The sequence below is a fragment of the Streptomyces sp. NPDC060002 genome, from assembly GCF_042737245.1.
GTDB lineage: Bacteria > Actinomycetota > Actinomycetes > Streptomycetales > Streptomycetaceae > Streptomyces.
In genome coordinates, this window is sequence record NZ_JBHWUW010000022.1 from 1 (window position 1) to 57671 (window position 57671).

41 protein-coding genes and 1 rRNA gene (1 of these 42 running past the window's edge) are annotated in these 57671 nt (G+C 72.0%); 18 read left to right on the forward strand and 24 right to left on the reverse strand.

Annotated features, from left to right (window positions below; genetic code table 11):
• Nucleotides 1-93 (forward strand): 5S ribosomal RNA (gene rrf / locus ACFWBD_RS20445); the annotation flags it as partial.
• A gap of 97 nt (nucleotides 94-190) precedes the next feature.
• On the opposite strand, the gene ACFWBD_RS20450 is transcribed toward rrf, so the two are convergent.
• From ACFWBD_RS20450 to ACFWBD_RS20470, 5 genes are read right to left on the reverse strand one after another with little or no spacing between them, the layout of a single operon-like run.
• Nucleotides 191-1501: a DUF58 domain-containing protein gene (locus tag ACFWBD_RS20450; protein WP_385668358.1), complete on the reverse strand. Its 1311-nt coding sequence runs from the start codon at nucleotides 1499-1501 to the stop codon at nucleotides 191-193.
• Entirely contained in the window at nucleotides 1501-2493 is a 993-nt protein-coding gene (locus tag ACFWBD_RS20455; RefSeq protein ID WP_385668360.1) for an AAA family ATPase, read from the reverse strand. Before ACFWBD_RS20455 ends, ACFWBD_RS20450 begins: the two co-directional genes overlap by 1 nt.
• On the reverse strand, nucleotides 2490-3686 hold the full coding sequence (locus ACFWBD_RS20460; protein ID WP_385668362.1) for a DUF4350 domain-containing protein: 1197 nt from the start codon (nucleotides 3684-3686) through the stop codon (nucleotides 2490-2492). The genes ACFWBD_RS20455 and ACFWBD_RS20460 overlap by 4 nt, the downstream gene beginning before the upstream one ends.
• Complete coding sequence (locus tag ACFWBD_RS20465; protein ID WP_385668364.1) at nucleotides 3683-4531, reverse strand: DUF4129 domain-containing protein; 849 nt, start codon at nucleotides 4529-4531, stop codon at nucleotides 3683-3685. Before ACFWBD_RS20465 ends, ACFWBD_RS20460 begins: the two co-directional genes overlap by 4 nt.
• A gap of 4 nt (nucleotides 4532-4535) precedes the next feature.
• Complete coding sequence (locus ACFWBD_RS20470; RefSeq protein WP_385668366.1) at nucleotides 4536-5918, reverse strand: glycerophosphoryl diester phosphodiesterase membrane domain-containing protein; 1383 nt, start codon at nucleotides 5916-5918, stop codon at nucleotides 4536-4538.
• Nucleotides 5919-6058: 140 nt separating this feature from the next.
• Here ACFWBD_RS20470 and mtnA point away from each other — a divergent pair, with 140 nt between their 5' ends.
• Complete coding sequence (mtnA, locus tag ACFWBD_RS20475) at nucleotides 6059-7210, forward strand: S-methyl-5-thioribose-1-phosphate isomerase (protein WP_385668368.1); 1152 nt, start codon at nucleotides 6059-6061, stop codon at nucleotides 7208-7210.
• 125 nt (nucleotides 7211-7335) lie between these two features.
• Here the strand turns inward: mtnA and ACFWBD_RS20480 are convergent, their stop codons facing one another.
• Together ACFWBD_RS20480 and ACFWBD_RS20485 are read right to left on the reverse strand one after the other, a co-directional pair.
• The gene (locus ACFWBD_RS20480; RefSeq protein ID WP_385668370.1) at nucleotides 7336-8217 is read right to left on the reverse strand and encodes a GNAT family N-acetyltransferase; all 882 of its coding nucleotides are present in this window, start codon (nucleotides 8215-8217) and stop codon (nucleotides 7336-7338) included.
• 187 nt (nucleotides 8218-8404) lie between these two features.
• A complete protein-coding gene (locus tag ACFWBD_RS20485; RefSeq protein ID WP_385668373.1) occupies nucleotides 8405-9103 on the reverse strand; it encodes a hypothetical protein in 699 nt (232 codons plus the stop codon).
• Between the two features lie 215 nt (nucleotides 9104-9318).
• On the opposite strand from ACFWBD_RS20485, the gene ACFWBD_RS20490 reads away from it, so the two are divergent.
• Entirely contained in the window at nucleotides 9319-9831 is a 513-nt protein-coding gene (locus ACFWBD_RS20490) for a potassium channel family protein (RefSeq protein WP_385668377.1), read from the forward strand.
• A gap of 19 nt (nucleotides 9832-9850) precedes the next feature.
• Here the strand turns inward: ACFWBD_RS20490 and ACFWBD_RS20495 are convergent, their stop codons facing one another.
• The gene (locus tag ACFWBD_RS20495; protein ID WP_385668380.1) at nucleotides 9851-10189 is read right to left on the reverse strand and encodes a carboxymuconolactone decarboxylase family protein; all 339 of its coding nucleotides are present in this window, start codon (nucleotides 10187-10189) and stop codon (nucleotides 9851-9853) included.
• Nucleotides 10190-10602: 413 nt separating this feature from the next.
• On the opposite strand from ACFWBD_RS20495, the gene mtrA reads away from it, so the two are divergent.
• From mtrA to ACFWBD_RS20525, 6 genes are all read left to right on the forward strand, one after another.
• Nucleotides 10603-11292, forward strand: a complete 690-nt coding sequence (gene mtrA / locus ACFWBD_RS20500) for a two-component system response regulator MtrA (RefSeq protein ID WP_385668383.1) — start codon at nucleotides 10603-10605, stop codon at nucleotides 11290-11292.
• A 1-nt stretch (nucleotide 11293) separates the two neighbouring features.
• Entirely contained in the window at nucleotides 11294-13489 is a 2196-nt protein-coding gene (mtrB, locus tag ACFWBD_RS20505; RefSeq protein ID WP_385668386.1) for an MtrAB system histidine kinase MtrB, read from the forward strand.
• Nucleotides 13479-15314: an LpqB family beta-propeller domain-containing protein gene (locus ACFWBD_RS20510; RefSeq protein WP_385668389.1), complete on the forward strand. Its 1836-nt coding sequence runs from the start codon at nucleotides 13479-13481 to the stop codon at nucleotides 15312-15314. Before mtrB ends, ACFWBD_RS20510 begins: the two co-directional genes overlap by 11 nt.
• Before the next feature lie 326 nt (nucleotides 15315-15640).
• On the forward strand, nucleotides 15641-16576 hold the full coding sequence (locus ACFWBD_RS20515) for a ComF family protein (RefSeq protein WP_385668392.1): 936 nt from the start codon (nucleotides 15641-15643) through the stop codon (nucleotides 16574-16576).
• Nucleotides 16577-16889: 313 nt separating this feature from the next.
• A complete protein-coding gene (hpf, locus tag ACFWBD_RS20520) occupies nucleotides 16890-17582 on the forward strand; it encodes a ribosome hibernation-promoting factor, HPF/YfiA family (RefSeq protein WP_385668395.1) in 693 nt (230 codons plus the stop codon).
• A 207-nt stretch (nucleotides 17583-17789) separates the two neighbouring features.
• Nucleotides 17790-18536 (forward strand): response regulator transcription factor, encoded by a 747-nt coding sequence (locus ACFWBD_RS20525; protein WP_020133042.1) that lies wholly within the window; start codon nucleotides 17790-17792, stop codon nucleotides 18534-18536.
• 97 nt (nucleotides 18537-18633) lie between these two features.
• Here ACFWBD_RS20525 and ACFWBD_RS20530 read toward each other — a convergent pair whose 3' ends face one another.
• Complete coding sequence (locus ACFWBD_RS20530) at nucleotides 18634-19833, reverse strand: winged helix-turn-helix domain-containing protein (RefSeq protein ID WP_385668398.1); 1200 nt, start codon at nucleotides 19831-19833, stop codon at nucleotides 18634-18636.
• Between the two features lie 176 nt (nucleotides 19834-20009).
• Nucleotides 20010-20612 carry a GNAT family N-acetyltransferase gene (locus ACFWBD_RS20535; protein WP_385668401.1) on the reverse strand — a complete coding sequence of 201 codons (603 nt, stop codon included), beginning with the start codon at nucleotides 20610-20612 and terminating at the stop codon, nucleotides 20010-20012.
• Between the two features lie 281 nt (nucleotides 20613-20893).
• Between ACFWBD_RS20535 and secA the strand changes: the two genes are divergently transcribed.
• Nucleotides 20894-23740 carry a preprotein translocase subunit SecA gene (gene secA, locus ACFWBD_RS20540; protein ID WP_385668404.1) on the forward strand — a complete coding sequence of 949 codons (2847 nt, stop codon included), beginning with the start codon at nucleotides 20894-20896 and terminating at the stop codon, nucleotides 23738-23740.
• A gap of 193 nt (nucleotides 23741-23933) precedes the next feature.
• Here secA and ACFWBD_RS20545 read toward each other — a convergent pair whose 3' ends face one another.
• Entirely contained in the window at nucleotides 23934-24617 is a 684-nt protein-coding gene (locus ACFWBD_RS20545) for an Rv3235 family protein (RefSeq protein WP_385668407.1), read from the reverse strand.
• Between the two features lie 333 nt (nucleotides 24618-24950).
• On the opposite strand from ACFWBD_RS20545, the gene ACFWBD_RS20550 reads away from it, so the two are divergent.
• Both ACFWBD_RS20550 and ACFWBD_RS20555 read left to right on the forward strand, forming a co-directional pair.
• Nucleotides 24951-25466: a DUF6912 family protein gene (locus ACFWBD_RS20550; RefSeq protein ID WP_385668410.1), complete on the forward strand. Its 516-nt coding sequence runs from the start codon at nucleotides 24951-24953 to the stop codon at nucleotides 25464-25466.
• A 181-nt stretch (nucleotides 25467-25647) separates the two neighbouring features.
• Nucleotides 25648-26319 carry an HAD family hydrolase gene (locus ACFWBD_RS20555; protein WP_385668413.1) on the forward strand — a complete coding sequence of 224 codons (672 nt, stop codon included), beginning with the start codon at nucleotides 25648-25650 and terminating at the stop codon, nucleotides 26317-26319.
• Between the two features lie 119 nt (nucleotides 26320-26438).
• Here the strand turns inward: ACFWBD_RS20555 and ACFWBD_RS20560 are convergent, their stop codons facing one another.
• Complete coding sequence (locus tag ACFWBD_RS20560; protein WP_385668416.1) at nucleotides 26439-27005, reverse strand: DJ-1/PfpI family protein; 567 nt, start codon at nucleotides 27003-27005, stop codon at nucleotides 26439-26441.
• Nucleotides 27006-27998: 993 nt separating this feature from the next.
• Between ACFWBD_RS20560 and ACFWBD_RS20565 the strand changes: the two genes are divergently transcribed.
• On the forward strand, nucleotides 27999-32960 hold the full coding sequence (locus ACFWBD_RS20565; protein WP_385668419.1) for an NAD-glutamate dehydrogenase: 4962 nt from the start codon (nucleotides 27999-28001) through the stop codon (nucleotides 32958-32960).
• A gap of 99 nt (nucleotides 32961-33059) precedes the next feature.
• Here the strand turns inward: ACFWBD_RS20565 and ACFWBD_RS20570 are convergent, their stop codons facing one another.
• Nucleotides 33060-33902: an ABC transporter ATP-binding protein gene (locus tag ACFWBD_RS20570; RefSeq protein ID WP_385668422.1), complete on the reverse strand. Its 843-nt coding sequence runs from the start codon at nucleotides 33900-33902 to the stop codon at nucleotides 33060-33062.
• Nucleotides 33895-34812 carry an ABC transporter permease gene (locus tag ACFWBD_RS20575; RefSeq protein ID WP_385668425.1) on the reverse strand — a complete coding sequence of 306 codons (918 nt, stop codon included), beginning with the start codon at nucleotides 34810-34812 and terminating at the stop codon, nucleotides 33895-33897. The genes ACFWBD_RS20570 and ACFWBD_RS20575 overlap by 8 nt, the downstream gene beginning before the upstream one ends.
• 175 nt (nucleotides 34813-34987) lie before the next feature.
• On the opposite strand from ACFWBD_RS20575, the gene ACFWBD_RS20580 reads away from it, so the two are divergent.
• The gene (locus ACFWBD_RS20580) at nucleotides 34988-35635 is read left to right on the forward strand and encodes a TetR/AcrR family transcriptional regulator (protein WP_385668428.1); all 648 of its coding nucleotides are present in this window, start codon (nucleotides 34988-34990) and stop codon (nucleotides 35633-35635) included.
• Between the two features lie 34 nt (nucleotides 35636-35669).
• Entirely contained in the window at nucleotides 35670-36314 is a 645-nt protein-coding gene (locus tag ACFWBD_RS20585) for a LuxR C-terminal-related transcriptional regulator (RefSeq protein ID WP_385668431.1), read from the forward strand.
• Between the two features lie 72 nt (nucleotides 36315-36386).
• On the opposite strand, the gene ACFWBD_RS20590 is transcribed toward ACFWBD_RS20585, so the two are convergent.
• On the reverse strand, nucleotides 36387-36884 hold the full coding sequence (locus tag ACFWBD_RS20590; protein ID WP_385668434.1) for a MarR family winged helix-turn-helix transcriptional regulator: 498 nt from the start codon (nucleotides 36882-36884) through the stop codon (nucleotides 36387-36389).
• A gap of 142 nt (nucleotides 36885-37026) precedes the next feature.
• Here ACFWBD_RS20590 and ACFWBD_RS20595 point away from each other — a divergent pair, with 142 nt between their 5' ends.
• On the forward strand, nucleotides 37027-37440 hold the full coding sequence (locus ACFWBD_RS20595) for an organic hydroperoxide resistance protein (RefSeq protein WP_351764282.1): 414 nt from the start codon (nucleotides 37027-37029) through the stop codon (nucleotides 37438-37440).
• A gap of 71 nt (nucleotides 37441-37511) precedes the next feature.
• Here ACFWBD_RS20595 and ACFWBD_RS20600 read toward each other — a convergent pair whose 3' ends face one another.
• The 9 genes from ACFWBD_RS20600 to ACFWBD_RS20640 form a co-directional block, all read right to left on the reverse strand.
• Nucleotides 37512-39071, reverse strand: coding sequence for a hypothetical protein (locus ACFWBD_RS20600; protein ID WP_385668439.1), 1560 nt, complete (start codon nucleotides 39069-39071; stop codon nucleotides 37512-37514).
• Between the two features lie 252 nt (nucleotides 39072-39323).
• A complete protein-coding gene (locus ACFWBD_RS20605) occupies nucleotides 39324-40619 on the reverse strand; it encodes a hypothetical protein (RefSeq protein ID WP_385668442.1) in 1296 nt (431 codons plus the stop codon).
• A complete protein-coding gene (locus ACFWBD_RS20610) occupies nucleotides 40616-42835 on the reverse strand; it encodes a CDP-glycerol glycerophosphotransferase family protein (protein ID WP_385668445.1) in 2220 nt (739 codons plus the stop codon). Before ACFWBD_RS20610 ends, ACFWBD_RS20605 begins: the two co-directional genes overlap by 4 nt.
• An 8-nt stretch (nucleotides 42836-42843) precedes the next feature.
• Nucleotides 42844-45048 carry a CDP-glycerol glycerophosphotransferase family protein gene (locus ACFWBD_RS20615; RefSeq protein WP_385668448.1) on the reverse strand — a complete coding sequence of 735 codons (2205 nt, stop codon included), beginning with the start codon at nucleotides 45046-45048 and terminating at the stop codon, nucleotides 42844-42846.
• A 199-nt stretch (nucleotides 45049-45247) separates the two neighbouring features.
• A complete protein-coding gene (locus ACFWBD_RS20620) occupies nucleotides 45248-47524 on the reverse strand; it encodes a CDP-glycerol glycerophosphotransferase family protein (RefSeq protein WP_385668451.1) in 2277 nt (758 codons plus the stop codon).
• Between the two features lie 162 nt (nucleotides 47525-47686).
• Nucleotides 47687-48538: a carbohydrate ABC transporter permease gene (locus ACFWBD_RS20625; RefSeq protein WP_385668454.1), complete on the reverse strand. Its 852-nt coding sequence runs from the start codon at nucleotides 48536-48538 to the stop codon at nucleotides 47687-47689.
• Nucleotides 48535-49815 carry a carbohydrate ABC transporter permease gene (locus ACFWBD_RS20630; RefSeq protein ID WP_385668604.1) on the reverse strand — a complete coding sequence of 427 codons (1281 nt, stop codon included), beginning with the start codon at nucleotides 49813-49815 and terminating at the stop codon, nucleotides 48535-48537. The genes ACFWBD_RS20625 and ACFWBD_RS20630 overlap by 4 nt, the downstream gene beginning before the upstream one ends.
• Nucleotides 49816-49885: 70 nt before the next feature.
• Nucleotides 49886-51268 carry an ABC transporter substrate-binding protein gene (locus ACFWBD_RS20635; protein WP_385668457.1) on the reverse strand — a complete coding sequence of 461 codons (1383 nt, stop codon included), beginning with the start codon at nucleotides 51266-51268 and terminating at the stop codon, nucleotides 49886-49888.
• A gap of 517 nt (nucleotides 51269-51785) precedes the next feature.
• The gene (locus ACFWBD_RS20640) at nucleotides 51786-55430 is read right to left on the reverse strand and encodes an FHA domain-containing protein (protein ID WP_385668607.1); all 3645 of its coding nucleotides are present in this window, start codon (nucleotides 55428-55430) and stop codon (nucleotides 51786-51788) included.
• A 335-nt stretch (nucleotides 55431-55765) separates the two neighbouring features.
• Between ACFWBD_RS20640 and ACFWBD_RS20645 the strand changes: the two genes are divergently transcribed.
• Together ACFWBD_RS20645 and ACFWBD_RS20650 are read left to right on the forward strand one after the other, a co-directional pair.
• Nucleotides 55766-57475: a serine/threonine-protein kinase gene (locus tag ACFWBD_RS20645; protein WP_385668460.1), complete on the forward strand. Its 1710-nt coding sequence runs from the start codon at nucleotides 55766-55768 to the stop codon at nucleotides 57473-57475.
• A 158-nt stretch (nucleotides 57476-57633) separates the two neighbouring features.
• Nucleotides 57634-57671, forward strand: the start of a protein-coding gene (locus tag ACFWBD_RS20650) for a serine/threonine-protein kinase (protein ID WP_385668463.1). It continues 1210 nt past the right edge of the window; the window shows 38 of its 1248 coding nt (coding positions 1-38); it begins with the start codon at nucleotides 57634-57636; its stop codon lies beyond the right edge, outside the window.

Here is a 57671-nt window from a genome sequence, read left to right on the forward strand (position 1 = left end):
ACGCCCGGTTACATTCCGAACCCGGAAGCTAAGCCTCACAGCGCCGATGGTACTGCAGGGGGGACCCTGTGGGAGAGTAGGACACCGCCGAACAAATATTACGGGAAACCCCCGCACCTTATGGTGCGGGGGTTTTCTGCGTTTAGGGCAAGGTTATTTCGATGGGCTCTCTCAAGAGAGGTCGCTTGTTTTATAGGCGTCCCGCTGCCTTGAGTGCCAGGTAGGCGTCTGCGAGTGCGGGAGCCAGTTGGTCCGGTGTCGCGTCGACGACGGTGACGCCGTGCCGGCGGAGTTGGTCGGCTGTGCGATGACGTTCTGCCTGGGCTTGGGCTGCTGCCGCCGCCTCGTAGACCGCCTCGGCGTTGCCGCGGGAAGTGGCCATATGGGCGATGTGAGGGTCGGCGACCGATGCCACCAGGACCTTATGGCGCTGGGTGAGCTGGGGCAGGACGGGGAGGAGGCCTTCCTCGACCGGGGCGGCGTCCAGCGTCGTCATGAGGACGATGAGGGAGCGTCGGGGGGCCGTGCGGAGGGCTGTGGCGGTGAGGCCACGGGCGTTCGTCTCGACCAGTTCGGGTTCGAGGGTGGCCATGGCGTTGACCAGGGACGGGAGAACGTCGCGTGCTGTTCGGCCCTGGACGAGGGCGCGTACTCGACGGTCGTAGGCGAGGAGGTCGACTCGGTCGCCGGCGCGGGAGGCCAGCGCGGCGAGGAGGAGCGCCGCGTCCATGGAGGAGTCGAGGCGGGGGGCGTCGCCGACGCGTCCGGCGGAGGTGCGGCCGGTGTCGAGGACGAGGAGGATGTGGCGGTCGCGTTCGGGGCGCCAGGTGCGGACCGCGACCGATGCGTGGCGGGCCGTGGCGCGCCAGTCGATGGAGCGGGTGTCGTCGCCGGGAACGTATTCGCGCAGGCTGTCGAACTCCGTTCCCTCGCCTCGGGTGAGGACGCTGGTGCGGCCGTCCAGTTCGCGTAGGCGGGCCAGTTTCGACGGGAGGTGCTTGCGGCTGGTGAACGGGGGGAGGACGCGCACGGTCCAGGGGACCTTGTGGGTGCCTTGGCGGGAGAAGAGGCCGAGGGGGCCGAAGGAGCGGATCGTGACGCGGTCGGTCTGGTGGTCGCCGCGGCGGGTGGGGCGTAGGCGGGTGGTGATGCGGCGGCGTTCGCCGGGCGGGACCGTCAGGTGGTGCCGGGATGCCTCTGTCTCCGTTCCTCGTTGCCAGCTGCTGGGGGGCCAGGCGTCGCGGAGGTGGGCGCGCAGAGGGCGGCGGGACGGGTTGGTGAGGGTGAGGGTGATGTCCGCCGGGTCGCCGAGGCGGGCGGAGGTGTCGCCGGAACGGGTGAGGCCCAGTCGGCGTACCGGGGCGGCCAGGGCGAAGTCGCAGGCGCAGGCCACGGCCAGGGGGGCGTTGACGGCGAGGATGCCCGTCCAGCCGGCGTCCCAGATGCCGACGGGGAGGGAGCCCAGGGCCGCGAGGAGCGCGGTGCGTCCGGTGAGCGCCATCAGCGGGGTACGGGGACGTGGGTGAGGATCGCGTTGATGACGGAGTCGGCCGTCACGCCTTCCATCTCGGCTTCCGGGCGGAGCTGCACGCGGTGGCGGAGGGTGGGGAGTGCGAGGGCTTTGACGTCGTCGGGGATGACGTAGTCGCGGCCGGTGAGCCAGGCCCAGGCGCGTGCGGTGGCGAGGAGGGCGGTCGCGCCTCGGGGGGAGACGCCCAGGGTGAGGGACGGGGACTCGCGGGTGGCGCGGCAGATGTCGACGACGTAGGCCGTGATCGCCGGGGAGATCGTCGTCTTGGCCACGGCGGCGCGGGCCGCTTCGAGGTCGGCCGGTCCTGCGACGGGGCGTATGCCGGCAGCGTGCAGGTCGCGCGGGTTGAAGCCCTCGGCATGGCGGGTGAGGACGTCGATCTCCTCCTGGCGGGAGGGGAGCGGGATCGTCAGCTTGAGGAGGAAGCGGTCCAGCTGGGCTTCGGGGAGGGGGTAGGTGCCCTCGTACTCGACGGGGTTCTGGGTCGCGGCGACCAGGAACGGGTCGGGGAGCGGACGCGGGGTGCCGTCGACGGTGACCTGGCGTTCCTCCATCGCTTCGAGGAGGGACGACTGGGTTTTCGGCGGGGTGCGGTTGATCTCGTCGGCGAGGAGGAGGTTGGTGAAGACCGGGCCGGGCTGGAAGGAGAACTCGGCGGAGCGGGTGTCGTAGACGAGGGAGCCGGTGATGTCGCCGGGCATGAGGTCGGGGGTGAACTGGACGCGCTTGGTGTCGAGTTCGAGTGCGGAGGCGAGGGCGCGGACGAGCAACGTCTTGGCCACTCCGGGGACTCCTTCGAGGAGAACGTGTCCGCGGCAGAGGAGGGCGACGACGAGGCCGGTCACGGCGGGGTCCTGGCCGACCACGGCCTTGGAGATCTCGGCGCGCAGGGCCTCCAGGGAGGCGCGGGCGCGGCCCGGATCCCCGGTGTTCCCGGCGATGTCAGTGGTCGGGTCCATCATGGACGGCGTACCTCTCTTTCGAGGGCGTCGAGTTGGTCGGCGAGCGCGATCAGGGCCGCGTCGTCGCCTGGCGGGGGGCCGAAGAGGAGGGAGTGCAGGGACTGTCCGTCGCCGTGGAGTTGGGCGGACAGGGCGGGGACGAGTGCCTCGGGCGTGTGCGCCTGGGTGACGGGGACGCCCAGGAGAGGGGCGAGGCGGATGCGGGTGGTGGAGCGAAGAGCGGCGGCCGCGCGGTCGCGGGCGTCGGCTTTGCGGTAGAGGCGGGCGCGGCCTTCGACGGTTTCGGAGGCGCGGATCGCCACGGGGAGCCTTTCGGGCACGAGGGGGCCGAGTCGGCGTGCCCGCCAGAGAGCGGCGAGGGCTGCGGCGACGAACAGCTGAAGTGTGCCCCAGAGCCAGCCGGAGGGGAGCAGGTCGAAGAAGCTTTTCTCGTCGTCCGGGTCGGTGGCGGCGGTGTCGGAGAGCGAGGGGAGGTACCAGACCAGATGGCTGCGGGAGCCGAGGAGTTGGAGGGCGAGCGAGGCGTTGCCCTGTTCGTCGAGACGGTTGTTGTGGAGGATGTCGGGCGCGCCGAGGACCACGGTGTCGCCGTCGCCGGAGGTGTCCGGGATGCGGAGCAGGGTGGCCAGGCGCTCGCTGGGGTAGCACTCGTCGGCGTCGAGGTGGCGGGTGGTGTAGCGGATGCCGCCGGTCTCCGCGGTGCCGGCACGGCGCGCGGCGGGCAGCGCGCAGTCGGGGGAGAGCGCGGAGCCGCGGCTGTTGGCGGGGTCCGCGGTCACGCCGGGGGCGAGGGTTCCCACGGACCAGCCGCTGGGGGCGACGAGGACGGTCCGGCCGCCCGAGCCGGCGATCGACGCGTGCAGGTCCCGTTGCTGACGTTCCGCCAGGAGGTCCGGGGCGGCGACCAGGAGAGTGGTGTCCGGGCGTGCCGCGGCGCGGGCCTCGGCCAGGGTGGTGACCACGCGGGTGGACACGCCGCGGTGGGCGAGGAGTTCGGCTACCGCGCGGCTGCCGTAGGGGTCGGCGGAGCGCGGGTCGAGGGCGCCGTGGCGGGCGTCGGACTGGAGGGCGGCGAGCGTGACGGCGCCCGCCAGGAGCAGTACGAGCGCGAGAGTGACGCCTCGCGCGCGGGTCCACAGCCGCAGGGCGGTGGGCGAGGCCGAGGTGGACGGGAGCGTGGCCTCGGTCGTCATGGGGCGGCTCCCCGGTGGGCGGGATGGGCCGCGGTGTGGCTGCTGCTAGCCGTCAGTCGGGGCTTGGTGCGCTCCAGGTCGAGGTCGAGTTCGGCCATGCGTCCGTACGACTGCTGGGTGGCGCGGCGGCCGCCGTACGTCACGTCGTCGAAGTCGCGGGCGGCGGCGCGGAGTCGGTCGGTGTGGGCGGGCAGGGTGCGGCCGGCGTCGGCGGCGGCCTCGTCGGCCGTGCGGCCGGGGCGGGTGTCGAGGAGGGCGCGTTCCTCCAGGGAGCGGACGATGGCGCGCATGCGTTCCTGGACGGCCTGGTTCCAGTGGCCCTGGGCGGCGTGTGCCTCGGCGGCCGCGCGGTGTTCGGCGGCGCTGCGGGGACGGTCGTCGAAGAGTGCGGAGGCGGAGGTGGGCCGGCGGCGCGGGGAGCCCAGGCGCCACCACAGGGCGCCCACGACGGCTGCCAGGGCCAGGATGACGACCACCAGGCCGAGTGTGCCGCCGGGGGTGGCGGTCGAGGCGGTGTCGAACAGGTCGCCGATCCAGTCCCAGAGGGTGTCCAGGGCGCGCTGGAACAGGCTGGGGTCGTTCTGGTGGTACAGGTCCTTGGAGAGTTCACGGCGGGCCGCCTCGCGCGCGGGGTCGCGCGGGACGGTGAGCGGCGGTTCGTCGTCCGAGCGGGCCGCCAGGGACAGCGCGGCCGCGTCGCCCGCTCGGAGCAGCGCTGCCACGGCCCTTTCGGCGGCGCGGGGCAGGGCCGCCGGGGCCGCGTCGGTGAAGCCGGGCAGCGGTGCCCGTAGGGGCAGGGCGCCCGGGAGCGGTACCGCGGTGAGGACTCCCCCCGCCAGGCTCACCGCATCAACTCCCCGTGGTCGTGCCGGGAGCGGAGGCGCCGTAGCCCTGGAGGCCCGCGGCGCGGGCCAGGTCGAGGTCGAGGGCCTCGCGGCGGATGCGCTGGTCGACGTAGAGGAGCACGGTGACTCCCGCCGAGATCGGGAAGGTGATCATGGAGCCGATGACCGAACCGATGCCGCTGACGATCAGGTAGGTCCAGCCGTAGTCGCTGCTCGCGTCGACCATCCCGCTGACGCCGCCGTCGCTCAGGGCGGCACCGAGGAGCGCGAAGGGGACGACGACGATCATCGCGACGATGTTCGCGATGATCAGGGCGAGCAACTGGATGCCGAACACACGCCACCAGGAGCCGCGGGTGAGCTTCACGGAACGGCCGAGCGCCTTCTTGATGCTCTGCTTCTCCAGCATCAGCGCGGGCGAGGCGAGGGAGAGGCGGATCAGCAGCCACAGCACCAGGACGATCGAGCCGAGGATGCCGAAGGCCTTGAGCGCGGCTCCCGCGTCGGAGTTTCCGGCGGCGCTCACGAGGATGCCGGGCAGCAGGCACACGAGGACGGTGGCGGCGGCGATGAGCATCAGCAGGAAGATCAGGCCGAACAGCTTGAGCACCTGGGGGCGGGCGTCGTGCCAGGCCTCGCCGAGGGCGACCGGTTTGCCGAGCACCGCCCGGCTGGTGACGGCGGTGAGCAGGGCGGTCGCCGTGATGGTGCCGATGAGGGTGATGAGGAGGACGGGGCCGGAGGCGCGCATGGCGTCGCCCATGGCGTTGAGCTGCTCGTCGGCGGTGGCGCTCGGGTCGCCGAACGCGGTCGTGTCCGTGGTGGCGTCCAGGACGAGGCCCTGCAGCAGGACGACGAAGATCTGGGTGATGACGGCGACGGTCAGCGAGATGCCCAGGACCGTGCGCCAGTAGGTGCGCATCGTGGCGACGGCGCCGTCGAGGATCTCGCCCACGGCGAGCGGGCGCAGCGGGATCACGCCGGGCTTCGCCGCGGGCGGGGGGCCGCCCCAGCCCGCGCCCCAGCCGGGAGCGCCGTAGCCGCCTTGTCCGGGGCCTGCGGGGCCGCGGGGGTATCCGCCGCCGGGTCCGGCGGGCGGGTGGGCGCCCCAGCCGGGGCCGGGCGGCGGAGGCGGTGGGGGCGGCGGGGTCTGGCCCGCGTTGCGGCCCGGGTCCTGGGGGCCTGCGGGCGCGGACCACTGGCCGGGGCCGGGCGGGGGCTGTTCCTTGGACCACTTCGTGCCGGGGCTCTGCGGGTTCGTGCCCGGCTGGTCCGCGGGCTGGGCGCCGGCGGGGCGGTCCGTGGGCTCGGCGGGGTGGGACGCGCCGGGCTCCTGTCCGTCGGACGGGGCGGATCCGGGCGAGGCCCAGCCCGGAGTGTCTTTCATCGTCGCTCCTTCACGGTGCCCGTCCGCGGGCGCGGCGGCAGGTTGGGAGCCATCGTGCCATGGGGCGTTGATCGGGTGACCGGCCGCGGTAGGGGCTGCACACCTTCAATTGTCCGCCGGATCGGGGGCAGACTGACCGCATGGCTGATCAGTACGCGCAATCCGGCGAGGACAAGCGGCCGGCCGAGATACCTGCGATCCGTTGGGAGGAGCTACCGGAAGGTCCCGTGCTGGTCCTTCTCGACCAGACGAGACTGCCGGCCGAGGAAGTCGAACTGGTGTGTACGGACGCGTCCGCGCTGGTCGAGGCGATCCGTTCGCTGGCCGTGCGCGGGGCGCCGCTGCTCGGGATCGCCGGGGCGTACGGTGTCGCGCTCGCCGCCGCCCGTGGCTTCGACGTGGACGAGGCCGCGAACGCGCTCGCGGGCGCCCGCCCCACCGCGGTGAACCTGTCCGTCGGTGTGTGCCGGGCCCGGGCCGCGTACCGCGGGGAGCTCGCCGGGGGCGGCGACCCGGCGCAGGGCGCGCGGGCCGCGCTGGCGGCCGCGCGGCAGCTGCACCGTGAGGACGCCGAGGCCAGTGTCCGGATGGCCGGGCACGGGCTGGCGCTCCTCGACGAGCTGCTGCCGGGCGGCGGGCACCGGGTCCTCACCCACTGCAACACCGGTGCGCTGGTGTCGGGCGGGGAGGGGACGGCGTTCGCGGTGGCGCTCGCGGCGCACCGGGTGGGTCGGCTTCGCCGGTTGTGGGTGGACGAGACGCGTCCGCTGCTCCAGGGCGCCCGCCTCACGGCGTACGAAGCGGCCCGCAACGGCATGGCGTACACCCTGCTGACGGACAACGCGGCGGGTTCGCTCTTCGCGGCGGGGGAGGTGGACGCGGTGCTGATCGGGGCGGATCGCATCGCGGCCGACGGGTCGGTGGCGAACAAGGTGGGGAGCTATCCGCTCGCGGTGCTGGCGCGGTACCACCATGTGCCGTTCATCGTGGTGGCGCCGGTGACGACGGTGGACCTGGAGACGCCGGACGGGGCGTCCATCGAGGTGGAGCAGCGACCCGGGTTCGAGGTGACGGAGGCCATGGTGGCCCAGGCGCCGGTGACGGGAGCGGGCGGCGGGATTCCGGTGGCGCCGCTGGGGACCCAGGCGTACAACCCCGCGTTCGACGTGACGCCGCCCGAGCTGGTGACGGCGATCGTCACGGAGGAAGGCGCGGTGTCGCCGGTGACGGCCGATGCGCTCGCCGAGCTGTGTGGCAGGGCGCGCCAGGGAGGTGCGGGGGCGGCACTCTGACCGCCCTTCGAATCACCCGCCGATCACCCGCCGATCACCCGCCGATCACCCGCCGATCGCCCGGCGACCGCCCGGCGGCCGCCCGCCGACCAGCCGTCGGCCGGCCGTGTGAGCCGGGCTCGGGCCTACGAGCGTGCGGGCTGGTCGGCGATCAGGAGGGTCGTGCCTGCGGGGCGGAAGCCGAGGCGGGCGTAGATGCGGGCGACGGTCTCCTCCGCGTAGGCGAGGAAGATCGTCTCGACGCCGTGGGCGCGGGCGTGGGCGACCAGGGCCGCTGTCACGGCGGCGGCCAGTCCCTGGCGGCGGGCGGAGGGAAGGGTGCCGACGCCGCCGATCTCCGTGGTGGCGTTCGCCGGGTGGTAGTGGCCGGTGGCCAGGGGCGTGCCGTCCGGGGCGAGGGCGGCGACGAGGGTCTTGTGTCCGGCGCGGATCGTGGAGCGGACCGCGGCCGGCGTGCCGTCCCCGGTCAGCGCCTCGGACCGCCTCGACAGCTCCGCGCGGTCCGCCGGGCCCGCCGCGGCGCCGGGCTCCCCGGTGAGGGGCTCCTTGGCGAGGGGCTCCTTGGCGAAGGCCAGGGGCGGGACGGCGAGCGCCGCGGGCAGGGCGGGGTCGTCCGCGGTCAGCGCGCGCAGTGTCACGCCGTCCGGCAGGGGCTGCGGGGGCAGCGGGTGGTGGGGCGGCAGCACCATCAGCGGGCGTCGCAGCACCACAAGGCCGGCGGCCTCCAGCCGGGCACGCAGCGCGGGCGCCGACTCGGCCAGCCATTCGAACGCCTCCGGCACACCGAGCTCACGCTGGCGGGCACGCACCCGGGCGATGTCGGCGGCGCCCACGGGGGCCGCGCCGGTGGGCCGGGCGTGGCTGGGGCCGCCGTAGTACGGGGCACCGGGTTCCTTCCGTACGAACAGGCGCAGGGGGCCGAAGTCCTCGGCGCCGGCGAACAGAAGGGGCACGGTGGCGTAGTACCGCTCGATGCGGTCGCGCAACGGGTCGCTCATGCGGCGCATCCCACCACTGGACGGCGCCGACCGCACCGAGATTTCCCGCTGGGACCACAGCCCACACCGGCTGCGGAGGTCGGGGGTGGACAGGGACCGCCCCGTACGACCGTCGTCACTGGCAGGTGACCCTGCTCGCCTGCGTGTTCTTCACCGTGCTGAGAAGGGGATGCTCCCGGCCTGGCAGCTGCACGTGTCACGGTGCCGGGGAACGTTGCGGAGCGGTGAGGGCGGAGGGGGCGAGGACCCAGAGCAGGGCTCGGCCGGTCAGTGGTGTCGTGGCGATCAAGGTCAGGTAGATCTCGGCGAGCGATCCGTCACCGGTGAGGACGTCGAGGTCGTCGGTCAGCCGTGACAGCAGGTAGATGACGGCGTCCACGATGAGCCACGAGGCCAGGTTCGCGCCGATCCACCAGGCCCAGCGGGTCGTCGCCTCGCGCAGGACGAGGGACTGGGACAGGCCGAGCAGGGGGCCGAGGGCCAGGCTCTGGCTGGCGGCGAGGAGATAGGCCGTCGACATGTCGTTGTCGGTGTCCTGGGCGCTGATCACCGCAGGCATGATGACCAGGAGCCAGGCCAGCAGTGCCGGGCCGATGTTGGCGGTGATCCACACCTTGCGGGGGAGGGGCACCCGCTGTCGGACGACCAGCCATTGCAGAGCTCCCAGGACACCTCCGAACAGCGCGGCCCCCAGGGTGGCGATCAAGAGCGCGATCGCCACGTGGTGGCTGGAGACTTCCAGGTGGAGGGCGTCGTCCCCCAGCAGTGCCAGCAGGAAGCCAGCGGACAGGACGATGACGAAGGCGATCGTGTTGTACGCGATCCACTGCCAGTACAGGCGGGAGTCCCAGCCACTCGGTGACGTCGTCTCACGGCGGGAGCCAGAAGCGGCCATCGCGTACTCCTCCGGTTTCGGCGGCCCCGCGGTGTGATGGCCCGCCATCCCGGTGACCACACGGTGCGCCAGGGTGCGCCTGCCGTCCGGTGCCCGGGGCGGCGGGGAAGTTGGACCAGGAGCCGGCGCGGCAGCGTGGCTACGGGATCGGGTGCATCGGGGGAAGCATGGACAGAACACCGCGTAGGAGCCGCCGGGAGTCGAGGCGCGCCGTCGTGCGTTCGCTGCTCAGCGCCGCGTTCCTCGTCGCCGTCTACTACCTGTTGCCGCTCGATTCGGCCTTCACCACCAGCACGGTCCTCGGGCTTGTCGGCGGCATCGTCGCCGTGGCACTGCTCCTGTCCCGGCAGATCCGGAAGATCTCGCTGTCCCAGCGGCCCGAACTGCGGGCCATGGAAACCCTGGGGACGACGCTTCCGCTCTATCTGCTCCTGTTCGCGACGACGTACTTCCTGATGGATCACAGCGCGTCGGACAGCTTCAGCGAGCCGCTGTCGAGATCCGACGCGTTGTACTTCACCGTGCCCGTGTTCAGCACTGTCGGTTTCGGCGACATCAGCCCGCGCAGCGAACCGGCCCGGCTGCTGGCAACGGGGCAGATGACGATGAATCTGCTGCTGGTCGGTGTCGCGGCCCGGCTGCTGGTGTCGGCCGTCGAGCAGGGCAGAACCCACCAGGACGCCCCAGCAGTCGAGGGACGGAGCGGCGAATCGCCGGGCGCACAATGAGCGTTGGGGGTTGTTCCCTTCAGCTTCCGGCCTCGATCTCGGCCTCGATCTCCGCGTCGGCCACCGCGATGGCGATGCCGAGCGCCGCGGCGAGGTTGCCCGCTGCCGTCATCACGCGGGCCGTGCCCACGATGGGGGCGATGGCGACCAGGACGTCCTGTACCTGAGCGGCGGTCAGATTGGCCCTGAGCGCGGGGTCGACGTGGGCGAGGTAGGAGACGGGGGGCGCGTCCGAGGCCGCGAGCGCGGCGATGCGGGTCAGGATGAGCGTGTCCGGCGGCAGACCGCATCGCTCGAGAGAGTCGATGGTCATGGCGGCGAGGGTGTCCAGGACCGGGGTGTCGGATGCTGTGGACATGCCGAATGGCCTCCTTAAGGCGCCGACGACGCCGAGATGGTGTGCGCGGCGGAGGCGGACGGAAACGGTATCCGCGGGCGCCACGTCCTCGTTCAACCGTAGGAGCGTTCCGGGCGGTGCGCGCGTGGGAGCTTCCTGTCCGGCCGATGCCACCAGCCCAGCCCTCTCGGGAACCTGGGGCATCCTTCACCCGGCCCACCCCGGCACCTCAGCGCCGCGTCGTCACGCGAACGACCGGGTGGGCTTCCGCTGAGTCACGACGTCTGTGCGCCGAGTCGTGTGTCTGGACCGCCTGACATCGGTGCTGACATCGACGTCGGCGGACCCGGGCAGACAGTGACCGCCCCGTACGACTATCGTCACTGGCCGGTGAGCCTTCTCACCTGCGCCGCCTTCACCGTTATGAGAATGGGATGATGTCGTTTATGAAGGGACGAGTCCTTGTCGTCGACGACGACACCGCACTGGCCGAGATGCTCGGCATTGTGCTGCGTGGTGAAGGTTTTGAGCCGTCTTTCGTAGCCGACGGTGACAAGGCGCTGGCCGCTTTCCGTGAGGCGAAACCCGACCTGGTGCTGCTGGACCTGATGCTGCCCGGCCGGGACGGCATCGAGGTGTGCCGCCTGATCAGGGCGGAATCCGGCGTGCCGATCGTGATGCTCACGGCGAAGAGCGACACCGTCGACATCGTCGTCGGTCTGGAGTCCGGCGCCGACGACTACATCGTGAAGCCGTTCAAGCCGAAGGAGCTGGTAGCCCGGATCCGGGCGCGGCTGCGGAGGTCCGAGGAGCCGACGCCCGAACAGCTCGCCATAGGCGACCTCGTCATCGACGTGGCCGGTCACTCCGTGAAGCGGGAAGGTCAGTCGATCGCGCTGACGCCGCTGGAGTTCGACCTGCTGGTCGCGCTGGCGCGCAAGCCCTGGCAGGTGTTCACCCGCGAGGTGCTCCTCGAGCAGGTGTGGGGCTACCGGCACGCCGCCGACACCCGCCTGGTGAACGTGCACGTCCAGCGGCTGCGCTCCAAGGTCGAGAAGGACCCTGAGCGGCCGGAGATCGTGGTGACCGTCCGTGGCGTCGGATACAAGGCAGGACCGAGCTGACATGTCCGGAGACAGTGCCGCTTCGGCCCCCGGTCGTTCCGGGGCCCGTCCGGAGCGGCCTGTCGGCCGTAGGACGCCGCGTTCGCGCTTCGCACGCCTCCTCGAAGGGGGGCTGTTGCAGGGCGGGGTGCAGGGCAGCCCCGTCCTGAGGCTGCTCCTGCGCTGGGTGCGCCGGCCGCTGCTGCCCGTCATGCGGCTGTGGCGGCGCAACATCCAGCTCAAGGTCGTCGTCACGACCCTGCTGATGTCGCTGGGCGTCGTCCTGCTGCTGGGCTTCGTCGTCATCGGGCAGGTGCGCAACGGGCTGCTGGACGCCAAGGTGAAGGCGTCCCAGAGCCAGGCCACCGGCGGATTCGCCGTGGCCAAGCAGAAGGCCGACGAGGCCGCCGGCGCGGGCGCCGATGACGGGACCCCGGCCGACGGCGGCGCCTCGCAGAACGTCATCGAATGGATGAGCGAGCTCGTGCTGTCGCTGTCCAGCGGCGGCCAGGGCGCCTTCGACGTGGTCACCCTGCCCCCCGGCGACGTCAGCGGCGTCGCCCGCGGGCCGCGCGCCTCGGGCTTCGTCGACCCCGACAAGAGCGTCCCGGAGAAACTGCGCGAGCAGGTCTACAGCAGTACCGGCGCGGCCCAGAGCTACTCCCGCATCATCTACCTCAGCGACAAGGACTCCCAGCCGGCCCTGGTCATCGGCAAGCAGGTCAACGACCCCAACGGCGATCCGTACGAGCTGTACTACCTCTTCCCGCTCACGCAGGAGGAGAAGTCGCTGAGCCTGGTCAAGGGGACGCTGGCGACCGCCGGTCTGTTCGTCGTCGTACTCCTCGGGGCCATCGCCTGGCTCGTGGTGCGCCAGGTCGTCACGCCGGTGCGGATGGCCGCCGGGATCGCCGAGCGGCTGTCCGCCGGGCGGCTCCAGGAACGGATGAAGGTCACCGGCGAGGACGACATCGCACGCCTCGGCGAAGCCTTCAACAAGATGGCCCAGAACCTCCAGCTGAAGATCCAGCAACTGGAGGACCTGTCACGGATGCAGCGACGGTTCGTGTCCGACGTCTCGCACGAACTGCGGACGCCGCTGACGACCGTCCGCATGGCCGCCGACGTCATCCACGACGCCCGGGTCGACTTCGACCCCATCACCGCGCGGTCCGCCGAACTGCTCGCCGACCAGCTCGACCGGTTCGAGACACTGCTCGCGGACCTGCTGGAGATCAGCCGCTTCGACGCCGGCGCCGCCGCCCTCGAGGCCGAGCCGATCGACCTCAGGGAGGTCGTCCGGCGGGTCGTCAGCGGGGCCGCGCCGCTCGCCGACCGCAAGGGGACGAACGTACGGGTCATCGGCGACCAGCAGCCCGTCGTCGCCGAGGCCGACGCCCGGCGGGTGGAGCGGGTGCTGCGGAACCTGGTGGTCAACGCCGTGGAACACGGCGAGGGCAAGGACGTCATCGTCAAGCTGGCGGCCGCGGGCGGGGCCGTCGCGATAGCCGTGCGCGACTACGGCGTCGGTCTCAAGCCCGGCGAGGCCACCCGCGTCTTCAGCCGGTTCTGGCGCGCCGACCCGGCACGCGCGCGTACCACCGGCGGTACCGGTCTGGGGCTGTCCATCGCCCTGGAGGACGCCCGCCTGCACGGCGGCTGGCTGCAGGCCTGGGGAGAGCCCGGCGGCGGCTCGCAGTTCCGGCTGACGCTGCCCAGGACCGCCGACGAGCCGCTGCGGGGCTCGCCGATACCGCTCGAGCCCAAGGACTCCCGCCGCAACCGGGGAGACCTCGACGAGGCCGGTCTGCCGCGCGGCGGCGGCCAGAAGAGCGCGACGGTGCCGGTACAGCCCGTCGGCGAACAGCTGTCGGCCGCCCGGAGCTCGCTCACACCCCGGATGGGCGCCGCGACGCCCTCGGCCGACCCGACGGCGCTGCCCGGCAACGGCGCGCGCGTGGTGCCCCGGCCCGCCCCGGGCGGCGGCGGACGCGGAGAGGACGAACCCCGGGCTGCGGGGGCAGGTAGGGCAGGTGGGACAGGTGGGGGAGTGCGCGGCGAGAATACGGAGCAGCCGGAAACGGGTGGTACGGGGGAATCGGCCGGCACGGGTGACGCGCGTGACGCGCGGGAAACGGTGCTGAGGGGGACTTCGGACCGGCAGAGCGCCGGGGCGAAGGGCTCGAACGAGCAAGGGGAGGCATTCCGTGGGCGCTGAGTGGCGCGAGGGGGGAACCCGGCGCACGCCGGGGCGCGCGGTGGCGTACGCCACCTGTGGCGTCGTCCTGCTGGCCGGGTGCGCCTCGATGCCCGACAGCGGGGATCTGCGCGGCGTCGAGTCCACACCACGCCAGGACACCCAGGTACGGGTGTTCGCGATGCCGCCCCGGGACGACGCACAGCCCCTGGAGATCGTCCAGGGCTTCCTGGAAGCGCTCACCAGCGACGACCCGGGCTACGCGACGGCCCGCCAGTACCTGACCGACAGAGCCGCCCAGAAATGGGAGCCCGAACGGTCGACGACGGTCCTCACTGACGGGCCGGCGACCGATGCCGGACCCACCGGGACCAGAGACGACGGCGACGACTACTCGTACACCCTGACCGGCACACGGGTCGCCACCGTCGACGCACAGCAGTCGTACGCGCCCGCCTCGGGCAACTACGGCCAGGTGGTCCACCTCAGCCGCGACAAGAAGAACGGGCAGTGGCGCATCGACGCCCTTCCCCAGGGCGTCGTCATGGGCAAGTCGGACTTCCAGCGCAACTACGTGTCCGTCAACAAGTACTACTTCGCCTCCAACACCACGGCCGACGGCTCCCGGCAGCCCATGGCCGTCGCCGACCCCGTCTACGTCCGTGAACGCGTCGACCCGTTGACGCAGATGGTGCGCTCCGTGCTCACCGGACCCACCAGCTGGCTCCGCCCCGTCGTCAGATCCAGCTTCCCCACCGGAACCGCGCTGCCCAAGGGCGTCACCGCGCTGGCCCTCGACGACCAGAACAAGCTCACCGTGCCGCTGAACGACAAGGCCGCCCACATCGGGCAGGGCAAGTGCGACGAGATGGCGGCCCAACTGCTGTTCTCCCTGCGCAGCCTGACCCCCGCCGTCGACGAGATCGCGCTGCGCGCGGGCGGCACCCAGCTGTGCTCCCTCAGCGAGGAGCGGGCCGGGGCCGTCGCCGCACGCGGCTCCGAGACCAACCCCGGCTACCTGTACTTCATCGACGGCCAGCACCGCCTCGCACGGATGACGAGCGGCAGCGGCAACACCAAGGGCGACCCCGTACCCGGAGCGCTCGGCGACGGCACCAAGGCGCTGCGCTCGGTGGCCGTGGCCCGCGACGAACACAGCGCCGCCGGAGTCGCCCTCGACGGCAAGACGCTCTACGTCACCTCCACCGTCTCCGGCAGCTCCATCGGCGACCCCGTACTCCAGAGCAAGGGCAAGACGGAGACCGACCGGCTCACCACCCCCAGCTGGGACGCCCTGGGCGACCTGTGGGTCGCCGACCGCGACCCCGCCGCGCCTCGGCTGCTCCTGCTGGAGAAGGGCGGCGGCCAGCCCCTGGAGGTGCTGACCCCGGGACTCGACGGCCGTATCAACGCCGTACGGGTGGCTGCCGACGGGGTGCGGATCGCGCTCATAGTCGACAAGGGCGGCAAGCAGTCCCTGCTCATCGGACGGATCGAACGAGGCCCGGGCACCGGCGAGCAGCCGTCCGTGTCGCTCCAGGAACTGCGCTCCGCGACACCGGAGTTGGAACAGGTCACGGCCATGTCGTGGGCCGGGGACAGTCGGCTCGTGGTCGTCGGGCGAGAGGCCGGCGGCGTGCAGCAGGTGCAGTACGCGCAGTGCGACGGCTCTGTCCCCGAGGCGGGAACACTCCCCGGCCTCACGGAGGTCACGAGCATCGCCGCCTCCGAGGACAGCGACATCCCGCTCTTCGCGACCTCCAAGGACGGGCTGCTGTGGCTGCCCAGCGGAAGCGGGTGGCGGACGCTGAAGGAAACCGCTTCGGTCGCGTTCTACCCCGGGTGATCTTTGCCCCGGGGTCGGGGTGCCGGGCGCTGGGTGCCGGGTGTGGGGCGCGAGGCGGGGGTGCGGGGCGGCTCGGGGCGGCTCGGGGTGTACAACTCGGGGGGCTGGAGTGGGCCAGGGGTTCCGGGTGAACTCCTCGGACCCCGTCTTCCTTTGGCCCGGGGTTTCTCGGAGCCGCTTTTCACCGGCTCCTTTTGCTGTTCCGATCGCCTCCGGTCTGTCTTCGGTCCGCCCTCGTCCGCCTTCCCGAGAGTTTTCCACAGGGCTCTCCGGGCGGTTTTCCACAGGGGTGGCGGGCCGCTTCCCGCATCGGCACAGTAGTGGACGTGGAAGGCGTTCGCAGGTGGTGGCAGGAGCTCGCCGGCTTGGTGCTGCCCGCCGAGTGCGGGGGCTGCGGAAGCGCGCGTACGGTGCTCTGCCCCCAATGCCGTGCGGCGCTGAGCGGGGCCGTGCCGTTCCGGGTCCGCCCGGTGCCGGAACCGCCCGGGCTGCCCGCCGTGCACGCGGCGGCCCGGTACGCGGACGAGGTACGGGCGGCGCTGCTGGCCCACAAGGAACGCGGCGCGCTGACACTGGCGCGACCGCTGGGCGCGGCGCTGGCGGGGGCTGTGCGGGCGGGGGTGGGGGAGGTGGGGTGGGGGGAGGGGGAGGGCCCCCACCCCCTCGGAGACCTTCTGCTCGTCCCCGTCCCCTCCACCCGGGCCGCGGTGCGGGCGCGTGGGCATGATCCGGCGCGGCGTATCGCGTTGGCGGCGGCCGGTGAGTTGCGGCGGGCGGGGGTGTCGGCGCGGGTGGCCGCGGTGTTGCGGCAGCGGCGGCCCGTGGCCGACCAGTCGGGGCTCGGCTCCAGGCAGCGCCTGGACAACCTGGTGGGCGCGCTGACGGTGGTCCCCGGGGGTGCGCGGGTGCTGTGCGGTGGGCCGGTGGTTCTCGTCGACGACGTGGTCACGACGGGCGCCTCGCTGGCTGAGGCCGCGCGGGCGGTGCGGGCGGTTCGGGTGGCTGCGGCGGCGGAGCGGGCGGGACAGGGGGACAGTGGGCGGTGTGGGGAGGAGGCGAAGGGTGCGTTGTGTGGTGAAGGGGCGACGGCCGGGTACGTGGGTATCACTCGGGAAGACAGCAAGAAGCTGTCGGGAGCAAAGGAGGGAGGCGCGGACGGGGTGTCGGTGAGACCGTCGGACGACGTGGGCGGAGCCGGTGAAGTGCTCTGCGCGGCCGTGGTCGCCGCGTCGCCGGACTCTTTCGAAATAAACCGGAACTGAGCGGGAAGTCGCGTCGTTGCAGGTAATGAGAGGGCCAATTCGCCTGAACGGAGGTACGCCGCAGTAGAGGGTGACGACATCCGTCCGGGCGAGATATGTTCGGTTGTGAGGGAAAGCCGCAGGCCACACCTCTCATATCCGAATGCTGTGCTGCGGTCTTCGTAATCTTCCGCAGCACCTGGGGTGTAGATCTCGCCCATGGGGGAGGAGGAGGTGGAAGTCACCGAGTCCGAGGTTCCGGTGCTCGCCGGAGCCTGGTGCAAAAGGGAGACGCTCCGCACCGAAGCGGAGTGATCCGGGAACGGAGTTCTGCGTGGACATCGTCGTCAAGGGCCGTAAGACCGAGGTGCCCGAGCGGTTCCGCAAGCACGTGGCCGACAAGCTGAACCTGGAGAAGATCCAGAAGCTCGACGGCAAGGTGATCAGCCTCGACGTGGAGGTGTCCAAGGAGCCCAACCCCCGACAGGCCGACCGGTGCGACCGAGTGGAGATCACGCTCCACTCCCGCGGCCCTGTGATCCGGGCGGAGGCGGCGGCCAGCGACCCGTACGCGGCACTCGACCTGGCGGCGGAGAAGCTCGATGCCCAGCTGCGCAAGCAGCACGACAAGCGTTACACGCGCCGCGGCGCCCGCAGGATCTCCGCGGCGGAGGTTTCCGACTACGTCCCGGGTGTGGCGACGCTCAACGGCAACGGCCGTCCCGTCCCCGCCGGTGAGCCGGACAGCGTGCCGACCAAGCGGATCGGCTCGCTTGAGGTGCAGGGCGACGGCCCCCTCGTGGTGCGCGAGAAGACCCACGTCGCCGCTCCGATGACCCTCGACCAGGCCCTCTACGAGATGGAACTGGTCGGACACGACTTTTACCTGTTCGTCGACTCCGAGACCAAGCAGCCCAGCGTCGTCTACCGGCGTCACGCCTACGACTACGGCGTGATCTACCTCGACACCGACCCGATGGTGGCCCAGGCGCACGCGCCCGAGGCGGGCGGCACGTTGGGCGGCTGACGCTGCCCGGTGACAGCTGAGCGGTGTGCCCCTGGAGCGCTGTGTGCGCCCCCAGGGGCACCCGTGTGCGACCCCTTGGGGCACCGCTCTGTCATCGCGTTGTCGTCCGGGCATGGAATCATGGCCAGGGCGGCTCAACCGGTGGGCCGCTGCCTTGGGTTGGCGACGGCACAGGATCACGGGCCACAGCCTTCAGGGGGAGGAACGATGGCGGACAGCTTCGGACCGATGCGGGACGACGATGCCGACGACGGCGTCGTCGGCATGGGCCCGGACGGGGGCACCTCACGCAAGGAGCCGATCAGAGTCCTTGTCGTGGACGACCACGCCTTGTTCCGCCGCGGACTGGAGATCGTGCTCGCGGCCGAGGAGGACATCCAGGTCGTCGGCGAGGCCGGTGACGGCGCCGAGGCCGTGGACAAGGCGGCCGACCTGCTGCCGGACATCGTGCTGATGGACGTACGGATGCCCAAGCGCGGCGGTATCGAGGCGTGCACCTCCATCAAGGAGGTGGCTCCCAGCGCGAAGATCATCATGTTGACGATCAGTGACGAGGAGGCGGACCTCTACGAGGCGATCAAGGCCGGCGCGACCGGCTATCTCCTCAAGGAGATCTCCACGGACGAGGTCGCCACCGCGATCCGCGCGGTCGCCGACGGGCAGTCGCAGATCAGCCCCTCCATGGCGTCGAAGCTGCTCACCGAGTTCAAGTCGATGATCCAGCGGACCGACGAGCGTCGCCTCGTCCCCGCGCCGCGGCTGACGGACCGGGAGCTGGAGGTGCTCAAGCTGGTCGCCACGGGGATGAACAACCGTGACATCGCCAAGGAGTTGTTCATCTCCGAGAACACCGTGAAGAACCATGTGCGCAACATCCTGGAGAAGCTTCAGCTGCACTCCAGGATGGAGGCGGTCGTGTACGCGATGCGGGAGAAGATTCTCGAGATCCGGTGATCCGGTGATCCGGCTGGTCCGTCGAGCCGGGTGGTCCGTCGAGCCGGGTGAGCCGGGTGGTCCGTCGAGCCGGGGCTGAGCCCGGCTCGGACCCGGGTCAGGCCAGAGCGCGGGTGAGTTCTCTGGTGAGGGGCTCGCGCAGGTCCGGGGCGTCCACACGCTCCACGCGTACGTCCGTGCAGTCCACCCAGGTCGCCGCCTCCAGCAGGGCCTGGGCCACCGCCGGGACCGCCTTCGGGCCGTCCAGGGTGACCTGCCTGGCGATCAGGGTGCGGCCCTCACGGGCCGGGTCCACACGGCCGACGAGCCGGCCGCCGGCCAGGACCGGCATCGCGAAGTAGCCGTGGATCCGCTTCGGCTTGGGGACGTAGGCCTCCAGGCGGTGGGTGAAGCCGAAGATCCGCTCGGTGCGCGCCCGTTCCCAGATCAGGGAGTCGAAGGGGGACAGGAGCGTGGTGCGGTGGCGGCCGCGCGGGGGCGTTTCCAGGGCCGACGGGTCGGCCCAGGCGGGCTTGCCCCAGCCTTCGACCGTGACCGGGACCAGGCCCGAGTCGGCGATCACGGTGTCGACCTGGTCGCCCTTGAGACGGTGGTAGTCGGCGATGTCCGCGCGCGTGCCCACGCCGAGCGACTGGCCGGCCAGGCGGACGAGGCGGCGCAGGCACTCGGTGTCGTCCAGCTCGTCGTGCAGCAGGTCGGCGGGTACGGCGCGTTCGGCGAGGTCGTAGACGCGCTTCCAGCCGCGGCGCTCCACGCAGACCACCTCGCCGTACATCAGCGCGCGTTCCACGGCGACCTTGGTTCCGGACCAGTCCCACCACTCGCTGGTCTTCTTCGCTCCGCCCAACTCGGTTGCGGTGAGGGGGCCTTCGGTGCGGAGCTGCTTGACGACCTGCTCGTACGTGCCGTCCGGGAGCGCGTGGTTCCAGTGCGGGCGGGCCCGGTAGGCGCGGCGGCGGAAGGCGAAGTGGGGCCACTCCTCGATGGGGAGGATGCAGGCGGCGTGGGACCAGTACTCGAAGGCGTGCGGTCGCGCCGCCGGCGTGCCCGCCGACTCGGGCTTCCAGTACGCGTCCTCGATCGTCCTGCGGCCTACCGCTCCCAGGCGGGCGTAGGGGATCAGCTCGTGGGAGCGGGCCAGGACCGAGATGGTGTCGAGCTGGACCGCGCCGAGGTGACGGAGGACGCCGCGGACGCCGGCCTTGCGGTCGGGTGTGCCGAGGAAGCCTTGCGCGCGCAGGGCGATGCGGCGGGCTTCGTCTGCCGAGAGCGCGGTGTCGGGGCGCGGGGTGGTCATGGCTCGCACGATAGGGGGTGGGACTGACAGTGCGGGGTGAGCTGGGGGTTTGGGGGTGGAGGTGGGCAGCGGGGGTGGGCGCGCGGGGGGTTTCTCGCCTCCGCCGCCCCTATCCCTTCCCGTCCCCGGTGGCTGCCGCTCCCGGCCCCCGATTCGGCTCTGGACGGGCCTCGGCCTCAAACGCCGGACGGGCTGGTCGTGTCGCCGGAACGTGCTGGGACGTACGGCGCAGTGGACGGGAGTCCCAGGTCCGACGGGAGCAGGGAGGCCAGCCAGCAGTCGCGTCGTACACCCTTGTTGGCGATGGCCGAGCGCAGGGTGCCTTCCAGGGTGAAGCCGGCGTTCTCGGCTACCGCGCGGGATGCGGTGTTGCCGAGCTCGGCCCGCCATTCGACGCGGTCGACGGGGAGCGTGGTGAAGGCCCAGCGGGCCGCGGTGAGGGTGGCCTCGGTGATGTAGCCGTGGCCGCGGTGTTCCCTGGCCGCCCAGAAGCCGACCTCGGCCGTGCCCGGGGAGCGCATGGTGAGGCTGAGGACGCCGGTGAGGGCTCCGTCGGGGAGGAAGACGCCGAAGGTGAACATGGAGCCGCTCGTCCAGCCTTCGGGGGCGAGCAGTTCGGTGAAGCTTCGGGCGTGCTCGGGGAGGTAGGGGGAGGGGATCGTGGTCCAGCGCTGGATGTCGGGGTCCTGGGCGGCGGTGTACACGGCGTCGGTGTCCCGCGGGTCGAGGGGGCGCAGGACGAGGCGGGGGGTGGTGAGGGTGACGGGCTCGGGCTCCATCGGCCGATTCTGCGCGGGGTGTCCCGGCGGCGCCATCTTTTTTGCCGTGTGTGAGCGCGTGATCACAATTCGCGCAATTCGTCCGGCGGGCGCGGCACCATCGGCGGCGCCCGGCCGTTGTCCTCTTTGAAGAAGATTTTGGAGCAGGTGCGCAGCAGCGTGTGGTCCTCGTGGCGGCAGGCCTCCCGGGGTGGCGGGGTCCTCGCATACGATGGCCGTTGCTCAGCAAGTCCACTGGAAACCGACCGTCCCAGGCCCGACCGGCAAGGAGACCAACCCCCGTGTCCGTCCTCTCGAAGATCATGCGTGCAGGCGAAGGCAAGATCCTGCGCAAGCTGCACCGCATCGCGGACCAGGTCAACTCCATCGAAGAGGACTTCGTCGACCTCTCCGACGCCGAGCTGCGGGCCCTGACCGATGAGTACAAGCAGCGGTATGCCGACGGTGAGAGCTTGGACGACCTGCTGCCCGAGGCCTTCGCCACCGTGCGCGAGGCCGCCAAGCGCGTCCTCGGCCAGCGTCACTACGACGTGCAGATCATGGGTGGTGCCGCCCTGCACCTCGGCTATGTGGCGGAGATGAAGACCGGTGAGGGCAAGACGCTCGTCGGCACGCTGCCGGCGTATCTGAACGCGGTGTCCGGCAAGGGCGTCCACCTGATCACGGTCAACGACTACCTGGCCGAGCGCGACTCCGAGATGATGGGTCGTGTCCACAAGTTCCTGGGCCTGGAAGTCGGCTGCATCCTCGCCAACATGACGCCGGCGCAGCGCCGCGAGATGTACGCGTGCGACATCACGTACGGCACGAACAACGAGTTCGGCTTCGACTACCTGCGCGACAACATGGCGTGGGCGCAGGACGAGCTGGTCCAGCGCGGCCACAACTTCGCCATCGTCGACGAGGTCGACTCCATCCTGGTCGACGAGGCGCGTACGCCGCTGATCATCTCCGGTCCGGCCGACCAGGCCACCAAGTGGTACGGCGACTTCGCGAAGCTGGTGACGCGCCTGAAGAAGGGCGAGGCCGGCAACCCGCTCAAGGGCCTCGAGGAGACCGGCGACTACGAGGTCGACGAGAAGAAGCGCACGGTCGCCATTCACGAGACCGGTGTCAGCAAGGTCGAGGACTGGCTGGGCATCGACAACCTCTACGAGTCGGTGAACACCCCTCTGGTGGGCTACCTGAACAACGCCATCAAGGCGAAGGAGCTCTTCAAGAAGGACAAGGACTACGTCGTCATGGACGGCGAAGTCATGATCGTCGACGAGCACACGGGCCGTATCCTCGCCGGCCGCCGCTACAACGAGGGCATGCACCAGGCGATCGAGGCGAAGGAAGGGGTGGACATCAAGGACGAGAACCAGACGCTCGCCACGATCACCCTTCAGAACTTCTTCCGCCTCTACAAGCGCCACGACCATGACGACAAGGAGCAGCCGGGCCTCTGCGGCATGACCGGTACGGCGATGACCGAGGCCGCCGAGTTCCACCAGATCTACAAGCTCGGCGTGGTCCCGATCCCGACGAACAGGCCGATGGTCCGCAAGGACCAGTCCGACCTGATCTACCGCACCGAGGTCGCGAAGTTCGAGGCGGTCGTCGACGACATCGCCGAGAAGCACGAGAAGGGCCAGCCGATCCTCGTCGGTACGACGTCGGTCGAGAAGTCCGAGTACCTGTCGCAGCAGCTCTCCAAGCGGGGCGTGCAGCACGAGGTGCTGAACGCCAAGCACCACGAGCGTGAGGCGTCGATCGTCGCCCAGGCCGGCCGCAAGGGTGCTGTGACGGTCGCGACCAACATGGCCGGCCGTGGTACCGACATCAAGCTCGGCGGCAACCCCGACGACCTCGCGGAGGCGGAGCTGCGTCAGCGCGGCCTCGACCCCGAGGAGCACATCGAGGAGTGGGCCGCCGCGCTGCCCGCCGCCCTGGAGAACGCCGAGCAGGCGGTCAAGGCCGAGTTCAACGAGGTCAAGGAGCTGGGCGGCCTCTACGTGCTGGGTACCGAGCGGCACGAGTCGCGTCGTATCGACAACCAGCTGCGCGGTCGTTCCGGCCGTCAGGGCGACCCGGGCGAGTCCCGTTTCTACCTGTCGCTGGGCGACGACCTGATGCGGCTGTTCAAGGCGCAGATGGTCGAGCGCGTGATGTCGATGGCGAACGTGCCGGACGACGTGCCGATCGAGAACAAGATGGTCACGCGTGCGATCGCGTCCGCGCAGTCGCAGGTGGAGCAGCAGAACTTCGAGACGCGTAAGAACGTCCTGAAGTACGACGAGGTGCTCAACCGTCAGCGTGAGGTCATCTACGGTGAGCGGCGCCGCGTTCTGGAGGGTGAGGACCTGCAGGAGCAGATCCACCACTTCATGGACGACACGATCGACGCGTACGTCGGCGCGGAGACCGCCGAGGGCTTCCCGGAGGACTGGGACCTGGACCGGCTGTGGGGCGCCTTCAAGCAGCTCTACCCGGTGAAGGTCACCGTCGAGGAGCTGGAGGAGGCGGCCGGTGACCGGGCCGGTCTGACCGCCGAGTTCATCTCCGAGTCCATCAAGGACGACATCCGCGACCAGTACGAGTCGCGTGAGTCTCAGCTCGGTTCCGAGATCATGCGTGAGCTGGAGCGACGGGTCGTGCTGTCGGTCCTGGACCGCAAGTGGCGCGAGCACCTCTACGAGATGGACTACCTCCAGGAGGGCATCGGCCTGCGCGCGATGGCGCAGAAGGACCCGCTGGTCGAGTACCAGCGCGAGGGCTTCGACATGTTCTCCGCGATGATGGACGGCATCAAGGAGGAGTCCGTCGGCTACCTGTTCAACCTGGAGGTCCAGGTCGAGCAGCAGGTCGAGGAGGTCCCGGTGGAGGACGCCGCGCCGGTCGACATGGAGAAGCAGGACGTGGTGCCGGCGCAGGCGGGTTCGCGTCCGGAGATCCGGGCGAAGGGGCTGGACGCTCCGCAGCGTCGTCAGCTGCACTTCTCGGCTCCGACGGTGGACGGCGAGGGCGGCACGATCGAGGGCGACTTCGACAATGACGAGGACGAGCCGGTGCGCTCCGAGGCCGATGGCCTCACGCGCGCGGAGCGCCGCAAGCAGGCGAAGGCCGGGCGGCGCCGTAAGAAGTAGGGCGCGGCTGCCTGCGGCGCCGTCTGCCCGCTGTGCGCCGGGCGTGACGTGTGATGCGTGGCGTACGGATGCGGCGTGTGCCGTGACGGATGCGGCGTGTGCCGTGACGGCGCTGTGGGCTTCTTGGCGGCTTTGAGGGCCGGGTCACCTTCGGGTGACCCGGCCCTTTGCTGTTCGGCGGTTCCAGGGCGGCTCAGTCGTCCTGGGGGTGGGGCCTGCGGGTGCCGTCGAGTTCCACCGCGGTGCAGCGCCAGCGGTGGTCGGTGCCGAGTTCCAGACGGAAGGCCATCGCCCGTACGCGATCGCCGGCGCCGATGCGGGCGAAGGCCTCGATGGCGCCGGGGCGGGGGACGTAATAGCCGATGTCCCGGACGACGGGACGGGCGCCGTGGGTGGTGCGCAGGGGGCCGCGTTCGGCGAGGTCGGCCAGGTCGTCGTAGGCGTGGCCGAGGGTGTGCCGGAGCATGAAGTGCACGGGGCGCCGGCCGGTCAGGACCGCGAGGAGGCGGTCGGCGAAGAGGTCTGTGGGGCGAGGCTGGGAGACGGGGCGGCGGGGGGTCTGGGCGGGGACGGACGGGGAGCCGGCGGGGGCGTTGGCATCGGCGGGGGCGCCGGTGCTCGTGCCGGTGCCGGTGCTGGGGCGGGCCGTCGAGTGGCGGGTGAGGGACCGGGGGGTCGAGGGGCGGCCGTCGGCGGGGCGGGTGCGGGTCGGGGAGTCGGTGCCGGGGGGACCGGGTGGGCGGCCGCCTGCGGGTGCCGTGCGAGGGGCGCCGCCGCTCGGGGTGCGGGGTGGGGCGGCCGCGGGGCGGCGGGTGTCGCGGCGGCCGGGAGGGCGGGCGCCGGGGTGGTGCTGCGTCCGCGTCATGACCTTGTTCATGGGAATCCCCGTTCGGTGGGCTCGGCTCTACCAGTCGGTAACTTGCCGTTGCGGATCTTGTACGGGGTCGCGGACCGTGACGGCAAGGAAGCGGGGCGTCCGTGGCGGGGGCGGGGAAAGTTCACCTATCAGGGGTGGTGGTGGGTGGTGGGGGACCGGCGCTGCGGGGGTGGGCCGGGTGAATCGGGCGGCCTGGGTTGACGCCGGTGAGGGTGTGGGCAGGGGCCCGAAAGGGGACGGCCGCACGTATCCTGAAGGCCCTCGGGGAGACGCGGAACCGTCCCTCCCCGGAACACCGAGTCCGAGCCTGCGACCACGAAAGAGCGGCCAGCCATGCGCGTCTACGTCCCCCTGACCCTCCCCGCCCTCGCCGAGGCGCACAAGACGGGTGAGCTGGGGTCCGGGCCGCTCGTCGCGTACGCCGTCACGCCCGCGCTGCGCGAGTGGTATCTCTCCGACGACATCGAGGAGCTGGAGTACGCGGCGCTCAGCAGGGCCGCGCTCGCCTCGCTGCGGTTGCTCGCGGCGGATCAGGGAGCCCCGCGGCGCCGGGTCGTGGTCGCCGTCGACGTACCCGACCGCACGGCCGCCGCGGACCCCGACCGGGGGCTCGATCCGGCGGCGCTGGGCGAGGTGCGGGTGACGGGTGCCGTCCCGCTGGCCAAGGCGGCCGCGGTGCACGTCGACGCCGGGGAGGCGGAGGCGGACGTGACCGCCGCGGCGGAGGCGCTAGCGGCGGCGGACGGCGGGGACGACGACGCGCAGTTCGTCGTGGACGGGGCCGAGGACCATGAGCTGTTGTGGTTCGCCAGGCAGGAGATCCCGACTCTGGTGGGGTCGGGCGACTGAGTTCGCCCGGCAGGCTGTTATTTGTCGGCTGACGGCTGACGGCTGACGGCTGACGGCTGACGGCTGACGGCTGACGGCCTGCCTGGTCTGGTGGGGCCGGTGGGTTTGGTGGGTTCGGGGCGATCGGCCACCGCTTCGGCCGGTCACTTGATTGTCGGTGGTGGCGGGTACGTTTGCAGGTATGGGGAAGCAGGAAGCGGCGCACATCGTCTGGGACTGGAACGGGACGCTGTTCCACGACAACGACGCGATCATCGGGGCGACGAACGCGGCATTCGTCGAGCTGGGGCTGGAGCCGATCACGCTGGAGCGGTACCGGGCGCTGTACTGCGTTCCGGTGCCGAAGTTCTACGAGCGGCTGATGGGAAGGCTGCCCACCGATGCCGAGTGGGAGGTCATGGACGACGTCTTCCACCGGTACTACGCCGAGCACCGGGTGGGGTGCGGGCTCACCGAGGGCGCCGTGGAGCTGCTCGCGGGATGGCGGTCGGCGGGGCACAGTCAGTCCCTGCTGAGCATGTATGTGCACGATGAACTCGTGCCGCTGGTCCGGGGGTTCGGGATCGAGCCGCATTTCGTACGGGTCGACGGGCGGACCGGGCCCTCCGGGGGCAGCAAGGCCGAGCACATGGTGCGGCACCTCGAGGCGCTGACCGGGGTGCAGGCGGCACGCACGGTGGTGATCGGAGATGCCGCCGATGACGCGGTGGCCGCGTTGCATGTGGGCGCGCGGGCCGTCCTGTACACCGGCGGGTCGCACAGTCGGGCCAGCCTGGAGGGCGTCGGGGTGCCCGTGGTCGACACGCTGGGGGAGGCGGTGGAGGTCGCGGGGCGGTTGGCCACGGCTGCGTAGGGGTTTCAGGGGTTTGTGGGTGGCCGCATCGAGCGTCGGATCGGGTGCGGCGTCCTGCGGGCGCCGCACCCGTCGGGGCCTGCGGTTGGGTGGCGTGGCGCGTGGTGGAGTGGGTCAGGTCACGTCACTGGCGCCTTGGTGCGCAGCACCTTCAGGAACTCGCGCATCCAGGCCGGGTGGTCCGGCCAGGCGCGGGCGGAGACCAGGGTGCCGTCGACCACCGCCTCGGCGTCCTGGAAGGTGGCGCCTGCCGACTGCATGTCGAGCTCCAGGGCCGGGTACGCCGTGACGCGTCGGCCGTGGAGGGCGTCGGCGGCCGCGGTGAGCAGGGGGCCGTGGCAGATCTGTGCGACCGGTTTGTCTGCGTCGAAGAACGACTTGAGGATCTTGCGGAGCTCGGGGTCGTTGCGGAGGTACTCGGGGGCCCGGCCGCCGGGGATGACGACGGCGGCGTACTGGCCGGGGTCGACCTCGGAGAAGGCGAGGTCGGCGGGCCAGGTGTAGCCGGGCTTCTCGGTGTAGGTGTCGAAACCGGGTTCGAAGTCGTGGACGACGAACTGGAGCTTTTTGCGGGCGGGGGCGGCGATGTGGACCTCGTAGCCTTCCTCGCGCAGGCGTTGGTAGGGGTAGAGGACTTCCAGGGATTCCGCTGCGTCGCCGGTGACGATGAGGATTTTCGCGGGCATGGTGGGTGGGCTCCTCTCGGGCGGGCGTTGCCATGGGCAACGTGCCTCTTGGGGGTGGGCTTGCCAAGAGGGCGCTTTCAGCGTCCCGCGGGGTGGGGTCGGCGTCGACTTTTCTCGCCCCCGCCGCCCCTACCCGTCCCATCCCAGGGGCTACGCCCCTGCGCCCCACCAGGGGCTACGCTCCTGCGCCCCACCAGGGGCTGCGTGCCCTGCGCCCCACCGGGGACTGCGTCCCCTGCGCCCCACCAGGGGCTGCGTGCCCTGCGGGGACTGCGTCCCACCAGAGGGTTCCGCCTCTGCCCCCCGGGGGGCCCGCCCATGCGCCCCCTGCGGGCCGCGCCCGCGTACCTCTCGGCGCCCCCGCGTGTCGCCCCTGCCGCGCGGCCCGCCGGGTTCAGCCCTCCCGCCACACCCCCCGTCCCCTCCCACCACACCCCCCGTCCCCTCCCACCACACCCCCCGTCCCCTCCCACCACACCCCCCGTCCCCTCCCACCACACCCCCGTCCCCTCCCACCACACCCCCCGTCCCCCCCGCCCCATCCCACGTCACACCCCGTTTTGGCTCTGTGCAGAACGGCAAAGTTGGGGGCTCTGTTTTGTACACATACGGCTCATGACGGGAGGCCCGGGAGGGGCGATAGCCTTGGTGGCGTGATCAGCGCGATAGCTCGCGGGGGCGTTGTGGCCCCTGCCCTGCGCCCGGTGTGTGCGGACCATCTCCGCAGCCGGGCGGCGGACGCTGGTCGGCGCGGGCGGGACGGGGCCGAAAGGGCCCCCAGGACGCCGTGCACCCCTCGGATGCACCTGGCGCGGAGAGCAGCGTCACACCCGGGAGTGGTGTCGAGAATGGCTGATAACCCCCCGCTCATCTCACCTTGCGGCATAGCGTCGGAGCAGACCGGAGACCCCGGGCCGTGGCGTCGAGCCGCAGGGGAAGAGACCGTACTTCCTTCTACGTCACGCAACGGCGCGCGACAGGAGCCAGAGGACAATGCAGACCAAGCTGGACGAAGCCAAGGCCGAGCTGCTCGAGAGGGCGGCGCGGGTCGCTGAGAACAGCCCGGTCGGGGGGCATCTACCGACTGGGACGACGGGCGAGGGCGGCGGTACTCCGGGGACCCCGGACCACGCCTCCCTCCTCGCGTTCCTGCAGCGCTACTACCTGCACACCGCCCCGGAGGACCTGAGCGGCCGTGACCCGGTCGACGTCTTCGGAGCCGCGCTCTCGCACTACCGGCTGGCCGAGAACCGGCCGCAGGGGACGGCCAATGTAAGGGTTCACACCCCTACCGTCGAGGAGAACGGGTGGACGTGCAGTCACTCGGTCGTCGAGGTCGTGACCGACGACATGCCGTTCCTCGTCGACTCCGTCACCAATGAGCTGACCCGGCAGGGGCGGGGGATCCACCTCGTCATCCACCCGCAGGTCGTCGTGCGGCGCGATGTGGCCGGCAAGCTCATCGAGGTGCTCAGCACCCCGCCCGCCGCGGGGGACCTGCCGCACGACGGGCATGTCGAGTCGTGGATCCACGTCGAGATCGACCGTGAGACCGACCGCGCCGACCTGAAGCAGATCACCGCCGACCTGGTGCGCGTCCTGTCCGACGTGCGGGAGGCCGTCGAGGACTGGGAGAAGATGCGGGACACCGCGATGCGGGTCGCCGATCAGCTCCAGGAGGAGCCTGTCCCCGGTGATCTGGCGCGGCCCGACGTCGACGAGGCACGTGAGCTGCTGCGCTGGCTGGCCGCCGACCACTTCACGTTCCTCGGCTACCGGGAGTACCAGCTGCGCGGGGACGACTCCCTCGCCGCCGTCCCCGGGACCGGGCTCGGCATTCTGCGTTCCGACCCGCAGCACGCCGACACCGACAGCCACCACAGCCACCCCGTCAGCCCCTCCTTCGAGCGGCTGCCCGCCGATGCCCGCGCCAAGGCGCGTGAGCACAAGCTGCTGGTGCTGACCAAGGCGAACAGCCGGGCCACCGTGCACCGGCCCTCCTACCTCGACTACGTCGGTGTGAAGAAGTTCGACAAGGACGGGAACGTCGTCGGGGAGCGTCGGTTCCTCGGGCTGTTCTCCTCCGCCGCCTACACCGAGTCCGTGGTGCGGGTGCCGGTCGTGCGGCGCAAGGTCGCTGCCGTGCTGCAGGGCGCCGGCTTCTCGCCCAACAGTCACGACGGGCGCGACCTGCTCCAGATCATGGAGACCTACCCGCGCGACGAGCTCTTCCAGACGCCGGTGGACGAACTCCGGTCCATCGTCACGTCCGTGCTCTATCTCCAGGAGCGGCGCCGGCTGCGGCTGTACCTGCGGCAGGACGAGTACGGGCGCTACTACTCGGCGATCGTCTACCTGCCCCGCGACCGCTACACCACGGGCGTGCGGCTGCGGATCATCGACATCCTCAAGGAGGAGCTGGGCGGGACGAACGTCGACTTCACCGCCTGGAACACCGAGTCGATCCTGTCCCGGCTGCACTTCGTCGTCCGTGTCCCGCAGGGCACCGAGCTGCCGGAGCTGTCCGACGCCGACAAGGAGCGCATCGAGGCGCGGCTCGTCGAGGCGGCCCGTTCCTGGGCCGACGCCTTCCAGGAGGCGCTCAACGCCGAACTCGGCGAGGAGCGGGCCGCGGAGCTGCTGCGGCGCTACAACAGCGCCTTCGCCGAGGGCTACAAGGCCGACCACAGCCCGCGTTCCGCCGTCGCCGACCTCTGCCATCTGGAGCGGCTCACGGAGGAGCGGAACTTCTCGCTCAGCCTGTACGAGCCGGTGGGCGCCGCTCCGGGCGAGCGCCGCTTCAAGATCTACCGCAAGGGTGACGCGATCTCCCTGTCGGCCGTGCTGCCGGTCCTGAACCGGCTCGGTGTCGAGGTGATCGACGAGCGGCCGTACGAACTGCGCTGCGCGGACCGCAGCAACGCCTGGATCTACGACTTCGGGCTGCGTATCCCCAAGTCGCTGGCGGGTCCCGGCGGGGACTTCCTCGGTGACGACGGGCGCGAGCGGTTCCAGGAGGCGTTCTCGGCGACCTGGACCGGCAAGGCGGAGAACGACGGGTTCAACGCGCTGGTGCTGGGCGCCGGGCTGCACTGGCGGCAGGCGATGGTGCTGCGCGCGTACGCCAAGTACCTGCGCCAGGCCGGGTCCACGTTCAGCCAGGACTACATGGAGGACACCCTCCGGACCAACGTCCACACCACCCGGCTGCTCGTGTCGTTGTTCGAGGCGCGGATGTCGCCCGACCGGCAGAGTGCCGGGCACGAGATCGTCGACGCGCTGCTCGAGGAGCTGGACGCCGCCCTCGACGAGGTGGCCTCGCTCGACGAGGACCGGATCCTGCGGTCCTTCCTCACCGTCATCAAGGCGACCCTGCGGACGAACTTCTTCCAGGAGCGCGCGGGCGGTGAGCCGCACGACTACGTGTCCATGAAGTTCGACCCGCGGGCCATCCCGGATCTGCCGGCGCCCCGGCCCGCGTTCGAGATCTGGGTGTACTCACCGCAGGTCGAGGGCGTGCACCTGCGGTTCGGGAAGGTCGCGCGCGGTGGTCTGCGCTGGTCCGACCGGCGTGAGGACTTCCGTACCGAGGTGCTCGGTCTGGTGAAGGCGCAGATGGTGAAGAACACCGTCATCGTGCCGGTCGGCGCCAAGGGCGGCTTCGTCGCCAAGCAGCTGCCCGACCCGGGCGTGGACCGTGACGCATGGCTGGCCGAGGGCATCGCCAGCTACAAGACGTTCATCTCGGCGCTGCTCGACATCACCGACAACCTGGTCGGCGGGGAGGTCGTGCCGCCGGCCGACGTCGTGCGGCACGACGAGGACGACACCTACCTGGTGGTCGCCGCCGACAAGGGCACGGCGACGTTCTCCGACATCGCCAACGAGGTCGCGCAGTCGTACAACTTCTGGCTCGGCGACGCCTTCGCCTCCGGCGGCTCGGCGGGTTACGACCACAAGGGCATGGGCATCACGGCCCGCGGTGCCTGGGAGTCCGTGAAGCGGCACTTCCGGGAGCTGGGCGTGGACACGCAGTCCGAGGACTTCACGGTCGTCGGCGTCGGTGACATGTCCGGTGACGTGTTCGGCAACGGCATGCTGCTCAGCGAGCACATCCGGCTGGTCGCCGCCTTCGACCACCGGCACATCTTCATCGACCCGAAGCCGGACGCGGCGACCTCGTACGCGGAGCGCCGCCGGCTGTTCGAGCTGCCCCGCTCCAGCTGGGCCGACTACAACGGCGATCTGATCTCCGCCGGCGGCGGCGTCTTCCCGCGTGCGGCGAAGGCGATCCCGGTCAACGGTCACATCCGGGAGGCGCTGGGCATCGAGGCGGGCGTCACCAAGCTGACCCCGGCCGACCTGATGAAGGCGATCCTGCGGGCGCAGGTGGACCTGCTGTGGAACGGCGGCATCGGCACGTACGTGAAGTCCGGTGCGGAGTCGAACGCCGACGTCGGCGACAAGGCCAACGACCCGATCCGGGTGGACGGCGCCGATCTGCGCGTCAAGGTCGTCGGCGAGGGCGGCAACCTGGGACTGACCCAGCTCGGCCGGATCGAGTTCGCGCTGCACGGCGGCAAGATCAACACGGATGCCATCGACAACAGCGCGGGCGTGGACACCTCCGACCACGAGGTGAACATCAAGATCCTGCTGAACGGCCTGGTCACCGAGGGCGACATGACCGTCAAGCAGCGCAACAAGGTGCTCGCGGAGATGACCGACGAGGTCGGCGTTCTCGTCCTGCGCAACAACTACGCGCAGAACACGGCGATCGCCAACGCCCTCGCCCAGTCCAAGGACATGCTCCACGCCCAGCAGCGCTTCATGCGCCACCTGGTCAGGGAGAAGCACCTGGACCGGGCCCTGGAGTTCCTGCCCACCGACCGGCAGATCCGTGAACGTCTCGGCGCCGGCCAGGGCCTCACCAGCCCGGAGACGGCCGTCCTGATGGCCTACACGAAGATCACGGTGTCGGACGAGCTGCTGCGCACCTCGCTGCCCGACGACCCGTACCTGCGCGGTCTGCTGCACGCGTACTTCCCGACGGCGTTGCGCGAGCGGTTCCCCGAGGGCATCGACAGTCACCCGCTGCGCCGCGAGATCACCACGACCGTCCTGGTCAACGACACGGTCAACACGGGCGGTACGACGTATCTGCACCGGCTGAGGGAGGAGACCGGCGCCTCGCTGGAGGAGATCGTGCGGGCCCAGACCGCGGCCCGGGCGATCTTCCGCTCGGCGCCGGTGTGGGACGCGGTGGAGGATCTCGACAACCGGGTCGAGGCCGACGTCCAGACGCGTATCCGGCTGCACTCGCGGCGGCTCGTCGAGCGCGGTACGCGCTGGCTGCTGAACAACCGGCCGCAGCCGCTGCAGCTCGCCGAGACCGTCGACTTCTTCGCGGAGCGCGTCGAGCAGGTGTGGTCGCAGCTGACGAAGCTGCTGCGGGGCGCGGACCTGGAGTGGTGGCAGCGGATCCACGACGAGCTGACCGACGCCGGCGTCCCGGACGAGCTGGCCACCCGGGTGGCCGGGTTCTCCTCGGCCTTCCCGGCGCTGGACATCGTCTCGGTGGCCGACCGTATGGGGCGGGACCCGCTGGACGTCGCCGACGTCTACTACGACCTCGCCGACCGTCTGCACATCACCCAGCTCATGGACCGCATCATCGAGCTGCCGCGTGCCGATCGCTGGCAGTCCATGGCCCGCGCCTCCATCCGTGAGGACCTGTACGCGGCCCACGCGGCGCTTACGGCGGACGTGCTGGCCGTCGGCAACGGCACCTCGACGCCCGAGCAGCGCTTCGAGGCGTGGGACGAGAAGAACGCGGCGATCCTGGGCCGGGCGCGCACCACGCTGGAGGAGATCCAGAGCTCGGAGACGTTCGACCTGGCCAATCTGTCGGTGGCCATGCGGACGATGCGTACGCTGCTGCGGACGCATTCGTAGGCGCCCGTTAGCGCCGGTGAGCGCAGGTCAGCACACGGGAGACAGGGGTGCCCCCGAGCCGTCGAGGCTCGGGGGCACCCCTGTTCGTCTGTTGTTCCGTCAGGCGGGCTTCGGCCTGGGCTTCTTCTTCTTGTCCCCGGTGAACGCCTCGTACGCCTCGAGGACCTCCTCCGTCGGGCCGTCCATGCGCAGTTCGCCGCGCTCCAGCCACAGCACCCGGTCGCAGGTTTCGCGGATCGCGGCGTTGCTGTGGCTGACCAGGAAGACCGTGCCGGCGTGCGCGCGCATCTCCTGGATGCGCTCCGCCGACCGCGCCTGGAACCGCGCGTCGCCGGTAGACAGTGCCTCGTCGATGAGGAGTACGTCGTGGTCCTTGGCTGCGGCGATGGAGAAGCGCAGCCGGGAGCCCATGCCGGACGAGTAGGTGCGCATCGGCAGGGAGATGAAGTCGCCCTTCTCGTTGATGCCGGAGAAGTCGACGATCTCCTGGTAGCGCTCCTTGATCTGCTCGCGCGTCATGCCCATGGCGAGCCCGCCGAGGTAGACGTTGCGTTCGCCGGTCAGATCGCCCATCAGGGCCGCGTTGACACCGAGGAGGGAGGGCTGGCCGTCGGTGTAGATCTTGCCGTTCTCCACCGGCTGCAGGCCCGCGATCCCCTTGAGCAGGGTCGACTTGCCGGAACCGTTGGTGCCGATGAGGCCGATCGCCTCACCCTTGTACGCGACGAAGGTGACGTTCTTGACGGCGTGCACCACGCGCATGCCGGCGGCCTTCTGGGCCTGCCCGGGGCGGATGATGCGGTTGAGGGCCGCCGTCGCGCTGCCCCGGCCGCTGCCGGTGCCGTTGATCCGGTAGACGATGTCGACGCCGTCCGCGATGACGGTGGGGGCCCGCTCGTCGACGGGCTCGGTGGGCGCGGTGCGCGTTGCGTTGTCAGCCACGGCCGTACGTCTCCTCAGCCTTCCAGAAGTAGATGAAGCCGCCGACGCCGGCGAGCAGCGCCCAGCCGGTCGCGACCAGCCACACGTGGGGCGGCAGCTGGCTCGCGTGGAAGCTGTCGATCAGCGCGAAGCGCATCAGGTCGATGTAGACGGCGGCCGGGTTGGCCCGCAGCAGGTCGGCGACCCAGGAGGGCATGCCCTGGTGCTTCTCGAGCAGGTTGTCGATGCTCCACATCACGCCCGAGATGTACATCCAGGTGCGCAGGATGAACGGCATCAGCTGGGAGATGTCCGGGGTGTTCGCGCCGAGCCGGGCCAGGATCATCGAGACGCCGGCGTTGAAGACGAACTGGAGTGCCAGGGCCGGGATGACGAGGACCCAGGACAGCGCCGGCGGCACGCCCACGGCGAACAGGATGATCAGCAGGGCGGCCATCGAGAAGAGCAGCTGCTGGAGTTGCTGGAGGCAGAACGAGATCGGCAGGGCGGCCCGGGGGAAGTGCAGGGCCCGCACCAGACCGATGCTGCCGCCGATGGCCCGGGTGCCCGCCATGATCGAGCTCTGGGTGAACGTCCAGACGAACACCCCCGTGACCAGGAACGGGATGAAGTCCGCCACGCCCTTCTTGGTCTCCAGCAGGACACCGAAGATGAAGTAGTAGACCGCCGCGTTCAGCAGCGGGGTCATCACCTGCCAGACCTGGCCCAGCTTCGCCTGGCTGTACTGGGCGGTGAGCTTGGCGGTGGCGAACGCGGTGATGAAGTGGCGGCGCGCCCAGAGCTGGCGGATGTACTCGGGCAGGGACGGGCGGGCGCCGCTGACCGTGAGGCCGTGACGGGCGGCCAGAGCCGCGAGGTCGCCGTGGGGGGCGGCCTGTGTCTGGGGCGGTGTGTGGAGGACCTGACTCACATCCGCTGCTTTCGCTCGGGGGAAGGGGGTGCGGGCGGCGGCGTTTCCGTGGCCGCCCGACGTTTTTCCTTACGCTTTTCTTTACGTTTTCTTACGTCGGAACGGGACCGTATCGTCGCAACGTGAGAGTAGGCCGATTCATCGTCGGAACGCAACCGTTTCGTCGTAACGCCCTATGCTGGTGGGCATGACGACGAACGCGACGAACGCCGATGGACCCCCGGTGCGCCCGCGCCGCCGGGCCCCCGCGGGCGCGGCCGTGCTCCGCGAGGATGTGACGGAGGCCATCCGGGCCGCCGTGTTCGAGGAGCTCGCGACCGTCGGCTACGCGCGGATGTCCATCGAGGGCATCGCCCGGCGCGCCGGGGTGGGCAAGACGGCGGTGTACCGGCGCTGGCGCTCCAAGCTGCACCTGGTCCTCGACATCGTCTCGGTGATCGCCGTGCAGGGGCTGCCGGCCCCGGAGACGGGCAGCCTGGAGGGCGACCTGCGCATGCTCTACGAGGTGAGCTCCCGGGCCCTGCGGCATCCGGTGGCCTCGCAGATCATCCCCGACCTCCAGGCCGAGGCGGCCCGCAACCCGGAGATCGCCGAGGCCTTGCAGAAGGCGCTGAAGCAGGGGCAGGAGGAGGTCGCCCTGAAGATCGTGGCCGCCGCGGAGCAGCGCGGCGAGGTCCGCGAGGGGCTGAACGAGGAGCTGGCGCTCGATCTGATCTCGGGTCCGCTTTACTGGCGTTCGGTGGTGATCCGCAGCCCGAAGCTGCCCAAGGGCTACCTGGGCGCGCTGGCTCGTGCGACCACCGAGGCGATCAAGGCGCTGTAAGCGGCGCTGACGCCGTGACGGGAGTCGAGGTGGCATGAGAGTCGTGATGGCCGAGGACAACGCCCTGCTGAGGGAGGGCCTGGTCCTGCTGCTGACATCGGCAGGACACGAGGTGGTGGCCGTCGTCGGCTCCGGCCCCGAGGTCCTTCCGGCGCTCCTTCGGCACCGGCCGGACGTGGCGGTGCTCGACGTACGGATGCCGCCGGGCTTCCGCGACGAGGGGCTGCGGGCCGCGCTGGAGGCCCGCGAGAAGATTCCCGGCCTGCCGGTGCTGGTGCTCTCCCAGTATGTCGAGGAGTCCTACGCCGCCGAGCTGCTGGGCGGGGGCGCGAGCGGGGTCGGCTATCTGCTGAAGGACCGCGTGGGCCGGGTGGACGAGTTCCTCGACGCCCTGGAGCGGGTCGCCTCCGGCGGTACGGCGCTCGACCCCGAGGTCGTCACGGAGCTGATGTCCCGCCGCCGCGACTCGCCGCTGGACTCGCTCACACCGCGTGAGCGCGAGGTGCTGAAGCTCATGGCCGAGGGCCGCGACAACACGACCATCGCCGACATCCTCGTCATCACCGAACGGTCCGTCAGCAAGCACATCGGCAACGTGTTCCTGAAACTGGGTCTCCCCCCGAGCGACAGCGGCCACCGGCGAGTGCTGGCCGTCCTGGCGTATCTGAACAACGCCTGACCCGGGTGGATGCCGGCGCGCGCCTCAGGCCGTCGCCAACCGTTTCGCCGGGGCGCCGTGCGACCCGGATCGTCATCCGTGTTCCGGCTCCTCCTCCAGGGCCGCCGTGTCGAGGGCCGAGGTGAGCTGGTCGAGGTGTTCGCGCAGGTCGCGGATCTCGTCCAGGTCGAACCCGGTCGCCGAGACGATCCGGCGCGGCACCCGCAGCGCCCGCTCGCGCAGTGCGACGCCCTCCTCGGTGAGCCGGATCTCCACCGAGCGCTCGTCGCGGGAGCTGCGCTCCCTGCGCACCAGGCCGGCCGACTCCAGCCGCTTGAGCAGCGGCGAGAGCGTGCCGGAGTCGAGGCGGAGGTGCTCGCCGAGCTTCTTGACGGGCAGTTCGCCGTGCTCCCACAGGACCAGGAGCACCAGGTACTGGGGGTAGGTCAGCCCGAGTTCCTTGAGGATCACGCGGTAGACGCCGTTGAAGGCGCGCGAGGCGGCGTGCAGGGAGAAGCAGATCTGGCTGTCCAGGCGGAGCCAGTTCTCCTCGGCGTTCTCCTGCGCTGCGGGTGTGGGCGTCGCGGTCATGTCCCCAGGGTAGCTCCAGCGAGTCATTTAGTTGTGCACAACTAAATTGTGTGCTCTACTTATCTCCGTGAGGCGGTCCGGACGCGAACGGCGCGAGGGCCGGCCACCCCCCGACACGACTTCCGAGAGGGATGGTTCATCCATGGACGCGCTCTACACCGCAGTCGCCACCGCCACCCACGGCCGCGACGGTCGCGCCGTCTCCTCCGACGGCAAGATCGACCTCCAGCTGGCCCCGCCGGTGGAGCTGGGCGGCAACGGTCAGGGCACCAACCCCGAGCAGCTCTTCGCCGCCGGTTACGCGGCCTGTTTCGGCAGCGCCCTCGGTCTCGTCGGCCGTCAGGCGAAGGTCGACGTCACCGACGCCGCCGTGACCGCCGAGGTCGGCATAGGCAAGCAGGGCGAGGGCTTCGGCCTCAAGGTGACGCTGCGCGTCGAGCTGCCCGAGGGTCTGGACGAGGCGACCGGCCGCAAGCTGGTCGAGACCGCCCACCAGGTCTGCCCCTACTCCAACGCCACCCGCGGCAACATCGAGGTCGACCTCGTCATCGAGTAGTCGCCGACCGCTGTGATCGCCGACCCGCTGCTGAGCGGTACGGCGGCGCAGCGGTTCGGTGGTGCAGCCGTTCAGTGGTTGCCGACCCGCGCCAGCACCTCCCCCGTCCGCCGGCTCCACGCCACCACCACGGCCTCCTCGGGCACCGGGTGCCAGCGCGTCAGGAGCAGCCAGCGGATGCGGTAGCGGTGGGCGATCCCCACCCGCTCGGCGCGGGTCGACTCGCGGGAGAGGTAGGTGCGCACGTCGTCGAGCCGCCGTAGCCGCTCCCGTTCGTCCAGGGCCGCGTCCGGCCAGGCCGGCGCGGCCAGGTTCGGCCCGTACCCGGCGATCGCGTGCACCGCGTAGTACCCGTCGGTGACCACCACCTCGCCGGGCCCGATGTACCGCGCGGCCCAGTCGTACGACGGCCAGCGCGGCGGCGGTTCGAAGCCGACCGGGTCCAGCGCGCGCGGCACGACCGCCCCCGCCTGCACCGTGAGGAAACCGAGGCAGGCCGCGGCCGCCGCGACCGCGCCCAGCACCCGCCGCCCCGGCCGCCAGGGCCGTCGCGCCGCCAGTTCCACGGCCGGCGCGAACTGGAGCGGTACCAGGGTGAGGCCGAGGATCCGCCCGTAGGTGTAGTGGCCGCTGACGAAGCCGTACGCCACCACCAGGCACTCCAGGGCGAACATCAGCACCAGCGGGTCGCGCACCGAGCGGCGGCCCCGCGCCCACAGCGCCGGCAGTCCCAGCAGCGCCAGCCAGAAGTGGCCCACCAGCCCGTCGTACAGCCGCCGGTGCATCGCGTCGACGCTGCCGTTTCCGGCCAGTTCGAACACGTCGAAGTACGGCCAGACCGCCGCCACCAGCAGCGCCATGGCCCCCGCCGCCGCCCACCGGGCGGCCACCGCGGCCCGCCACCCCCGCTGCCACCCCACGACGAAGGCCGCGCCCCCGGCCCCCGCCGCGACCGACGTGATCGGATGCACCAGCAGGATCACCCCGTACAGCACGCCCAGTGCCAGGTACCCGGTGTAGCCGCGCAGCCCGCTCGGCCCCACGTACCGCACCCGGCGCGCGTCACGCGCGCGCGTGCCCGCCAGGGCCCACGCCCAGAAGGTGAGCCCGATGGCGAAGGTGGACGGGTAGCCGAGGTTGCCGGTCATCGACATCAGGCCCAGGTAGCCGCTCCACCAGGCCCGCTCGGTGCCCCACAGCAGCGTCATCGCCGCCAGTGCGAGCACCGGCGCCCACGGCCTCGGCGTCAGCACGCGGGTGAAGCGGCCGATGCCGGTCAGCAGCACCAGCAGGTTCACCGGGCCGGCGACCCGCAGCACCTCCCAGCCCGTCAGCCCGGTCACCCGGGCGAACGCGCCCTCCGCCACCGCGTACGGCGAGTAGTACGGGCTGCCCGCACCCGGCAGATCGCCCGTCGGGTGTCGCGGGTCCAGCAGGCGGTCCTTGAGGCGTTCGACGACCGCCGCGTGCTGGCCGGCGTCGCAGCACTGCGGCACCCGCCAGTACGCCAGTGACATCGCCAGCCAGAACAGGAAGCCGAGGGCCTGGTACGGGGTCGGCCGCCACCCCCGCCCGCCGCGCAGCGCCGTCACGCCGAGCGCGGGCCGCCGGGTCAGGACATCGGTGCTCACCGGACCGCACCGGACCGGACCGCACCGGACCGGACCGCACCGGACCGGACCGCACCGGACCGGACCGCACCGGACCGGACCGCACCGGACCGGACCGGGCCGCATCCGGCCGTACCGGATCGGGCCGCGCCGGGGAGGGAGTGGAACAGGGAACCGGGCAAGGAACGCGACAGCGCACCGTACCGGTGTCCGAGCTGGGCAAAGAGGGGCATTGGCCGTATCTTCCCGTCCGGTCAACGGCCTTGCCGAAAGTCACCTCAAGGAGTGAGCCCGATCGGACCCGTCCTGGGCCGGCAGGGCCACCCGCCCCCACCCCCTCAGCACGGGCTCGAGCAACAGCGGCCCCCCCAGCACCGGCAGCAGCCACGCCAGCACGATCAGCCGGTCGCCCCAGATGGTGATGTCCGGGTGGCCGGCCTGGGTGAGGACCCCGGTGCAGGCGGCGCCGAGCACGAAGACGCCGAACGCCCGCCGCCGCCCCCGCGCCACACCCCAGGCACCGGCGGCCAGCGCGGTCACGAACAGCGGCTCCCACAGCTGCCGGCGCAGCCACTCCATCCAGAAGTTCCCCTGGAGGCTCAGGAACTCCGGCCACACGCGCGTGCGGTCGGGCCGGTCGAAGTGGTGGGTCAGCAGATCCTGGAGACTCTCCGCCTCGGACGGATAGTGCAGCAGCCTCGCCAGTACCAGCGTCCCCAGCACCCCGAAACCACCCGCGACGGCCACCACGACCACCCCGAGCCCCGGCGGCCGGCCGCGCCGCGATCGGCGTACGGCGATCAGCGCGCCCGCCCCCGCCAGACACAGCCCGAGGAACAGCGCCTGCGAGTGCTTGACGGTGAACAGGGCGGCCAGTGAACCGCCGACCAGCCACGCCCCCGCCCGCACCGCACCGTCCAGTGCCAGCGCGCACCCCCACACCGCCGCCAGCGTCAGCGCCAGCATCAGACCCTCGGTCATCGGGCGCATGGCGGTCGTACCGCACGGCAGCACGTAGTACAGGGCCTGCCCGGTCAGACAGACAGGGGCCGGCGCGCGCAGGGTGCGCAGGATCAGGAACACCAGGACCCCGCCCGCCGCCGCCACGGCGACCCCCGCCAGCCACACGCCCCAGGTCACGCCGAACAGCGTGATGAAGGGCAGCAGGAACACCGGGTAGCCGGGGCGCGCCTCGAAGATCCGCATGAAGCGCTCCGGCATGAACGGCACGGTGTGCCCGCCGGTCTGCCCCGCCCTCAGCCGCGCGTCGACGTTGCGCCACTCCCGCTTCCGGCATTCGGCGGCGACCCGGCGGCCGGGGTCGGGAGCGTCGAAGCGGAGCACGTCCACGCTCTGCCGGCGGGCCGCGGCCGAGGCCTCACCCGCGCAGGCGTAGTCGATGGTCGCGGCCGCCGCCTCGCGCTTGCTCTCCCCGCGCAGACCCAGCGCGTACGACAGGTAGTTCTTGCTGTCCGGCGTGTCCCGGCCGGTCACGTTCGCGAGCTGGAGCAGCGCGAACACGGCGACCAGGACCAGCACCCAGGTGCGCGGCCGCGGGGGAGTCCTCACGGCGACGCGAGCAGATCTCGGGCCCCGGCCGGGCCGGGCACCTTCGCGACGGCGGCCTGCTCGGGGAACTCCTCGCCCAGCAGCAGCCGCCGGACGACCCGTTCGGCGGCCCGCCCGTCGTCGTAGGCGCAGTACCGCTCCCGGAAGCCCGCCCGCAGCCGCGCCGACTCCTCGTCGCGCCAGCTGCCGGAGGTCAGCAGCCACGCCAGTTCCCGGTAGGTGCGCGAGACATGGCCGGGCGCGTCGGCGGTGACGTCGAAGTAGGCGCCCCGGCAGGCCGTGTACGCGGCCCAGTCGTCGGCGTGCACGACGATCGGCCGGTCCAGGTTGGCGTAGTCGAACATCAGGGCCGAGTAGTCGGTGACCAGGACGTCGGAGGCGAGCATGACGTCCTCGACGCGCGGCTCGTCCGTCGCGTCCACCAGCACTTTGCGCCGGTGCAGGTCGGCCAGGCCCATCCCGCGCGCCGGGCCGGTCGCCAGCGACGGGTGCAGCCGTACGACGAGGGTGTGCCCCGCGCCGAGGCCGGCGGCGAACCGGGCCAGGTCGAGCCGGTCGACGTGCCCGCCGCGCACGTGGTCGCGGCGGGTCGGCGCGTACAGCACGACCGTGTCGCCGGCCGGGATCCCGAGCCGTGCGCGGACCGCGAGACCGGCCTGCGCACCGGCGTTCACCAGCACGTCGTTGCGTGGGCTCCCGGTCCGCACCGAGGTGAAGTGACAGGGGTACGCCCGTTCCCAGACCAGTTCGGAGTGCTGGTTGGCGACCAGGCTGTAGTCCCAGCGGTCGGCACGGCGCAGCATCTGGGGCACGTCCACGCCGTACCGGGCGCCGGGCCGCTGGAGCAGGTCGGCCGCCATGTGCTTCAGCGGGGTGCCCTGGTGGGTGTGGATGTGGACGCTGCCGGGCCGTTTGGCCAGGGTGCCGGGCCAGTTGACGTTGTTGACGAAGAACCCGGCCCGCGCGCCGACCCGGCGGTAGGCGGGGGAGTCGAGCAGTACGTGCTCCACGCCCGCCGGGAGCCGCTCGGCCGTCTCCTCGTCGCGTACCACCCACACCCCGCGCAGCTGCGGTGCGATCTCCCGCGCCTTCTCGTAGACGGCCCCCGGATCGCCGAGCACGCCCCGGTGCGAGAACGCCGAGTACAGGACGAGGTGCGGATCCGGCGGGCGGTGCCCGCGCACGGCGCTCGGCCCCCGGCGCAGCCGCCCGCCCGCCGCCCGGCCCGCCTGCCCGCCGCGCCGGGCGAGCTCCCGGCCCGCCTGCCCGGCCTTCCGTTTGATCCGGTAGGCCGCGTAACCGCCCTCCAGGACCCGGAGTTCGGCGGGCACCGGCTCACCGGCCGGTTTGTGGCGGGCGAACAGCTCGGCCGTACGGCGGAAGAACTCGGCCTTGTCCGACGGCGGCAGCCGGTCCGGCTTGGCGAGGATGTCGAGACAGTGCTCGCCCATCTTGCGGTGCAGATAGGCCCGCCAGCTCGCGAGCCCGGGGCGGGAGTCGACGAAGGCGAAGACCCGCTCGTACTGGTCGTGGACGTCGAAGTGCTTGCGGCTGGTCGTGGACAGGATGTTGCCCTGCCGCCGCTGGCGGTAGTTCAGGCAGATCCTGTCCAGCGTGGCGATCCGCTCCGCGCTCAGCATGACCGGGAACGTCCAGGGCGTGTCCTCGTAGTAGCCGGGCGGGAACGAGAAGCCGTTTCGCTCGACGAACTCCCGCCGGTGGACCTTGTTCCACACGACCATCAACAGGTCGAGGATCCCGGGGCGTTCGGCTGCCGTGAAGGTGCCGTCGCCGGCCTCCGCGAGGACGTGGGCCAGGGCGTTCCTGCGGGTGCCGCCCCACCAGTAGGTGCGCGCGTAGTCGAAGACCAGCACGTCCGGGTCGCCGGCCTCGTCGAGCCGGTCGGCCATCGCGCGCAGCGCGCCCTGGGTGAGGGTGTCGTCGCTGTCGAGGAAGAACAGGTAGTCGCCGCCCGCGAGCGGCAGACCGGCGTTGCGGGCGCGGCCGAGGCCGGCGTTCTCCGGCAGGTGCAGGACCCGGACGCGGTCGTCGTGGGCCGCGTACTCGTCGAGGATCGCGCCGCAGCCGTCGGGCGAGCGGTCGTCGACGGCGATCACCTCGATGTCCCGGTACGACTGCTCCAGGACCGAGTCGAGACACTCGCGCAGGAAGCCCTGCACCTTGAAACAGGGGACGATGATGCTGAAGCGGGGCACTGCGGAGGTCAGCTCCTTACGAGGGTGGAGGCGGCGGGGGCCGGGACGCGCTCGGCGAGCGGCCGCACGGGCACGATCGCCTCGGGGGGCTCGCCGAGCAGCACCCGGCGCACCACGCGCTCGGCGGCCCGGCCGTCGTCGAACTGGCAGAAACGGGACCGGAATGCGGCCCGGCGGGCGCCGGATTCGGCGTCCGCGTACGAGCCGTCGCGGAACGCCCGGGCCAGCTCCTGCGGTGTGCGGGCGACCGGTCCCGGCGGGGCCGCCATCAGGTCGAAGTAGACGCCCCGGGTCTCCCGGTAGACGTCCCAGTCGTCGGCGTACACGACGATCGGGCGGTCCAGGTTGGCGTAGTCGAACATGATCGACGAGTAGTCGGTGACCAGCGCGTCGGCGGCCAGGCAGACCTCCTCGGAGGAGCGGTGACCGGTGACGTCGATGATCCGGCCGGTGCCGCGCCGGACGCCCCCGTCGTAGAAGTAGTGCGCCCGCAGCAGCACGACGACGTCCTTGCCGGCCGCCTCGCAGAAGGCCTCCAGGTCCAGGCCCGGCTCGAAACCGGTGAGGTGGTCGCGGTGGGTGGGCGCGTACAGGACGGCCGTGCTGCCCTCCGGCACGCCCAGTTCCCGCCGGACCCTGGCCACGTCGGCCGCGGTCGACGTGTAGAAGACGTCGTTGCGCGGATAGCCGTACTCCAGCTGCTCGTACGAGCCCGGGAAGGCGCGCTCCCACATCTGGGTGGAGTGGCTGTTGGAGGAGAGGTTGTAGTCCCAGCGGTCCACGCGGCCCAGCAGCTTGGTGAAGGAGCCGGTCGCGGCGGCGACGACCGGGTACGTCGACTGGTCGACGCCCATCTTCTTGAGCGGGGTGCCGTGCTGGGTCTGCACGTGCACACTGCCCTCGCGCTTGACCACGCCCTCCGCGAAGTTGGCGTTGTTGACCAGGTACTTGGCGCGGGCCAGGACCTGCCAGTAGCGGCGGCTGCCGATGACGGCGTGGTCCACGCCCTTTGGCATGGCGTGCGCCTGGTCGGCCTCGACGAGGAACACCGAGCGGATGTGCGGGGCGAGTTCGGCGGCCTTGGCGTGGATCGCGGCCGGGCTGCACGCGTAGCCGCGCCCCCAGTAGGCGCAGTACACCGCCAGGTTCGGGTCGATACGGCGGCGCAGCCCACGCCGGTAGAGCAGGCGGGTGCGCAGGCCCTGGGGGCGCGGGAGGCGCTCGACGGCGCCCGCGGCCTGCCGGTTGGCGCCGCGCAGCGCGCGGAACGCCGTGTAGGCCCCGGCCGCCAGCAGCCGGTGCTGCACTCCCAGGCTGCCGCCCGGCCCGCGGAAACCGGCCGGGCGGTGGCGCCGGTACAGCCGGCCGGCGCGGCGGAAGAAGGCCCGGCGGCGGCGCCCGGTCAGCCGGGCCGGATGCGCGGCCGTCTTCAGCACGGCGGCGAAGAGCTGCTCGAAGAGCGGACCCGACCGGTCTTCGGGCAGTCCGAGTTCGGCCGCCCGGGTCAGCACCGCGTCGGTGCGGTCCAGCAGCTCCGGATGGTGTTCGCCCGGCAGGTTCAGCCGGTTGCCCTGCCGCCGCAGCAGATGCCGTACGACGACCGAGCGCAGCACCGCGACCCGCTGGGCGTGCATGGTGACCAGGCCGCCGAAGCCGACGTCCGTGAAGTGCCCGTCGGGGAAGACGAGCCGGTGCTCGGCGACGAAGGAGCGCCGGTAGGCCGTGCCCCAGGCGGGCAGCTGCACGCCGGTGATGTGCGGGGCCTCGGCGGGGGAGAAGGCGCCCTTCGGAGCCCTCGCCAGCAGCGGGGCGGCCGGGTTGGTCGGCTCGCCGTCCCACCAGGGGGTGCGCTCGTGCTCGGTGTACAGGACGTCGACGTCGCCGGTCTCGGTCAGCCGGGCGTCCACCGTCGCCAGGGCGCCCGGGGCGAGGACGTCGTCACCGTCGAGGAACAGCAGATACGCACCGGCCGCCGCCCGGATCCCGGTGTTGCGTGCCCCGCTCAGCCCGGCGGACGGTGGCGAGTGCACCGGGGTCACCCGGGAGTCCCGCCGCGCGTACCCGGCGGCGAGGACCGCGGCCGGGGTGCCGGGCGCGTCGCTGACCGGGATCAGCTCGAAGTCGCCGAAGGACTGGGCCAGGACGGAGTCCAGCGCCAGGGACAGCCGGCCCGCGACCCCATGGGACGGGACGATGATGCTGAAGCGGGGCATTCTGCTCTTTCTCTGTCGGTCCGCGGCGGTCGGTCCGCGGCGGTCGGTCTGCGGCGGTCGGTCTGCGGGGGTTCGTCTGGGGCGGTGTTCTTCAGGCGGTACGGCCGGGCCGCCCGGCCGGCCGCCAGGTGGACGGCCGGGTCGGCGTGGGCCGCGACGAGCCGAAGGGCATGGCAACTCCCGGAAGGATGAGCGGGGTTCAGCGCCGGTCGGTGACGGGGAGGACCGGTCCCGCGGGCGGTGGCACATGGTCGAGCGCCGGGCGCCCCGCGGGCATCGCCGCCGAGGCGGCGGCCGACGGCACCGGACGGCGCTCGGCGAGCGGCACCACCGGGGGCAGCAGCGTCTCGCCCAGCACGACCCGCCGTACGACGCGCTCGGCGGCGCGGCCGTCGTCGTGCGGGCAGAACCGCTCGCGGAACGCGGCCCGCAGCTGGGCCGAGCGGGAGTCGCGCCAGTGGCCTGTCGTGAAGATGTCGATCAGCTCGTCCTCGCTGTGCGCGACTGCGCCCGGCGGGCAGGCGCGCAGGTCGAAGTAGGTGCCGCGGGCCGCCTCGTAGGCCTCCCAGTCGTCGGCGTGGATCACGATCGGGCGGTCCAGGCCGGCGTAGTCGAACATGAGGGACGAGTAGTCGGTGACCAGGGCGTCCGAGGCCAGGCAGAGGGACTCCACGCTCGGGTGGTCGGTGACGTCGATGACGCCGGGCACCGGCCGGCCAGCCGGCGCCTCCTGCCAGTAGTGGGCGCGGGCCAGGATCACGAAGCGGGGCCCCAGGCGGCGCAGGACCCGCTCCAGGTCGACCTGGGAGCGCTGGACGCGGCGGTAGTCGCGGTGCGTGGGCGCGTAGAGCACGGCGACCGTGTCGCGGGGGATGCCGAGGGACTCGCGCAGCCGGGCCACGTCCGCCGAGGTCGCCCGCTGGAAGACGTCGTTGCGGGGGTAGCCGTACTCGAGCGTCTCGTAGCGCCCGGGGTAGACGCGCTCCCAGGTGAGGGTGGTGTGGCGGTTGGCCGACAGGACGTAGTCCCATGTGTCGACGCCCCTCAGCAGTTCGGCGAAGTCCATGTCACGGGCGGCCGCCGGGCGTTCCTGGAGGTCGAGGCCCATGTGCTTGAGGGGCGTGCCGTGCTGGGTCTGCACGAAGACCTGACCGGGGCGCTTGACCAGCCGCCGGTCGAAGTTGACGTTGTTCACCAGGTACTTGGAGCGGGCCAGCGCCGTCCAGTAGGCGGCCGTCCCGGGGCGCACCTGGCGCGGGCCCGGCGGGACGGCCGCCCGGTGCTCGGGGCGGGCGATCCACGCCGTGCGCACCTGCGGCGCGAAGGTACGGAACGCGGCTTCCAGCGCGCCCGGGTTGCAGCTGTGCCCGCGGCCCCAGTACGCGGCGAACACGGCCCGGTCGGCGCGCAGCGGCAGCCGCAACTGGACGCGGTAGTGGGCCTGGAGGACGGCCGCCTTCAGCGCGCGGGCGAGCTTCGAGACGGCCTTGTGGGTGCGCCGGCGCACGGTCATGGACGCCTGGAGCACCCGGTAGGTGCGGTGCACGCCGAAGTGGACCAGCGTGTGGCGCAGCCGGGAGCGCAGCGGGACAGGCACGCCCGGAGTGCGGTAACGGCGGTAGTGGGCGCGGGCCCTGCGCAGGAACTCGGCGCGCGAACCGCGCGGGAGCCGGTCGCGCTTGGTGAAGACCGTGGAGAGGTGGTCGACCATGCGGCGGAACAACACCGGCCGCCAGCAGGCGAGTTCGGGTCGCCGCTCGACGAACGCGAAGACCCGGTCGTACTGCTCGAAGACGTCGAAGTGGCCCCGGCTGACGGTGGACAGGATGTTGCCCCGGCGGCGCTGCCGGTAGTGCACACAGACCCGGTCCAGCGTCGCGAGCGACTCCGCCGCCATCAGCGCCGGGTACGTCCACGGGGTGTCCTCGTAGTAGCCGGGCGGGAACGTCAGGCCCACGCCCTCGACGAACTCCCGCCGGTAGGCCTTGTTCCAGGCCACCATCAGCACCCTGAGCAGCCCCGGACGGTCCTGGAGCCGGAAGGGCGCCGGGCCGTCCTCGGTGAGCTGCGCCGCGAACTGGTTGCGTACGGTCTCGCCCGACCAGTACGTGCTCGCGTAGTCGTAGACCAGGACGTCCGGCTCGCGCGTCTCCTGCACCCGTTCGGCGATCGCGCGCAGCGCGTCCGGGGTGAGTGTGTCGTCGGAGTCCAGGAACAGCAGGTAGTCGCCGGTCGCCCGCTCCAGCCCGGCGTTGCGGGCCCGCCCCAGGCCGACGTTCTCCGGGAGGTGCACGGCGCGCACGCGCTCGTCGCGGGCCGCGAACTCGTCGATGATCTCGCCGCAGGCGTCCGGCGAACAGTCGTCGACGACGATCAGCTCGAGATCGGCGAACGACTGGGACAGCACCGATTCGAGGCACTCGTGCAGGTACGCCTGAACCTTGTACGCGGGGACGATGACACTGAACCTGGGCAAGGGACATCCATGGGTCGGCGCGGGCGGAAGACAGGGCCTTGCCCGGGAACGGCCGATGGAGTGAATTGGTTACGGTTCGTACGGCATACGGGGGATTACGGGTGAACGGGGAGGGGCGGGCCGATGACCCGGCCCGCCCCTGATCCACCGGCTGCCGACCGGCTACTTGACCGCGCCCGCCATCACGCCGGACACGAACTGCCGCTGGAACGCGAAGAACACGGCCAGCGGGACCACCATCGAGATGAACGCGCCGGGCGCGAGCACGTCGATGTTGTTGCCGAACTGCCGTACCTGCGTCTGGAGCGCGACCGTGATCGGCTGGCTGTCGGCGTTGGTGAACACCAGCGCGACGAGCATGTCGTTCCACACCCACAGGAACTGGAAGATGCCCAGGGACGCGATCGCGGGGCCGCCCAGCGGCAACACGACCCGTGCGAACAGGCGCAGTTCACCGGCGCCGTCGAGGCGGGCCGCCTCCAGCAGCTCGCGGGGGATCTCCGCGAAGAAGTTCCGCAGCAGGAACACCGCGAAGGGCAGTCCGAACCCGACGTGGAACAGGATCACTCCCAGGATGTTCCCGAACAGGCCGATCCTGCCGAACAGTTCGGCGATCGGGATGAGCGCCACCTGCACGGGCACGACCAGCAGCCCCACGACGGCCAGGAACCACCAGTCCCGGCCCGGGAACTCCATCCACGCGAACGCGTAGCCCGCGAGCGCGCCGATGACGACGACCAGGACCGTCGCCGGCACCGTGATCAGCACGGTGTTGACCAGGGAGCTCGTGATGTCGCCGTTCTCGAGCAGCTTCTGGTAGCTGTCGAAGGTGAGCCGGGAGGGCTCGCTGAACACCTTCCACCAGCCGTCGGCGCTCATGTCCTCGGGGGAACGGAGGGAGGAGACGAGCAGTCCGACGGTCGGCACCAGCCAGAACAGGCCGACGACGATCAGGAAGGCGCGCACCAGCCCGCCGTTGAGCTTCTCCATGATCCATTCGAGTCGCCCGCTCATCGCCTGACCTCCCGCCTGAGCCGACGCACGTTGAACCACATCACCGGGATCACCAGCAGCAGCAGGAACACCGCGATGGCGCTGGCGATGCCGGGCTGGTCCTCGGAGAAGCCCTTGCGGTACAGCTCCAGGGCGAGCACGTTCGCGTCGTCCTGAGAGGAGCCGGGGGCGATGATGAAGACCAGGTCGAAGACCTTCAGCACGTTGATCATCAGGGTGACGGCGACGACCGCGAGGACCGGCGCCAGGAGCGGGACGGTGACTCTGCGGAACACCTGCCACTCGCTGGCGCCGTCCACCCGGGCCGCTTCGAGCAGTTCCCGCGGGATCCCCGCGAGGCCGGCCGCGATCAGCACCATCGCGAAGCCCGCCCACATCCAGATGTACGAGCCGATGATCGCCGGTGTGACCAGCGAAGGGCCGAGCCAGTCCAGGCCGTTGTACGCCTCCTCGAAGTTGCTCGCGGGCAGCCGGAGCAGGGCGCCGTCCGCCTCGCCAGGAAGCGTGAAGGTGCCGTCGGCGGCCGCCTTCGTCGAGGCCACCACCTTGCCGTCCTTCACCGCCTCGATCTTCATTCCGGCGTAGCCCAGTTCGGACGGATCGGGTGCGCCGAGCGTGCCGACGCCCTTGCCGCGGGTGAAGTCCTGCCAGGCGGTCCCGGTGATCTCCCCCTGCTCGGGCCGCGCCTGCACCGCCTTCTGCGCGCTGCCGGGCATCTGGTCGGGGGCGACGCCGACCAGCGGCAGGGCGACCGGGACGCCGGTGCGGACCGGGGTCCTGGTGATGAAGCCGCCGTCCTCGGCCCGCAGCGGCGAGTCACGGCCCGGGTGGGCCTTCGGGAACGCCGACGACTCGGCGAACGTGTCGTGGACGCCCACCCACACCGCGTTGGCGACGCCCTTGTCCGGGTCCTGGTCGTAGACCAGCCGGAAGATGATGCCGGCGGCGAGCATCGAGATCGCCATCGGCATGAAGACGACCAGCTTGAACGCGGTGCCCCAGCGCACCCGTTCGGTCAGCACCGCGAAGATCAGACCGAGCGCGGTCGCGACCGTCGGCGCGAACACCACCCAGATCACGTTGTTCTTCAGGGCGGTACGGATGCCGTCGTCCGTGAAGAGGGCCTTGTAGTTGTCGACGCCGGCGAAGCCGTCGCCGGACCGGTCGTAGAAACTGCGCACGAGCGAGTACCCGATCGGGTAGACCACGAGCGCGCCGAGCAGCACCAGGGCGGGCAGCAGGAACAGCGCGGCCACCGTCCTCCGGGTGCCGGTCACGCTCTTGCGCGAGCGGGGAGGGGCGGGGGCCCCGGGAGCCCCCGCCACCGCGGGCGTTGTCATCGCCGCGTCAGTTCCCGTACGCCGCTGCCGCGTCCGACTCCAGTTTCGCCTGGATGCCGGCCACGTCCGTCGGGTTCTTCAGGAAGTCCTGGAGGTCCTTCCACTCGCCCTTGCCGGGGGTGCCGCCGAAGGCCTGGGGCGCCTGGTCGGACATGTCGAAGCGGAAGTCGTCGCCGGCCGCGACCAGCGCCTTGGCGATCGTCCGCTGGACCTCGTTCGGGTACACGGAGACGTCGACGTTCTTGTTCGGCGAGAGATAGCCGCCGAGCTTCGCCTGGATCTCCGCCGCGTCCGGCGAGGCCAGGAACGTCGCCAGCGCCTGCGCGCCCTTGGAGTCCTTCAGGATGACGGCCGCGTCACCGCCGGAGACCACCGGCGCGGTGTCGCCGGCCTTCGGGAACGGGAACACCTTGGCGTCCGTGCCGACCTTCGACTTGGTGTCGGCGATGTTGACCTGCACGAAGTCGCCCTCGTAGACCATGGCCGCCTTCGGCTGCTCGCCGCCGGTGAAGGTCTGGGTCACCGAGGCGGGGAACTCGGTCTGGAGCGCGCCGCTCGCGCCGCCCGCCACCCAGTCCTTCTTGCCCCAGACCTGGGCCAGGGTGGTCAGGGCCTCCTTCACGGAGGGGTCCGTCCACTTGATCTTGTGCTGGGCGAGCTGGTCGTACTTCTCCGGGCCCGCCTGGGAGAGGTAGACGTTCTCGAACCAGTCGGTGAGGGTCCAGCCGTCGGCGCCGCCGATCGAGAACGGGGTGACGCCGGAGTCGTACACCGTCTGAGCGGTGGTCAGCAGTTCCTGCCAGGACTTGGGTTCGGCCGCGCCCGCGTTCTCTAAGACCTTGGCGTTGTACCAGATCAGCGACTTGTTGGCGGCCTTGTAGTAGACGCCGTACTGCTTGTCGCCCACCTTCCCGATGTCCTGCCAGCCCTGCGAGTAGTTCTTCGAGAGCTCCGCCTGGGCCTCGGCGCCCAGCGGTTTGGCCCAGCCCTTGTCGGCGGCCTGCTTGATGGCGCCGGGCTGCGGCAGCATCGCCACGTCCGGCGGTGAGCCGCCCGCGATCTTCGAGCCGAGGAAGTTGATGATCGGGTCCTGGGCGGGCACGAAGGTGATCTTCGCGCCGGTGCGTTTCTCGAACTCGGCGAGGACCTTCTTGAAGTTCGCCTGTTCGGTGCCGGTCCACACGGCGGCCACTTCGAGAGTGGTGCCGTCCAGCTCGGGGAGGGTGAGGGTGTCGCCGGATTCCTTGCTCTTGGTGCTGCTGTCGCTTCCGCCGCTCTTGTCGTCGTCGCTGCCGCACGCCGTGAGCGAGAGCGCGAGGGCTCCCGCGAGGAGCGTGGCGGCCGCCTTCACGGTCCTGCGTGTCCGCATGGTGTTGCTCGTGCTGCGCATCACTGCCCCGTTCTTCGTCCTCGTCGACTCGTGAACGTTCGAGCGCTGTCCCGTGAGCACTGGTCTACGCCGGGTGCCTGGGCTCGGCAAGGGCGCCTGTGCCGTCAAGCGGGGGATCGTGACCGCGTCGTGATCGCCACGCACGTGATTGCCGATGCGAGGCGGATACGACGCCGGTGCACGAGTCCGACACGGGCGTCGGCCGGGGGCCACCTCCCCCGGCCGCGCGGGCCGGCCTCGGCCGCTCCGGACTCGCGCGGGCCGGCCTCGGCCGCTCTGGACTCGCCCGCTCCGGACTCGCGCGGGCCGGCCTCGGCCGCTCCGGACTCGCGCGGGCCGGCCTCGGCCGCTCCGGACTCGCGCGGGCCGGCCTCGGCCGCTCCGGACTCGCGCGGGCCGGCCTCGGCCGCTCCGGACTCGCCCGGGCCGGACTCGGCCGCTTCGGACTCGCCCGGGCCGGACTCGCCCGCTTCGGACTCGCCCGGGCCGGACTCGGCCCCGAAGGAAGGGCCTCGGCTCAGGTTCCCCCGGCGGGCGCGCCCCCGGACGGGCTGAGTTGCCGCGCGGCCCGCTCCAGGGCGCTGGCCAGCAGGGCCAGGTCCGTCGGGCCGTTGCCCAGCTCCCGTACCGGGCGGCGGGCCGGGGGGTCGCCCATGCGATGCCACTCCAGGGGGACCACCGTGGGCCGCAGGGTCGCCGTACGGGGGATGCGGCCCGTGACACGGCCGCCCTGGAAGAGGGTGAGGCGGCCGTCCGCGCCCTTGAGGCGGCCGCGGCCCGGCGCCGGTTCGTCCGTGCCGGAACCCGGCGGGTCCAGAGTGATCCGGACGGTGGACAGCCGGGCCGGTTCCGACTCCGCCGTACGACCCCCGGGGCCCGCCGCGACCACCAGGTGCACGCCGAGCCGCTCGCCCTCGCGGGCCACCGCCTCCAGCGCGCGCATGACCGAGCCGGCGGCCGGCCGGCCGGGGGAGCCGAGGGCGGGGGAGACGAGAGCGTCCAGGTCGTCGACGACCACCACCAGACGGGGCAGCGGGGACACCGCCTCGGCCCGCTGCCGGGCGGCCGCTCCCGGGCGCAGCCGCAGGGTGGTGCTGGGCGGGGCCTCGATGTCGGCGGCGCCACCGGCGGAGCCGCCGCCGGGCCCGGCTCCGGGCGGCGGGGTGTTCGGGGTGCGTTGCGGGACGATACGGCCGGACACCGCGCGCTGCGTGTGCCACTCCGCGAAGCCTGAACGGCCCAGCAGTTCGGACCGCCGCTTCAGCTCGGCGCTCAGCGACTGCGCGAACTCCCGCATGCGGACCGGGTCGTTGGCGGTGAGGTGGGTGGTGACATGCGGTACGTCCGTACAGATCCGCAGGCCGTCACCCTGTCCGCCGCCGCCCTTGCCGACGGTGTCGCGGCCGTCCAGCAGGATGATGCCCAGCCGGTCCGGCCGCTCGGCGGCGGCCAGCGAGGCCACGACCGCCCGCAGCAGCTCCGTACGCCCGCTGCCGGTCGGGCCCTCGATCAGCAGGTGCGGGCCCTCGGCGACCAGATCCACGCCGACCGGGCCGCGCGGCCCCGCGCCGAGCACGGCCCACGCCCGTCCGCCGAGCGCCTCGGCGTCGTCCGCCGCGTCCGCCCAGCGGGCCATCAGCGAGGCGGGCGTGGCCCGGGCGAGGCCCAGCTTGTCCAGCAGCCGGGCCGACTGGGGCAGCGGCGCCGACACCCGCGTCTGCCGCCCACCGCCGCCGCCCGCGCCGTCCGGGCGCAGCGGCGCGAGGGCCCGTGCGAAGCGTTCGGCCCAGGCGAGGGAGACCGCGTCCACCGCGCCGACCGTGCCGGGTCCCACCGGGCCGGGCCGCTCCGTCTGCGCCCCGGCAGGCGCGACCCGCAGCAGCCGCAGCGCCGTCGCCACGTCTCCGCTGAGCAGTGCGACGGCTCCGCACGCGCGGAAGGTCGGCGCCGCCGCGCAGGCCGCTTCGTAGGTCTCGGTCACCGGAGAGGAAGGGGAGGCGGCGGGCGTCTCGGCCAGGCAGACGAGGTGTATCCCGGCGCGTGGTCCGGCGACCGCCAGCCGGGCCACCGCCTCGCGCAGGTCGGCGCCGCCGGGATCGCCGTCCACGACGACCACCGTGTAGGGGCCGGGGAAACCGCCGTCGCCCGTCTCGTCCGGCACGGCCCAGGAGGGGCGGTGGCCGGCGCCACGGGGCGCGGGCACCTGGACCGTTCCCGCGCCGCTCGGACCGCCCGCGCTGTCGGCCAGGTGGTCCTCCAGCCGGCGCAGCAGCTCGTCGGCGCGGGCCGTGGCCTGGTCGCGGTCGTAGGCGAGCAGGAGACGGCAGTCCTGTCCGTGTCCCGGGCGCAGCTGCGGCAGCCAGCCCAGCCAGGACCACTCGGCGACCCGCTCCTCCTCGGAACGCGCGCGGTCCGTGCTGATCAGGACGATTTCCAGGGTGTCGGGGGAGTGCAGCGCGGCGAGCTGGGCCAGCACCGCGCGTGCCAGCCCGGACAGCCGCGGGCGCGGCCCGGCCAGACCGAGCGCGCCGACCTCGCGCAGCCCCGTCGTCACCGGTACGGCGGGCAGCAGACCCGAGCCGTCGGGGGCCGGCCGGTCGGCCGTGCCGAGCCGCACGGTGAGCGCCTCCGGGTGCCCCGGGCCGCGTTCCCAGAGCCGGGGGCCCGGGCCCAGCGCCGTCAGCAGCAGCGCCGCCGGGTCCGGCCAGGTCTCGGGGGCGGGCGGCACGGCGGCCGGCGGGTACGCCCGGGCTCCGGCCGCCTCCTCGTCGAGGGTCCCGGGTACGTCCGTGTCCTGCTCGTCACCGCGGCCGCCGGCCAGCCGGCGCGCCCACGCGGAGAGACCTCCCCGTTTGCGCACGCCCGGGGGCACGTCGGTGCCCCGCAGCGGGGTGCCTTTACGGCGGCCCGCCGCGCGCGGATCGGCTTCGGGGACGTCGTCGTAGGGGGACGCGGACGGGGACCTGGGCGGAGAGGCGGACGGGGTGGCGGAGTCGGGAGCGGAGGCGGCGGTGCGGTGCGGGGTGCCCGTGTCCTCGGCCGCGCCGTGCGGTCCACGGACGTCGTCGTACGCCCCCGTGAACGAGCCGAGGCCCGAGTGGCCGGCGTGGGTGGTCATGGAGCCTTCACCCGCTCCGGGCACACCACCGGAGGCAGCCGTGCCGGGCGGGGTCCGGCGCACCGGGTCCCCCGGGCGGGCCGCGCCGCCGGGCCGGCTCTCGATGCGCGGCGCCGTGCCCTGGCCGGGCACCACCGGAGGCGCCGGGTGGTTCTCCGCGCCGCGCGTCCGCCCGCCCCGGTCCTCCGACGCGCCGTTCCAGTCCACCGTGCCGTGGGCGTGGCCGGTCGGGCCCGAGGGGCCTTCCCGGTCGCCCGCGCCGCCGCCCGCACGCGCGTGTGCCGCGCCCGCGACGGGGCCGCCGGGACGGTCGCCGCCCGCGGCGGGGTCGGTGCCCGCGCAGGGCACCCGGACGTGCCCCTCGCCGTCCGGAGTGGTCGTCGCCCGTGGACCCGGGCCGCCGGGCGGGGCCAGGCGCAGGGCCGACTCGCCGACACGCAGCAGGGCGCCGGGGGAGAGGCGGACGGGACGGTCCTGTACCCGGGAGCCGTCCAGGGTGGTGCCGTTGGTGGAGCCGAGGTCGGCGACCGTGACCCGGCCCTCGGGGGACAGCGTCACCGCGCAGTGCAGGCGGGAGACGTCCGGGTCGTCGAGGGGCACGTCGGCGTCGGCGGAGCGGCCCACGCGGACCTGGCCGCCGTGCAGCAGGTGGACCCCGCCCGCGTCGGGCCCGGCCACCACGTGCAGACGGGCGGGGGCTTCGTCGACCTCGGGATGCGGCTCGGGGTCGGCCGGGGCGCCCAGGGACAGCACGGCACCGTCGATCAGCGGCGGCTCGCCGAGCGTGCAGCGCTGGGTGTCGAGCCGCTCCACGCCCGCGTAGAGCACGACCGCGGCCGCGGAGGAGGCCGAGGCGGCGCCGTCTCCGGAGACCGCCGCGGCCAGCGCGGACGCCACCGTGGCCAGGGCCGTGCCGGCGGGCGCCGTGACCAGCACGTCGCAGCTCGCGGAGCGGGCCCGCGCCTGAGGTCCTCCCGCACGAGCGGAGCCCGGCGCGGGGAAGGGCGCGCCCGTCGGGTCTACGACGGTCAGCCGGATCTGCATCGCCGTCAGCGGTCCCTTCTGCACGGGCGCGGTTTCCCCCCACCCCACACGAGCACAGCGGCCAGTACTGAAGGCATCCTCGCACCTGTCACTGACAACGCGCCCCACACCCGGGGACAAGTGATCTTGATTGGTCGGCTCTGCCCGCAAAAGTGCCTGACAAGTGCGTCACCGGCGATCAGTTGAGATCGGTCACCTACGGCCACGGCAACCAGGAAGACCAAGCCGAGCGTCTTTCCTTCGGACAAGGACGACAGCCCGGTGTCCGCACCGCGGCACTACAGTGGGTCGGAACACGGACAGGACAGGCAAGCAAGCAGCAGGGAGCGCGTGACGTGCGGCCAGTCGGCAGCAAGTACCTGCTCGAGGAGCCGCTCGGACGCGGCGCCACGGGCACCGTCTGGCGAGCCCGCCAGCGCGAGACCGCGGGCGCCGAGGCGGCCGTGGCCGGCCAGCCCGGGGAGACCGTCGCGATCAAGGTCCTCAAGGAGGAGCTCGCGAACGACCCCGATGTCGTGATGCGCTTCCTGCGCGAGCGGTCCGTGCTGCTGCGCCTGACCCACCCGAACATCGTCCGGGTCCGCGACCTGGTCGTCGAGGGCGATCTGCTGGCGCTGGTCATGGACCTCGTCGAGGGCCCCGACCTGCACCGCTACCTGCGCGAGAACGGCCCCTTCACGCCCGTCGCCGCCGCCCTGCTCACCGCCCAGGTCGCCGACGCGCTCGCCGCCAGCCACGCCGACGGCGTCGTGCACCGCGACCTGAAGCCGGCCAACGTCCTGCTGATGCAGAACGGCGGGCAGATGCACCCGCTGCTCACCGACTTCGGCATCGCGCGCCTCGCCGACTCCCCGGGCCTGACCCGGACCAGCGAGTTCGTCGGCACGCCCGCGTACGTCGCGCCGGAGTCCGCAGAGGGCCGCCCGCAGACCTCGGCCGTGGACATCTACGGCGCCGGCATCCTGCTGTACGAGCTGGTCACCGGGCGTCCGCCGTTCTCCGGCGGCTCCGCCCTGGAGGTCCTGCACCAGCACCTGAACGCGGAGCCGCGCCGCCCCTCCACCGTCCCCGACCCGCTCTGGACGGTCATCGAGCGCTGCCTGAGCAAGAACCCCGACCACCGGCCGAGCGCCGAGAACCTCGCGCGCGGGCTGCGGATCGTCGCCGAGGGCATCGGGGTGCACGCGAACTCGATGCAGATCGCCGCCGCCGACGGCGTCGGTCATCTGCTCGCGCCCGACCCGGCGCCCGCGACCGTGCCGGGCGGCGCCTACGACCCGAACGCCGCGACCAGCGTCCTGCCGCACACGGCCGGTCCCGCGGGCGCCGCCGACGCCACCGCCGTCCTGCCGCACACGAGCGGTCCCGCGGGCGCCGCCGATCCGACGGCCGTCCTGCCGCCCGTGCCGCCGCACCAGCCGGGACAGCAGGGCGGGCCGGGGCAGCAGGGCCAGGAGCCGCATCCCTGGCAGTCCCAGATGCGGGCCGCCCGCGACCGCAACGAGCCCACGCAGGTCCAGCAGTACCTCGACCCGGGCGAGGACCCGCTGCGCCGCCGCCCCCAGCGGCAGGTCTCCCGCCAGCAGCCGCAGCAGCCGTATCCGCAGCAGAATCAGCAGCAACAGCGGCCTCAGCAGCGTCCGCAGCAGCAGCCCGGCCACGGCTACCAGGGGCAGCCGCAGCAGCAGTACGCGCCGCCGCAGCACCAGCAGGCCCAGCAGCAGCCCCAGCGGTACGCGCCGCAGCCCCAGCAGCAGCCGAGGCAGCGGCCCGAGCCGGAGCCCCGGCAGCCGCGGGAGCCGAGGCAGCGCAGCGCCAACCCGATGAAGATCCCCGGACTGGGCTGCCTGAAGGGCTGCCTGTTCACGATCGTCATCCTGTTCGTGGCCGGCTGGCTGATCTGGGAGCTGAGCCCGCTCCAGGGCTGGATCGGCACCGGCAAGAACTACTGGCAGCTGATCAGCGGCTGGTTCAACGACGTCACCGGCTGGATCGGCGACCTGGCCGACTCGGGCGGCAGCGGCACGGGCGGCACCGGCAACTGAGCCACCGGCAACCGGGCCAGCGGGGACCGCACAGGCTCCGGTCCTGACCGCGATTTTGTGTACTTGTCGACATCCGGCGGGTGATTTCCGTCTCCGCGGTGAAGGTTGGCTCCTCGGACGCGTACGTTGATGGGCAACACGCGTCTGTAGGAGCAGCCTTGGCACGGAAGATCGGCAGCCGGTACACCGCCCACCA

What these genes read in the sequence shown, in the direction of transcription:
- ACFWBD_RS20450 (WP_385668358.1), bottom strand. Translation starts at nt 1,501, where the DNA reads ATGGCGCTCACCGGACGCACCGCGCTCCTCGCGGCCCTGGGCTCCCTC.
- ACFWBD_RS20455 (WP_385668360.1), bottom strand. Translation starts at nt 2,493, where the DNA reads ATGATGGACCCGACCACTGACATCGCCGGGAACACCGGGGATCCGGGC.
- ACFWBD_RS20460 (WP_385668362.1), bottom strand. Translation starts at nt 3,686, where the DNA reads ATGACGACCGAGGCCACGCTCCCGTCCACCTCGGCCTCGCCCACCGCC.
- ACFWBD_RS20470 (WP_385668366.1), bottom strand. Translation starts at nt 5,918, where the DNA reads ATGAAAGACACTCCGGGCTGGGCCTCGCCCGGATCCGCCCCGTCCGAC.
- mtnA (WP_385668368.1), top strand. Translation starts at nt 6,059, where the DNA reads ATGGCTGATCAGTACGCGCAATCCGGCGAGGACAAGCGGCCGGCCGAG.
- ACFWBD_RS20480 (WP_385668370.1), bottom strand. Translation starts at nt 8,217, where the DNA reads ATGCGCCGCATGAGCGACCCGTTGCGCGACCGCATCGAGCGGTACTAC.
- ACFWBD_RS20485 (WP_385668373.1), bottom strand. Translation starts at nt 9,103, where the DNA reads ATGGCCGCTTCTGGCTCCCGCCGTGAGACGACGTCACCGAGTGGCTGG.
- ACFWBD_RS20495 (WP_385668380.1), bottom strand. Translation starts at nt 10,189, where the DNA reads ATGTCCACAGCATCCGACACCCCGGTCCTGGACACCCTCGCCGCCATG.
- mtrA (WP_385668383.1), top strand. Translation starts at nt 10,603, where the DNA reads ATGATGTCGTTTATGAAGGGACGAGTCCTTGTCGTCGACGACGACACC.
- mtrB (WP_385668386.1), top strand. Translation starts at nt 11,294, where the DNA reads ATGTCCGGAGACAGTGCCGCTTCGGCCCCCGGTCGTTCCGGGGCCCGT.
- ACFWBD_RS20525 (WP_020133042.1), top strand. Translation starts at nt 17,790, where the DNA reads ATGGCGGACAGCTTCGGACCGATGCGGGACGACGATGCCGACGACGGC.
- ACFWBD_RS20530 (WP_385668398.1), bottom strand. Translation starts at nt 19,833, where the DNA reads ATGACCACCCCGCGCCCCGACACCGCGCTCTCGGCAGACGAAGCCCGC.
- ACFWBD_RS20535 (WP_385668401.1), bottom strand. Translation starts at nt 20,612, where the DNA reads ATGGAGCCCGAGCCCGTCACCCTCACCACCCCCCGCCTCGTCCTGCGC.
- ACFWBD_RS20545 (WP_385668407.1), bottom strand. Translation starts at nt 24,617, where the DNA reads ATGAACAAGGTCATGACGCGGACGCAGCACCACCCCGGCGCCCGCCCT.
- ACFWBD_RS20550 (WP_385668410.1), top strand. Translation starts at nt 24,951, where the DNA reads ATGCGCGTCTACGTCCCCCTGACCCTCCCCGCCCTCGCCGAGGCGCAC.
- ACFWBD_RS20555 (WP_385668413.1), top strand. Translation starts at nt 25,648, where the DNA reads ATGGGGAAGCAGGAAGCGGCGCACATCGTCTGGGACTGGAACGGGACG.
- ACFWBD_RS20560 (WP_385668416.1), bottom strand. Translation starts at nt 27,005, where the DNA reads ATGCCCGCGAAAATCCTCATCGTCACCGGCGACGCAGCGGAATCCCTG.
- ACFWBD_RS20565 (WP_385668419.1), top strand. Translation starts at nt 27,999, where the DNA reads ATGCAGACCAAGCTGGACGAAGCCAAGGCCGAGCTGCTCGAGAGGGCG.
- ACFWBD_RS20580 (WP_385668428.1), top strand. Translation starts at nt 34,988, where the DNA reads ATGCTGGTGGGCATGACGACGAACGCGACGAACGCCGATGGACCCCCG.
- ACFWBD_RS20585 (WP_385668431.1), top strand. Translation starts at nt 35,670, where the DNA reads ATGAGAGTCGTGATGGCCGAGGACAACGCCCTGCTGAGGGAGGGCCTG.
- ACFWBD_RS20590 (WP_385668434.1), bottom strand. Translation starts at nt 36,884, where the DNA reads ATGACCGCGACGCCCACACCCGCAGCGCAGGAGAACGCCGAGGAGAAC.
- ACFWBD_RS20595 (WP_351764282.1), top strand. Translation starts at nt 37,027, where the DNA reads ATGGACGCGCTCTACACCGCAGTCGCCACCGCCACCCACGGCCGCGAC.
- ACFWBD_RS20615 (WP_385668448.1), bottom strand. Translation starts at nt 45,048, where the DNA reads ATGCCCCGCTTCAGCATCATCGTCCCGTCCCATGGGGTCGCGGGCCGG.
- ACFWBD_RS20625 (WP_385668454.1), bottom strand. Translation starts at nt 48,538, where the DNA reads ATGAGCGGGCGACTCGAATGGATCATGGAGAAGCTCAACGGCGGGCTG.
- ACFWBD_RS20635 (WP_385668457.1), bottom strand. Translation starts at nt 51,268, where the DNA reads ATGCGCAGCACGAGCAACACCATGCGGACACGCAGGACCGTGAAGGCG.
- ACFWBD_RS20640 (WP_385668607.1), bottom strand. Translation starts at nt 55,430, where the DNA reads ATGCAGATCCGGCTGACCGTCGTAGACCCGACGGGCGCGCCCTTCCCC.